We start from the raw sequence: 57,671 nt of genomic DNA, 5'->3' as shown, positions 1-57,671 counted from the left end.
GCTTTTGCTGTAGGGTTTTTCCTTCCGATTTAATAGACAACTGTTTCCCTGATTTAAAAATAATCGCGATTTGATAGTTACTTGTCTGAGCCTGATTCCAGCTTGTGGATTTGAGTTGCACCTGGAAAATATCGCTTAGGGGATACAACGTGACTTGAGTTTTAAATAATCCTCGGCGTTTAATCAAGAGACTGTTTGTCTCTTTGTCAAAGTGATAGATAAAAATACGTCCTGCACAAACCAGTAATAGAATACCCGCCACTAGATTAAATGCGAATAAGGCATACAAGCCTAACATATAAACAATCCAAGGTAGGACTAAGCTGACGAGAACAATGAGTAAAGGAACGCTAAACACTAAGCATCCAGAGAGTTGCCAAATAAAATAGGGGCGATGTCGAAGTTTCAGTTGGGTGGGGGTTTTTTCCAAAATAACCATAGTTCAATCCGTCATAAGGGTTTAGTCCAAATGTAGGGGCACCATCCTTGCCATCCGTGTCAACTTAAGGTAGAAAACCAATGCTGACGAGGTTTTAAGCTGTGTCTATTTACTGCTTGACATTTCCCCCTCATCCCCTAACCCCTTCTCCCACCGTGGGGAGAAGGGGGATCGGATGCTCTTGCTCCCCTCTCCCGTGCCATAAAAGCGAAGCATCCTCTGTCCTCCCCCCTGCCAAAAAAGCGAAGCATCATCTGTCCTCCCCCCTGCCACAAAAACGAAGTATCCTCTGTCATCCCCCCTCTTGTAGGGGGGAACGAGGGGGGTCGGAGAGGGGCTGGGGGTGAGGGCTGGCGTGGGAGAGGGGTTGAGCTTAAGTTGACACGGATGAAGGCTTGCGCCCTTATCTAAATACTTCATTAATGTAAGCAACCCTAAATTAACGAAGCAGTTGCAGAATTGTTCAACTTATTCCTATCTGAGTAAGATTGTCCCTTCACCGCAAGCCAGTTCACCCTTTTGATAGGTAGGTACTACAGGTTTAATTGAACCCGGTGTATCCGCTTCACATAGAATAGCAACTGTAGTTATTTCATCCGATGCAGCATCAGCATCAACGTCAGTTGCGGGAACGACAAAAACACCACCGACATAACTCCGAACTTTGTCCTTACGAGATATGCCATAGTTAAATGCAGCCTTGTCAGTTATCTGAGTTGAGTAAGCGTAGCTTTCTGTTTCAGTCTTGATACCCAAACCTAGATCAGAAATATTACCGCTAAAGCTTTGTTTAGTTAAATAGTAAGCTTGCTGGGCGCGATTCATTGAGCCAATATATTGTTTACCTTCTGACTGTCTAATTTTATTCCCTTGATTCCAAGACATGGGTGCAAGGATGTAAATAAATCCGGCTATCAGTAACATCAATCCTACAAAGCATCCTACGCCAGTTGCATCTGTTCCAGTTTTCCTGCCCATAAGATTATGATTTAACTCTACACCTTGATTAAATCAGGTAAGGTTTTGAGATTCTGACTGAGAACTCATCGACTTCTCATCGACTTTATTTTAACCCCTCACCCCCAGCCCCTCTCCCACGCACGGGAGAGGGGAGCAAGAGAATAATCTATCCTTCATCTAAGGAAACCTTGACCCTATATTCGGTTGAATTTATTGGCGTCTATCCATGAAATAAACAACCGACACCTGCAAGCTGGGGGAGAGAAGGAAATACTATCGCCAAGGTGAGAGTTGGGGAAGATTGGTAAAATAGTCGTTAGAGTAGGCTCGAAAACCATGACTCCAATTAGCGCAACATTAACACCAGAACAACGAGAAGCTGTGATGCAAGCGGTAGCGACGATTAAAACCAACTTACCCTTCTTAGTCGATTTGAGTCCAGAGGAACGCAAAACATTACCTAAGATGGGGGATAAGAGTCAAGCCTTTGTCAGTAAAGCGTTAGAGGTGGCGACACAGAATCCCGACTTCTTACCCAGATCCTTTGATATCGAGGAATTTCGCAAGGATGTACAATTGTCGGAAACATTGTATCCCCTGTTGCTGGCGATCGCACAATTACACGAATTACTCGATGATACCTATTTGGCGGTGGGTAGTGAAGCCTATACTGCTGCATTGCAGGTGTATAACTATGCTAAAGCCAGTGGGAATGTCGGCGGTTTGGATAATGTTGTCGAGGAAATGGGACAACGATTTGCCCGGAAATCCCGCAAGCCGAAGAGTGAAGACTCGACTACGCCAGAACAATCCTAACTGTTGACCCTCAGAAATCGGTCATTTGAGTCTTTTACTCGGCGTGTCGTGTTCTGAACTCCAAGTTTCGTGTTCCGAACTCCAACTGTCGTGTTCCGAACTCCAAGTTTCGTGTTCCGAACTCCAACTGTCGTGTTCTGAAGTCGAAATGCCGTGTTCTGAAGTCGAAATGCCGTGTTTCGAGGTCAAAATGCCCTGTTCCGATACCCTGTAGAGACGCGCCATGGCGCGTCTCTACATTATCATCCGGTAACAATTCCCCTAAACCCATCATGACAAACGAATCTGGAATTCCCATCAGCCAGCCGACTCCATTGGTTCACAAACCAATGGAACTTAACTTAAAAGAATTCTCAAAAGCCGTAGGGAAAGGAGGGATTGATTTCTTTTTTGGCAAGTGGGATAGTTTAGCCGGGGATGGGGTTGAAGCCCTATCTGCCCTCAATTTAGCTGAAAATGCTAATGAAAAAGGGTGGTGGCTAGTTTTTCGCTCATTACTTCAAGCCATCAAGAATCTGGTTGATGAGAAAACAGAACTTGAACCCAAAACTTTTAATCTAAAACCCTTAAACAAGGGAATTAAACAGGCATTAGCGACTAGCCGCTTAATTTTAAATCAAAAGTTTTTTAACCATCCCGATAAAGACCCGATTATTCAAGCGGTTAAACCTGCTTTTAGGGACTGGTTAAAGCAGTGTAACCTCAGTGAAGCCGACGCCATTGCCATCAGTGACCGACTCCCCATCTACTTTGCCGCCGCACTACATGATGAGTGGAGGCGTCATGCTAAAGACTATGCTGGACTCAAAGAACAGTTAGATACTCCTTTTACCCAAGCCAATCAACGCATTCAGGCATGGTTCAAATATGAAACTTGGCTACAAAAACAAGTGGAAGAACCGATGTTTTTAGAAGCCTTTAGCCTCAAGCGCGTCTATGTGCCGCTACGGGCGTACTATAAGCGTAAAGTTAAAGGACAAAATCCGGAAGAATTAGACCCAAGACTGGCAAGTCGTGATCAATTTGAGCGCGTCGTCATTGAGTTAGACAAAGAACTCAAAACCTGGCTGAATCAAGCCAAAAAAGATGATGCCATTCGCTTAATTAGTGGCAGTCCGGGGAGTGGCAAATCCTCCTTGGCTAAAATGTTTGCCGCCAACCTAGCAGAAACAGATAAGATTCGGGTTTTATTTATTCCCCTGCATCATTTTAACCCCGCCGATGATCTGATTGAGGCAGTGGGTAAATTTATCCATACAGACGGCATCTTACCGCACAATCCCCTAGCCGCCGACTGTCGCGAATCTCGCCTATTGATTATTTTTGATGGACTAGATGAGTTAGCGATGCAGGGGAAAATTGCCGAGAAAATCGCCCAAGATTTTGTCCGAGAAGTCCAGCGTACAGTTGACCGATTAAACCAGCAAAAACTATGCTTACAGGTACTCATTGCCGGACGAGAATTGGCAGTTCATGCGAATCAAACCGACTTTCGCAAAGAGGGACAAATCCTGCACGTTTTACCCTACTTTGTCCCTGAAGATAAGCGAAAAGATTATGTCGATGAGAACCAGCTACTAGAACAAGACCAGCGCCAGAATTGGTGGCAAAATTATGGTACTGTGACTGATTATGGCTATAGGGGTTTACCCAATGAATTAGACCAGGGTAATTTAACCGAAATTACCGCTCAACCCTTGCTCAATTATCTAGTGGCTCTCAGTTTAAGACGGGGAAAACTAACCTTTTCCAAAGACACTAACTTAAATGCCATTTATAATGACTTACTCAAAGCGATTTATGAGCGAGGATGGGCAGGACATCAACATAGAGCCATTCAGGGAATTGAGGAAAGAGATTTTATTCGGATTCTCGAAGAAATTGCCCTCGCTGCTTGGCATGGTAATGGGCGGACAACTACCGTGCGAGACATTGAAAACCATTGTGACAACAGCAATCTAAAAACCCTACTCAAGCGATTTCAAGAAGGCTTTCAAGATGATGCGAAAGCTAGCATTACTCGTTTGATGACGGCGTTCTATTTCCGTCAAAGTGGACATAATGATTCCGGTGACAAAACCTTTGAATTTACCCACAAAAGTTTTGGCGAATATTTAACCGCCCGACGCATTGTCCAAGAAGTGCGGTATATCCACCGCAAATTAGAAGCCCGCGATGATGATCCTTATGAAGACTGGGATGAACGTCGGGCGTTACATCGCTGGGCGTTAGCCTGTGGTTCTACGGCGATGGATAAATATTTGTTTGAGTTTGTTTTAGATGAAATGCGGCTGCATTATCAAAAACAGCCAGAGGATGTGGCAAATTGGCAGGATACTCTATGTCATCTGATTGGTTTTATGTTGAAGCACGGAATGCCTATGGAAAGGCTAGAACCTCGTCCTAATTTTCAGGAAGAAAACCGACAAGCACGGAATGCGGAGGAAGCATTGTTAGCGGTTCTTAATAGTTGTGCGCGTTTGACGAAGAAATGTTCGGAAATTAAATGGCATTCTCCAGATGCTTTTGGTATCTGGATTTCCCGGCTGCAAGGACAACGATTTGGTTCACATGGGTTTTGCCTGAGTTGCTTAAGTTTTTTAGACTTGCAAGACTGCATACTTAGTTTCAAAGATTTCTATGAGTCGAATTTAAAAAAAGCAAATCTTAAAAGAGCGAATCTTCTCAATACACATCTTCAATACGCAAATCTTGAAGGGGCAAATCTTGAAGGGACAAATCTTATGGGGGCAAGACTTGACAAGGTAAATCTTGAAGGGGCAAATCTTACAGGGGCGAATCTTACAGGGGCGAATTTTTTGAAGGCAAATCTTTTAGGGGCAAATCTTTTAAGGGCGAATCTTTTAGGGGCAATCTTTGTCCGAGCAAATCTTGAAAGGGCAAATCTTAAAAGGGCGAATTTTACATGGGCGCGTTTTGAAAGGGCAAATCTTGAAAGGGCAAATCTGACACGGGCAAATCTGACACGGGCAAATCTTGACGGGGCGAATCTTGACGGGGCGAATCTTAAGGGAACAATCCTTGAGGGTAAAGTACCGATTAGCTCTCAAGAAACCGAGCAAACTTTGTAGGTGCGGTTGAGGAATGTAGGTGAAGCCTTCTCGGAGAGAGAAACCTGAGTCGGGGCGGGTTTAGTTACATCGGGGTGTCACCGAGAAGATAGTAGTAAAACCCGCCCCTACACAATTCACTCTTGAGAGGTAACGCCGTGAAAAGAACTGAAAATGTAGAGCGATGGGAAGTTCCCAGACAATTAGAACAGAAGATGATAGAAATTGCCCGTCAGTTTCGCAAGAAACCAACGCCGAGTGAGGCAATTTTATGGCAAGCTTTAAGGAAAAAGCAGCTAGAGGGGCGAAAGTTTCGGCGTCAGCAACCCATCGGGCGATTTATTGTTGATTTTTTCTGTGCTTCTGAGCGGTTGATTGTCGAGGTTGATGGTGGAATTCATGAGTCTCAGAAAGATTTGGATGAGCAACGACAGCAAGTTTTGGAGTCTTTAGGATTACGATTTGTCAGAGTAAGTAGTGAGGAGGTGGAGAGGAATTTGCCAGAGGTTTTGAGTCGAATTCGCGGGGAGTTTGGACACCCTCATCCCCCATTTGTGTCAAGTTAAGGGGGTGTCTGTCTACTTCTTGGCATTTTCCCCCCTCATCCCCTAACCCCTTCTCCCACCCAGGGGAGAAGGGGAACCGGACAGGGCATCAATTTCTTCTTCTCCTACCAAGATAAAATAGAGCTAAAAATAATCTTGCCATTCTCTATTATTCACTGAAAATACATAACCTAAAGTCACTTTCATTCTCCCCTACTGTGTCTATCTACTTCTTGGCATTTCCCCCCTCATCCCCTAACCCCTTCTCCCACCCAGGGGAGAAGGGGAACCGGATAGTGCATCAATTTCTTCTTCTTTTGTCAAGATAAAATAGAACCAAAAATAACCTTACTATTCTCTATTATTTACTGAAAATACATAACCTAAATTCCCCTGTATTCTCCCCTCTCCCCTTGTGGGAGAGGGGCTGGGGGAGAGGGGTTAAGATTAAGTATACGGATGGAGGACAAAGGATACAATAGCTTGGGTTTCATGGGGAGAAGGGGAACCGGATAGTGCATCAATTTATCCCTCTTTTATTAAGATAAAATGAAACTAAAAATAACCTTGCTATTCTCTATTATTTACGGAAAATACATAACCTAAAGTCACTTTTATTCTCCCCTACTGTGTCTATCTACTCCTTGGCATTTCCCCCCTCATCCCCTAACCCCTTCTCCCACCCAGGGGAGAAGGGGAACCGGATAGTGCATCAATTTCTTCTTCTTTTATCAAGATAAAATAGAACTCAAAATAGCCTTGCTATTCTCTATTATTCACGGAAAATACATAACATAAATTCCCCTGTATTCTCCCCTCGCCCCTTGTGGGAGAGGGGCTGGGGGTGAGGGGTGAAGATTAAGTAAACGGATGGAGAACAAAGGATGCAATAGTTTGGGTTTCATGGGGAGAAGGGGAACCGGATAGTGCATCAATTTCTTCTTCTTTTATCAAGATAAAATGAAACTAAAAATAACCTTGCTATTCTCTATTATTCATTGATAATACATGACCTAAATTCCCCTGTATTCTCCCCTCTCCCCTGGGTGGGAGAGGGGCTGGGGGAGAGGGGTTAAGATTAAGTAAGTAGTAGGCACTAAAGTGCCAGAAGCGCTAAAGCGCTTACTACAAACTCTAAAGTCAGTGGCATTCGTTTTAAGTTAACCGATGTTCCAGACGCTGAAACCAGCGCGATCGCACAATTCCAATCCCTACCCCAATCGGTAACACTAGCAATAGTCCAAACACTTCCAGCGCGGCGATTCCCTGACTGGCAACTTGACCAATATCCCCACGGCGCTGATCTAATAAAACGATGAGTAACACCACCAATATTCCGATTAATCCCGCCTCTTTTCCAGACACTTTACCCAATCCGGTTACAGTTAGCGGACGACGTAACCATTGAATCAGCCAAACCCCGACTTTTTCCACCCCGGTTAAAATAATACCCGGTTGGATTAACTCACATCCGATGATGAGGAGAAAGAACCAACTCGGTTGTAACTTAAACGTATACGCATCTAAAACAGCCACTTTCATGGCGATGCCATAGTTATAAAAAATAAAGATAATCCATTGTAGTAAAAATTGGGGGAGTTTGAGCCATGATAAGGGATGATGCCACAATTCAACCGCACCCCGAAGTAACCCCGATAAACAGAAAGCGGCTAACCCTAAACCAACATACAATCCGCTAATTCGTACCGCTTGGTTAATCTTTCCGGGATGACGCAAACCATAATTACTCACCAATTGCAGCAGGCTACATAATACGAAAAGATTACTCGTTCCGGCTATCCAGCCTATCAGGAGAATAATCCCCCAAACTCCAGTTACACTGTATCGAATTCTTACTTTTGGTCGGGATGACAAACCTCTCTCCAAACCTCTCTCCTGCAAAGATAAAGGCTTTGAATTCTGCCAACGCAGAACTAGCCAAACACCTCCTACAATACTGCCGCTAACTGTACCAATCCCACCAACAATAAACCAGGGAACAATTAAAGGTTTCTCTTGAAGCGGCAGATCAAAAGCCTGTTGTGTCCAACGGATGACTTGACGGATTAATTTTGGGTCGTAGGGTGCAGTAAAATGATCGGTTGTCTCAGAGATAACTAACTGACGTGCGGTTCCATTCTGAAAATTATTACAAATACCATCCGGACAAACCGTTTGCCACATTTGGCGCAACTCTGACGGCGGATTCAGTTGTTCGTATAAGCCAACACCGAGGAAGAGATTGTTGGGAATTGTGGGCGTAGCAAATCCACTGATACTCAGAACAACCGTGGCTTGTAGTTGAGACTCAAGTTGAGCTAACTTTAATGCAGTGGTTCCCCCCATGGAATGACCTGCAATGCCAATACGTTTAGAATCAAACTGGGAAGAATGCGATACGTCCTCGGACACGCTTCGCGATCGCACAAAATCTAAGATGGCTTTAGCATCAGCGACGGTACTGGTTTCTAGGCTATTAATCGATTTATTTTGCATCCCCAAAGAATAGGATTCTCCATAGCCGCCAAAGTCAAAAGCAATGGCTGCAATTCCATGTCTGGCTAACTCTATCGCTAAAGGGGTCATGCTTTCTTTACTCGCATTCACCCCATGGCATAAAATCATCACGGGTTGGGGTTTCGGTGTCGTTTTAGGCGTATAAATGCGAGTGATTAAATTCTGTTTAGCGTTGATCGGAATCGCGACGGATTTAGATTCAATACCGAAAGTTAGCTGAAAACCTGTCCATAGCAGAACTCCCACACAAAAGAGGAATAAACTTAATCCTAAATTCCGGTAATAACGCTGATTCATCCCATTCCATCTCAACGACTGACTAACAAACTATCTTCCTGACGAGACGCACGCGATCGCACTCGTTGTCCGCTGTTTATATCGGTTGACTGAACTAGGAGTTCAAACCCGAATACCAGCAAGATAAGTAGTAAACCAATATAATAATGATGTTCATTCATTGTCCTTCATCCCGACTACCGTCTGATTCATGTAAGCAAGGGATAATCGTCAGTTGACATCCTGGATATCAATGTCTGGGGAATGCCAGTTAAATCCTGTAGTAGAATTGGCATCACCGAGGGATGTACTCACCCGCAGAAATTTTGGTAACGCGATCGCGCCACTTATCCCCAATACCGCCAAGAGAATCACCACACCCACAATTCCGACGAATCGCTGCGGCGATTTCGATGTCGCGGGAATAAACTCAACGAAAGGAATCGATTCCGGGTTAGTCAGTGATACATCTTGCAGATTTCCATCCAGTTGCTTTTCATCTAGAGCGTATGTACTATTGAACACCTGGAGACGAGATAAGCGGGTTGGGGATTCAGTAGTATAGTTTTGATAATGCATTATTAGTCTCCTTCTCTCAGATGAACCGTTTCGCGATCGCGTTCCGGGAATCAATAGCCAAATACATCCTGTCTATGTTTTTGTTGTAATCGGAGAATAGAGAGAGTAGTGGCTTTGTGTAGGGACATTCACAGATGTGCATTAGAATCTAGAGGATAATCGATTTGACTCAACATCCTCATTCAAACGGGTGGTTATCGGAGTTTATGACTGAAAACTTTGAGAACTCATCGGCTTCTCATCGAGATGCAGATATAGCGCTACGCGCCAGGGAATAGGCAATAGGGAATAGGCAATAGGTAAGGTAGAGTTTTGAGTTATAGCAACCGCCATAGCGGTTAGGACACATCATTTATGTAGAGACGCGCCATGGCGCGTCTCTACAATGGTGCTTCCCCAGCTTCCCCAGCTTTTCCTATCTACTATGTTTGAGCGCAACTCGGTATTACTTACTTTCAGAGGGTACGGATTGAATCGGCGTCTCTGAACTCACGAGATTTTGAAATGTAGCGATAATTAAAGGTAAACCAATAGCCAGCGCCAGAATCAGCGCAATCCACTTTAACCAAATCGTCTTCGGGTGTCCTTTCGCCGGATAGCCACAAATCATGCAAATTTCATCATTCGTGCTAGTTAGGGAACCACACACCTTACAGGGTTCTAAAGCCATTGTTTTCCGGGAGGTCGAGCTATATTCATTCTAGCGCCGTGATCGTAGTCAGGGATGCGAGCCGATCAAATCATCGCCAAGAATCCTTTAACCGCGATCGCACATCCCTCTATATCCTGATCCCAAACCAGCACAGCCGATTGTAAATCAGCCACGACTAACAAACCGTCCCATCAGCAAGCTGACTCCGGTTTGGCAGAAACCACTTAACCCGCACGTCTCTCAACTTAAGTTGAGAAGGTGATTTGAAGGTTAAAAGTATGTCATTTTCAGGAACCGGGAGTAGCTAGATTTCATCCTAATGAAGGATGATTTTGGCTACAAGTCGAGCCTATGCTGGGAAACATTCACCATTATCTCAAGTCAATACTCCAATTATTGTTTCGATAGATAGATTACATTATGGCTCAAACTCTTTACGTTAATCCCGCTACCGGAAACGATAGCGCGGCGGGTGATCAATCTGCTCCCTTTAAAACCTTGTCCAAAGCCCTGCAACAAGCCCAAGCCGATACAACTATCCAACTGGCGGCGGGAACCTATAATGCGACGAGTGGCGAGATTTTCCCACTGCAAGTCCCATCTGGGGTCAAACTGGTAGGCAATGAACAGAATAAAGGCGATGGTATTGTAATTGAAGGGAATGGCGAGTATATTAGCCCCACACTGGCTAAACAAAATATAACCCTTTTACTGGAAGATACAACCGAAGTGCGCGGTGTCACGGTGACGAATAAAGCCACACGCGGCACAGGGATTTGGATTGAATCGACTGATCCGACTATAACAAACTGTACCTTTACTCAATGCGATCGCGAAGGGGTTTTAGCTACCGGAACCGCTAAACCTAACCTTGTTAATAATGACTTTATTGATAACGGTGGCAATGGCATCTCCTTTACCAAAAAGGCTCAAGGAGAAATTAAAGATAATACCTGTAAAGGAGCAGGTTATGGGATTAGTATTGATGGTGAGGCGACGCCGCGAGTTGTCGATAATCTCATTACCGAAAACCGATTCGGCGTGGGAATTTCTGTCGATTCTAAACCTATCCTGCGAAATAACACCATTGAAGATAATGAAGAATACGGTATTGCTGTGACAGGTAATGCCGAGCCTGATTTAGGCAAAAGCAAAGAGGATCTGGGTAATAATATTTTTCGCAACAATGGCAAATTTGCGATTCTCAACTCCAGCAAAAATACGCTGCTGTCTTGGGGAAATCAGTTGACGAGTAATCAAGTGAGTGGATTAATTCAAATTGAAGGCAGTATCAGCGATGGTGGCGGTGGAAATGGTGATGACGGTGATGATGGAGGTCAAGCACCGGATAGCTTTTCCGATATTGAAAACCACTGGGCAAAACCCTTTATTCAAGGATTACTCGACAAAGGATTAATTAGTGGCTTTAAAGATGGTACATTTAAGCCCGATGAAAAAATGACCCGCGCTCAATATACGGCGTTATTAGTGAAAGCCTTCAACCCCTCGACGAAACGGGATGGGATAAATTTCACCGATGTTGCTGATGATTTCTGGGCAAAGGATGTGATTCAACAGGCTTATCGCGGCGAATTCCTATCGGGTTTTCCTAACAATATCTTTAAACCCAATGATAATGTGCAACGGGCGCAAGTGATTGTGTCTTTAGTGAATGGATTGGGGTTATCGGCAAGTGATGGAACCGTGTTTAATACCTATAGCGATCGCGACGCTATTCCGGATTATGCCAAAGATGAAGTCAACACGGCAACGAAGAAAGAAATTGTGGTGAGTTATCCGGATACCAAACAACTTGACCCGACCAAAGATGCTACCCGGGCTGAGGTAGCCGCTATGGTATATCAGGCGCTGGTTGATGCGAATCAGGTGAGTGAAGTTAACTCAGACTATATTGTTAGCGCTATTTCCGATGATGACAAACCCAAAACCTTCGCCGATATCCAAAACCACTGGGCAAAACTGTTTATTGAAGGATTACTCGCCAAAGGCTTAATTAGCGGTTTTGGTGATGGTACATTTAAACCCAATGAAAAAATGACCCGCGCCCAATATGCGGCATTATTGGTTAAAGCCTTTGACCCTGAACCCAAACGGGAAGCCAAAAACTTCCTCGATGTTAGCGATAAGTCTTGGGCAAAGGATGCGATTCAAACAGCCTATCGCGGCGAATTTCTGTCTGGTTATCCCGGTGATATGTTCCGCCAGGGAGATAATGTTGAACGGGTTCAGGTTCTGGTGTCTTTGGTGAATGGATTAGGATTATCAGAATCTGATGATAATGCCTTAAATGTTTACGAGGATAGCGATGATATTCCTGACTATGGTAAGGAGGAAGTAGTCACAGCAACGAAAAAACAAATTGTGGTGAATCACCCCGATGTCAAAAAACTTAATCCAACCAAAGCGGCTACCCGTGGTGAGGTGGCGGCTATGGTTTATCAAGCATTAGTGGATGAGAATAAAGTGAGTGTGATTGATTCGGATTACATTGTGTCCGCTTAAAAGGGGAACGTATTAACCCATCATTTATGTAGAGACGTTGCATGCAACGTCTCTACAATGGTGCCGAACGTCCTAATCGATGTGTCTATTGCTATATTTTCGCCCAGAACACCCACTATTCAAGTTCTCATCTGGATTGGTGTAAGCTAGATTAACACCGTACTGACTCAAGGTAAGATTGGGATGATGAAAACTCTAGAGGAAATCAAGCAATGGCTTGGGCAAAATAAGTCAGTGTTGCAGGAACGTTATCAGGTTAGGGAAATCGGTATTTTTGGTTCCTACGTGAGAAAAGAACAGACTGAAACGAGCGATGTTGATGTGCTGGTGGAGTTTTCCCAGACACCTAGTTTGTTAAAGTTCATCAATTTGGAGAATTATCTTACTGACAACCTAGGAGTTAAGGTTGATCTGGTGCATAAGGGAGGCTTGAAGCCTCGAATTGGAGAGCGGGTTTTGGCGGAGGTTGTTTACCTGTGACCAAACGGCAAGTGGAGGACTATTTACAGGATATTTTGGATGCTGTTGCTGCTATTGAACAGTTTACCGCAGGTATTGAGTTTGAAGCTTTCTCACAAAATTTGGAGAAGGTTTTTGCGGTTTCAAGAGCGATGGAAATTATTGGTGAAGCGGTGAAGCGAGTACCTGATTCAGTGAGAAATCAATATCCTGATATTCCTTGGAGAGATATTGCTGGAATGCGGGATAAACTGATTCATGATTATTTTAATACAGATGTGGAAATAATTTGGCAAGCGGTTCAGATAGACGCTACAGCCTTAATATTGGTGGGTTACGGCGGATAATTCATTCATTAAATAGTTATTGTCCTGGTGGAAACACCGCCTAACCCACCCTACATACAATAATTTTTTGAGCCGTGATTGTTTAAGGTTAAGAGAGTTCTAAGTTAAAACGCTGGTTTCCCATTGACTGGGAGTCGGGGAGACAAGCTAACCTGGAAGGAAGAGATACCTGTAGTTGTTCTGTTAACGTTTGACAAATTCACACATGGCACAGTCTTATTTTGATTCGGATCAAAACGGTCACAAGTCCTTTGAATTACCCGGTGCTAGACCCCACTACAACCCCGATCGCCCGGGACAAGTGAATCATATTTTCCTGGATTTGGTCTTGGATATCCCCAAGCAGCGCTTAGAAGGGAATTGTACCATTACCCTAACGCCAGTGCGGAATGATATCCGTCAGTTTGTCCTGGATGCAGTGAACCTGACGATTGAATCGGTGCAGATTGATGGTGAATCCCAACCCTTTGACTGTGACGGAGAACAACTACAGATCCAGCTTCGCAACCCCACTGAGGCGGGGAAAGCGGTAAAAATCGCGATCGCGTATCATGTGGAGAAGCCGCAACGGGGTATCTATTTCATCACTCCCACCCAACATTACCCCAATAAACCCACCCAGGTGTGGACACAGGGAGAAGATGAAGACTCCCGCTTCTGGTTCCCCTGTTTCGATTATCCCGGTCAATTAGCGAGTTCTGAACTGCGTGTCACGGTTCCTAAACCGCTGATCGCGATATCCAACGGGGAACTGATCGGTACTCAACAACAGGGCGATCGCACAACTTATCACTGGTTACAAAACCACGTTCATCCTACCTATTTAATGACCTTGGCGGTGGGTGACTTTGCTGAAATTCGCGATGAATGGCAAGGAAAACCCGTTACCTATTATGTAGAAAAAGGGCGAGAAGATGATGCGCGGCGCAGTATGGGAAAAACGCCCCAGATGATGGAATTCTATAGTCATGTCTTTGGCTATCCCTATCCCTATCCCAAATACGCCCAAGTTTGTGTTGATGATTTTATCTTTGGGGGGATGGAAAACACCTCCACCACCCTACTCACCGATCGCTGTTTACTCGATGAACGGGCGGCGCTTGATGGGATGCGTACCGAAAGCTTAGTCGCCCACGAATTAGCACACCAATGGTTTGGCGACTTGGTGGTGATCAAGCATTGGTCCCATGCTTGGATTAAAGAAGGAATGGCGTCTTATACGGAGGTTTTGTGGACTGAACAGGAGTATGGTAAAGATGATGCGGCGTATTACCTACTCAATGAAGCCCGCACCTACATACACGAAGACACCTCCCGCTATCGCCGCCCCATTGTTACCCATATTTATCGAGAAGCGATTGAACTGTATGACCGCCACCTTTATGAAAAAGGGGCTTGTGTTTATCATATAATCCGGGCAGAATTGGGGGATGAGTTATTCTGGAAAACCATTCAAACCTTTGTCCAAGATAATGCTCATAATACCGTAGAAACTGTTGACCTATTACGGGCAATTGAAAAAGCCACGGGTCGAAATCTCCTATTTCTGTTTGATCAATATGTCTTCCGAGGCGGTCATCCCGACTATAAAGTTAGCTACACCTGGGATGGGGATAGCCAGTTGGCGAAAGTTACGGTTGTCCAAACTCAAGTGAAAGAGAGTCAAAATGGTAGCAAGAATGAGCGATTTGACCTGAAAATTCCCATCGCCTTTGGTTACACTGATGCTGATTCCCCACTGAAAACGTTTAAGGTTCGCATCCATGAACGGGAACAGAGTTTCTATTTCCCCTTGGAGAAAAAGCCCCAGTTTATTAGTTTTGATGCGGGGAATAATTACTTAAAAACAGTGACGCTGGAGTATCCTTTAGCTGAACTGAAAGCCCAACTTAAATTTGACCCTGACCCCGTTTCCCGGATTTACGCCGCCCAAGCGTTAGTGAAGAAGGGAGGGTTAGAAGTCGTTCAAGCGTTAGCGGAAGCCCTAACAGATGATCCCTTCTGGGGTGTGCGTGTTGAAGTGGCTAAACAATTAGCAAAAGTTAAACTGGATCAAGCCTCTGTTGCTTTAGTTGCTGGATTGCAGGATAAAGATGCACGGGTGCGGCGATCGGTGGTTGAAGCCTTGAGTCAGGTGAAAACGGTTGAAAGTTATCAAGCCTTAAACCATCTGTTAGAAGGGGGAGATGCGAGTTATTACGTAGAAGCATCGGCGGCGAAAGTGCTGGGTAAACTGGCGTCTGGGAGTATGAAAGATAAAGCAGATGAGGTGCTACAATTATTAACTACCATTCTCAATCAACGTGCAGGTTGGAATGAAGTGGTGCGATCGGGTGCGATCGCGGGATTGAGTCAGATGAAGTCTTCACCCCAGGCGCTAGATGTAATTATGGAGTACACTAAGCCCGGTGTTCCTCAACCCTTGCGACTGGCGTCAATTCGGGCGTTAGGCACTATTTCCACAGGTCAAACCCCGAATAAGCTAGAGGAGATATTAGAGGCGTTAGACGAGTTATCCGGGGAATCGTTCTTCCTGACTCAAGTGGCGGTAGTTTCCGCCTTAGCCCAAATGGAGACTGTCAAAGCGATTGGGGTTTTGCGATCGCTATGTGATCAAACACCGGATGGGCGTGTGCGTCGGCGGGCGGAAGAAGCTATACAAACGGTGCAGAAGCAGGTAGGTTCAGACAAAGCAATTAAACAGCTTCGCGAAGAACTTGACCAGATTAAGCAAGAGAATCAGGAACTTAAAAGCCGCCTAGAAAGCCTGGAAGCGAAATCGTCTTGATTTGTCATGGGTTAACTGTAGGGGCGCATAGACGTGCGCCCTCTCATCTTGTCGTCATTGTTTGGGAGTTAGGGGTGAATTCGATGATTTTATCGGGAAACGCAGAGGGTCGCAGAGGGTAGCGCAGAGGTTCGCAGAGGGGTTATTGTGGCGTTTTGGGTGGGGTGCGATCGCGTTTGTTTTTTGATGAAAATCCAGAACTGGGAATTGTTGACCTTGGCGCGTTGGCGGAGCCTGTTCCGAAGAGAACGTATCGCATCCACATTTTTGACAGGTTTTGACGCTTTAACTGATTGAGAGATGTTGTTCAAGGTTAGGACAATTCACACTCTTATTGATGAGACCAGCTTAAACTCGTGACTTCACTCAATAGTTGTGTTGAATCGGGATGAAATCGACCCTATAGGCGGGCACATTTTCCCATTATGAAGTAAGTCTCCCACAAAACCATGGCATTTGTCAATACTGAAATAGAAATTATTTGAGCTATTTTAGGCTAATAGTTCATCAACGGTTATACGGAAACCGGATAAAACAGTTTGTGTACTCACCATTTCCCCAGAAGTAAGCACCAATCTCTGATTGTGAGTGGCGATAATAATCCAACGGCTTTCTGGAAAGACTAACCAAACTTCCTCACCCCCCGATTGTAAGTATTCTTGGGCTTTGAGAATCACATCTTCAGCTAAATCCGTGGGGGAAACGATTTCTGCACTCAGGGGAAAACTTCGGGGGAGGACTTTTGCATCACCATATTGGGTAACGAGTTCTGGGGGAAGATAGGCGACATCAGGACAACGCCCTTGTTTATTGGTGCGACAAGGTGCTTCTGTGTAGACTTTTCCACCTAGTTCACTGGAGTCTTTATGGGTTCTCCAGTAAAAGTATAAGTTACCTTGAATTTCACTATGTTTGAGTGTCATGCCATTGGTCTCGATTAATTCTCCATTGATCCATTCTGTACCAATGGGGGGATTTTCCATCCAGTCGTCTAGGGAGATGGGTTGGGGGTGAATTGAGGGAGTTGTTGAGATGAGCATTGTTTGAGAGTTAGGGGTGAATTCGGTAATGTTTATAGGGTAACGCAGAGGAACGCAGAGGGTAGCGCAGAGGTTCGCAGAGGGGTTATTTTGGCGTTTAGGGTGCGTGCGCGTTTGTTTGTTTTTGGCGTAATTTGTCCAATTGTTCGCGGGCAAAGCGTTGCACGTTGGGATCTGGATCATTCGCTATCCGGTTTCGTAATAGTTTGAGAGTTTGAGGATGGTGAGGATATTGTTTTACAATGATCTCAAGTGCAGTTTTCCGAGGGTTATCTAACCACAAGTCTTCACAATAAATATCAAAGGTATCTTTAACAGCACAGCGACACAAAAAATTCAATATATCATTGTTGTTTTCTTGGCTAGTTGCTAACTCTTTTATTGCCGTTTTCCTCACTGTTGCATCGCTGTCTGACTGAGCGCAAGACTTTAAAAAAGTTAGAATTTCAGGGTTGCCATTCCCGCCACGAGCTAACTCTTGTATTGCCGTTTTTCTCACTATTGCATCCCTATCTGACTGAGCCTTTATCTTGAGATCTGCTTCAGCCTTTATCTTGAAATCTACTTCAGCCTTTCTTTTTATGATGAAAACCCTGATATTTGGGTCATTTCCCCAGCCAATATCTAATTCTTTTAGAGCAATTTCTCGCATATTTTTATCAGTATCTGATAAAGCGTATTCCTTAACAAAATTTAACACGTTAGAATCATTTTTTCCGCCACGAGCTAACTCTTGTATTGCGGTTTGTCGCACTATTATATCCTCATCTGACTGAGCGCGAGATTTTAAAAAAGTTAAAATATCAGGATTGTCATGACTGCCACGAGCCAACTCTTGTATTGCCGCTTTTCGCACGATTGCATCGCAATCTGACTCAGCTTTTATTTTGAGAATAAAAATATTAATATCTGGGTATTTTTTCCAGTGAAATGCTAATTCTTGTAGAGCCGTTTGTTTTATTAATGTATCGCTATCTGACTGGGCGCATGACTTAAGAAAAGTTAAAGTTTCAGGATCATCCTTCCAACCATGAGCCAACTGTTGTAGAGCGAATTTTCGCACAGTTGCGTCGCTATCCGAACGAGCGCAGGTTTTGAGAAATGTTGAGGTATTAGGATCATCTTTCCAACCACGAGCCAACTCTTGTAGAGCGAATTTTCGCACAGTTGCATCACCATCCGAACGAGCGCAGGTTTTGAGAAAGATTGAGGTATTTAAGTCATTTTTATAATCATGTAATAACTTTTGTAGAGCTAGTTTTCGCACGATTGCATCACCATGAGACTGAGAAAATGCTTTGAGAAAAGTTAAAGGATCAAAATTATCCGTACCCCCACGAGCTAATTCAGATAAATGCCAATTTTGAACTAACTCTTTCAACACTATCTCTCTCACCCTGGAAGATTTATCGGAATAGACGCAATATTTAAGCCAAGGTAAGGTAGCAGGATGCTCTTTCCAGCCCTTAACGATCTCCTTTAAGATAGCCAGTCGCACATCCGAATTATTATGAGACTGAGCGCAATGTCTTAAAAGTCGAAATGTATTAGGATGCTCTTTCCACCCCTTAATGATTTCCTGTAGAATGACTTGGCGTACTGAAAGAACATCATTTTGAGCCAGACGAGATACCAACCAATGTAAAGTTTTGCTGTCCTCTTTCCAGGTTGATGCAATTGTTGCTACGGCTTGAATCCTAATGTCAGTGATTAAGCTAAATTGTTTTTGATTAAGTTGTTTGTAATCTCCCCACTGGCTTAATTTTTTGAGCAGATTCAGGAGTCGAGTAGCAGTTTCACTAATCTGGGAACGACTCCTGACTTCTGTCAGACATTTAGCCGCTAAAAATAAGTTCCTAAACTTAGCCACTTTCCCATTTTGCCTAATTAAATAATCAATAATTTCCCCAACAAACTGCTCATCAATCATCGCCGCAATTAACCGCAGCACCTCATGCCAACTCTCCTCCTGCCAATGCTTGCCAAATACCTCTGTCTTAAGTTCCTCTATGGAAAGCGATTGTTTCTCTTTAAACTGCCAGACAAACTCCCACGCACAGAAAAACTCCAGAAACGTGCGATGGACAAATGAATAACAATCAGCACCAGAGAAACATAAAATAAAATTCCGTTCCCGTAACTGCTTAATAATTAACCGAGACACCGTTCGCGGTTTTTCTATTTCTTGCAGTGTCTCTAAATACCCTGCTAAAATATGTTCTAATTCATCTACAGTAATCAAATTCCCAGCTAACCCTTGAGGTGCGGCTTGCATCTGATACGCCACTCGCCGCAACATCGCCTGTTTTTCTTTGCGAGTAATCGTGTCTGGGGACAGTTTTTCATCGGGGGGTAATCCTTTTTCAATATCCCATTCATGGAGAAGAACCCGCGACGCTTCATCGTAAAGTTCTGCCCTTTCTCGTGGCAATTCTCGGTTGCGATTTAAGATTGCCATCATGGTTAATAATAACGGATTTCCGGCTAATTCCCGAATCGCGGGTGACTCATTAATTGCCCGTTGTAAACGGTTTTGTAGTCGGGGTTTATCCGGTTGATTGCCAAAGGCTAAATCATGCCATTTCTGTACAAATGCCTGTATTTGCTCGGCTTCAAAGTCTTGTAAGGTAAAATGACGAAACTGGGCATCCCGTAACCGTTGGGCTTTATACCCAATAATCCGAGAGGTTACCATTACTCGAACTTGGGGATACTGATTCGTAAAGCGGATAATCTCAGTAATTAGCGTATCTCTAGCAACGGGATCAAATATCTCATCTAAACCATCAAATAAGACAAACGCATCTCCGGCTTCTAATACCTCATCCAAGCGATGTTGATTTAGATGACAAATCGCCGCCGCCCCCTGATGGATAAACTCCAGGAAGGTTTTTGGTAACGTGCGATCGCGGGCATAATTCCGTAATTCTATCAGCAGGGGAATCGTCTTGGTCGGTTTCTCTGCCCAATCTAGCGCTACATATTGGGCTAAGGTGGATTTCCCGGAACCTGGATCACCTAAAATAACCAGGTATGGGTAACTGGGTTGATGGAGAATATCGAGTACGGAACGAATCGGCTGTCGATAGTACATTTCCCGATACTGTTCCAATTCTTCTGGGGAAATCTGTTCATCTAGCTGATTCGCCTCTTGTAACCGTTTCAGATAATCTCTAGGAATATCATAAAGCGGCATGGCTTCCCGCACGGTTTGAGGGACAAATACCTGCCATAATCGCATTGGGTATTTGTAGCTACCGGGATCTAGGGTTTCTAGTTTGAGATAACCATAGAATTCCTTTAAACTTTCCCGATACTGGCGTAGGTTAAAATCTGGGATAATCCCTGCGATCGCGTCGGTATTGTCTCGAATGGCTTCTAGGTTCTGGGAATCGAGAATCATTCGCAATTCATCAGACTCTCGACAGATTGCTTTCACTCGTCTGAGATACTGCTGAGTAATCGCTTGCCAATCAAATTCCGGTGGTAATGGCTGCAATTGCAAGGTTTCCCAGGTTTGGGCTAAGGTATACCCATCTAGAGAACGACACTCCTCAACAAAGGCTTGACTTAACTCTTGCTTAACCGCCTGATCGTGAATAAATGTCTTTAACTCCCCCTGATAAGGTTTCAATTCCTCCTGACTCAACCCCCAGGTTTCTAACTCCTCCTGTACCAGTTGCAAGAATTCCTTCAGCGCTTTACCCATGGCTTTCACCAGAGGTTTTTTGTTGAAGCGTTCCGGTAAGGCTTTAATTCGGTCTTTGAAGAAATCTTTTGTATAATCCTCTAAGGTTCCCTTCGCCAACTCCTTGAGGACATCCCCAAACACGAACCCAACCGCATTGGCAACTCCCCAAACAACGAGCGCATCCATCCGACATTATCCAACGACTCATCTGTATTTTTCTACTATAGTCGCAAGTGGGTCAATAATAATCTTAACAGCCCTAATCATGATTTCACCCAATAGTTGTGTTGAATCAGGCTGAAAACCGACCCTATAGGCGGGCATATTTTCCCATTATGAAGTAAGTCTCCCACAAAACCACTGCCTTTGTCAATACTTCCAAAAGAAATTATTTTTCCCAATCAGCGTTGCATGGATTCATCTTATACCCAGAAACCGAAGGGAAAAAGACCTGTGTCCTTTATTTTGTCAATACGTCCAAGTTTGTATACTGATCACTTTCCAGAAGTAAACACCAATCTCTGGTTGTTACCGAGGTATCCAAATGGATTATAATTAAAGAGTCTAACTGACTCAAAATTCCTAGTCATGTTCAGTACAACAGTCACCGATACCGGACAAATTACGATTCCTCAAGAAATTCAGGACTACCTTAAACTGAGTAGTGGCAGTAAAATTGATTTTGTTATTGATGAAGACGGTCACGTTAAACTGATTCCTCTTAATGTTTCTGTAGAAAAATTATCAGGATTTTTACACCGACCTGGCATCAGGAAAGTCACCCTCGAAGAAATGGAATGCGCCATCTCTGAAGGGGCAAATGATTGGACTTGATACAAACATTCTGGTTCGCTACCTTACCCAAGATGACGAACAGCAGTGGCAACAAGCCGTCGCCCTGATCAAACAAAACCAGCCCTGCTTTATTGCCAATATTGTCCTTTGCGAGTTGGTTTGGGTTCTCAAAGGAGGCAACTACGGGTTCCCTAAAGATGAAATTATCAATACCTTAGAGGCAATGTTACATAGTTCGGCTTTTGAATTTGAAAACCGTTCTACTGTTTATCAAGCATTAAAGCGGTATAAACAAGGTAGCGCTGACTTTTCGGATTATTTAATCGGAGCGATTGGTCATCAAGGGGGTTGTACTCAAACAGTTAGTTTCGATCGCAAGCTGAAGAATGAAAAAGGGTTTCGTTGTCTGGAATAGTGTTTAAACAGGATCTACATTCGGTAATGTTTATAGGGTAACGCTCCAGGAACGCAGAGGGAAAACGCAGAGGGTCGCAGAGGGGTTATTGTAGCGTTTGGGGTGGGGTGCGATCGCGGTTGTTTATTTTTGGCTTAATTTATCCAATTGTTCGCGGGCAAAATAACACACGTCTGGATCTGGAACATTCGCGATTCTAGCATCTAATCGGCTTCCTCGAAGTGTACGCAATCGTATAAATCCTTTAAGGAGATTTCAAAGTCAACAGAGTTCAAAGATAACACAGAGTCTTCAGATTCCAGGTAAGTCACCAACCATTTACCGTCATCGGTTTTGACATAGTGTTCCACCTCAAAGCCATACTGATCGATGGTGATATATTCTTGAAACGTAGGGAGCGATCGATAATATTTGAATTTATCTCCTTTGTCGTAACTGCGGGTTGAATTCGAGAGGATTTCCACAATAACTGAAGGGTTAGTTAGAGTGTCTTTGCGGTTCTCATAATACAGAATATCTCCAGAAATAATCTGTAAATCTGGGTAGGTGTCGCAATTGTAGTCAGGCAGCCATAGACGAACATCACTGGCAAAAAAACTCAGTGGTTTACCCCGGAAGGCAAACTTTAAAAAAGCCACTAAATTGATAATAATACGATTATGATTTGTCGTGCCGCCAGTCATGGGTACAATTTCTCCGTTGTGGTACTCATGTTTGGTTTCGGATTGTTCCTCTAACGCGAAATAGTCTTCTAGAGTATAGGTCTGTGGCTTCTTTTGTACTAGCATAGTGTCTTCTGCCTATTGCATCTGGTTTCTATGATAACTGAAAGCTTTATCGGGAAAGGGTTTCAGCCGAATTGCTTCCCGTCAGCCTATCGAGTCTCCCCACTTCCTCTCAGCGCTGTTGTGGTCTGGACTAAGTAGGATCACATAGAATATACTTAACAAAACGATAAAAAAATAAATAAACTTTTCTAGTTTGTTACGTGAGAGGCTATAAGTCGCTGTGAGTCAGCAATACATTGAAGTTGATTATCTTGAAGCCGAGCAGATTAAACCCCGACGGCGCTATGATCCCGACGAGATCGCAGCTAAATACCGCTATCGCCCTTGGGTGGTTCTCTGGCGGGCGTTAAGGATTATCTGGAACTTTGTTCAGTTTATTCTAGGTCTCAAGTGGGACGAGTGGCGTAACCAAGTTGAGCGGAATCGGTTTAAACGCGCTACTCAACTGCGACAGATCCTGACTCGCCTTGGTCCGACGTTTATTAAAGTGGGACAAGCTCTATCCACGCGCCCGGACTTAGTTCGCAAAGATTTTTTAGAAGAACTGATTAAGCTACAAGACCAACTCCCACCCTTTGACAATAAAACCGCCTTCGCGATTATCGAGTCAGAGTTAGATCGTTCGGTGAGCGAAGTCTATCGCCAAATTTCCCCTGATCCAATTGCGGCGGCAAGTCTCGGTCAAGTCTATCATGCTTATCTCTATACCGGGGAAGAGGTAGCCGTTAAAGTTCAGCGTCCTAACCTACTCAAATACCTAACTCTGGATCTCTATTTAATGCGGAAGTCAGCCGGGTGGTTATCCCGATGGCTTCCCCTGAATTTGGGTCATGATCTGACGTTAATTGTCGATGAATTTGGCATTAAGTTGTTTGAAGAAATCGATTATGTCAACGAAGGTCGTCATGCGGAACTCTTTGCTAGTAACTTTCGTGATGACCTCAGTGTTAAAGTGCCAACCATTTATTGGAGGTACAGTAACCACCGAGTTTTAACCTTAGAGTGGATTAATGGGTGTAAGTTAACCGATACTAAAAGTCTTTGCACGGCGGGACTTGATGCTGACCAAGTGATTCAAACTGGCGTCATAGCGGGTTTACGTCAACTCTTAGAACACGGCTTTTTCCACGCTGATCCCCATCCCGGTAACTTGTTTGCTATGCCCGATGGTCGCATGGCTTACATTGACTTTGGCATGATGGATCAGTTGGAGGAAGAAACGAAAGAAACGATTGTCAGTGCGGTTATTGATTTAATTAATAAGGATTATTTGGAGTTAGCGAAAAAGTTTGTCATACTCGGCTTTTTAACCCCAGATACAGACATCACGCCAATTATTCCCGCCATAGAACGAGTGCTGGGAGACGCGGTGGGTCAAAGTGTACGGGACTTTAATTTTAAAACGATTACGGATAGTTTTTCCGAGTTAATGTTTGAGTATCCGTTCCGTGTTCCGGCAAAGTTTGCCCTGATTATTCGGTCTTTGGTGACTCAGGAAGGGTTGGCGTTAACCCTAAATCCAGATTTCAAAATTGTTGAGGTGTCTTATCCTTACGTCGCCAAACGTCTACTCAAGGGTGAATCGCCAGGTATGCGACGGCGGTTGATTGAGGTGTTGTTCAAGGATGGTAGGTTCCAATGGCAACGCTTAGAGAATATGATTGCGATCGCGCGATCGGATGATAACTTTGATTTACTCCCCACAGCGCAACTAGGATTGCAATATCTGTTATCTGAAGAAGGGAAGTTTTTGCGGCGTCAGGTATTGTTAGCATTGACGGAAGATGACCGATTGCACACTGAAGAAGTGCAACGCCTGTGGAATTTGGTCAAAGATGACTTGAAACCGGGACGGTTATTTAATGTGGCGTTAAATTCTTTGGGTACTATGTCAACGGAGCAAATTGCGGCAATTTTACCCCTGACAGCGATGATGGGGGACAATGAGTGATTATCATAAAACTGAACTTAAGTCAAGGACTAAATTTTCCCACAGATGGATAATCATGACCAAAGTAGAGTTGACTCAGTTCTGCCAAGGAAACATCGTTTTCCGGTTGGGGATTCCGCCAGAATGGATGAATCGGGAGTCGCGGCACACAACGATGGGTTTCAGGTGACAATAAAATCTGCTCAATTCGGTTTAAATAGCATTGAGCCGTACTCTCCCAGGTATAGTGATTCAGTACCAGTTGCTGAGTGCGACTAGAAAAACTCTGCCACTCAGATTCATTACAGATTAACCGCTCCAATCCTCGCGCCATATCCGCCGGATCATCAGGGTCAATCAAAACCCCATAGTCTTGATTATCTGTCTGTAAGCTTTCTGTAATTCCCCCATTCTGGGTAACAACAACTGGTAATCCGGCGGCGGCGGCTTCTAAAGGGGCTAAACCAAAGGGTTCAAACAGAGAGGGTAGAGCGAATACGGAGCGGCGTTGGGCTAAAAAGCGATAGGTTGCGGCTAGGGCGGGTTGATCCGGGACGCAAAAGGCGCTAATTTTGCCCCATAAGTTATGGTCATTCACCACTTCTCGGATTGGTGCCAATACCTTTTGTTCTGTTTGTTCATCCTTTAGCTTCTCTTTTAGCGGATTATCTAATCCCGCCGTAATTAGCACGATATTGGCTCGTTCTTGCAAGGTGGAACTGTAGGCAAAGGCTTGCACAAGTCCCAAAAGATTCTTTTTGGGGTCTAATCGACTCGATGCCAGAATCACGGGTAAATCCCGCCGCGACTCAGCAATATCTCGCGCTAATTTCTCTTGAACTAACTGATAGGTTGCTTCTTCGTTGGGAGAGCGAACCTCAGCACTAAACATATCTGGGTCTACTCCCGGTGAAATTACCGCAAAGCGAGAATCATTATCGACATCGACAGCACCCCGATACGCCGGATGACTATATTGGTTGAAGCGTTCTTGGCGAGTATTCGTAATATTAATTGCCGAGTGATTCATGCTGAGGCGTTCGACAACTAGGCGGTGTCCAAAGTAGTAATAGTCGTTCATTTGTGCCAAATTTTCTGGCGTCACCTTAAGTTTGTCCATCTTTTGAGCGCCTAGGGAATGGGCGGTAAACGTAAACGGTACGCCTGTTTGTGCTTCAAGTAATAAACCCGCCAGTCCCCCATCCGCGTAGTGGGCGGTCATGATGTCGGGAATTTCCCCTTGGTCTTGATAAAATTTCAGAATATTGGGTACCCAATCTCGAACCAGATGAGTCCAAAGTAACTCTTTGCGTAAAAATTCCTGGGGTCCGGCGGGTAAGCGGACAATCCGGACATTTTCTACACCGGGATACCCATCAAAGGGTTCTGCAAACCCCTCCCACTCTGGATCGATGATTTGACGGGTGAGAATATCAACCCGGTGTCCCTGCGCCGCGATCGCCAGGGCGACTTGCTTGACATACACCAGTTGACCGCCAAAGTCGGGATGTTCTGTAATATACCTATCCTCTGGGTCAAAGTTGCCTTGGGGGTTGAGAAAGCCAATGTACATTGTCTGAATAATGAAAGATGAATGAGGGATGCAACGGATGAGTTGACATCAGACAAATGATGTCTGGATGATAAATGATAGACGCAACGGATGAGTTAACATCAGACAAAATTCCGATCTGAACGATTATCAACGACTATAAGACAACGATTATCCAAGTACATTATAGGGGCTAGATAGTATGCAATCCGGTCAAATCCGACTCAACAAGGTGACAAAAGAATGGGTCATTTACGCACCGAGTCGGCGTAAGCGTCCCCAGGATTTTCAGCAAAAAAGTCACAACAAACAAACTTCAGGGATTCTATCGCGAGATTGTCCCTTTTGTCCCGGCAATGAACATAAAGCTGAGAGAATTTTCCTAGAGATGCCCAGCCGACACCACAAAGGCTGGCAAACGCGGGTTGTACTGAATAAGTTTCCCGCCTTAACTCCCGATGAAGACAGAGAACGATCGAAGGAGGGGATTTATTTAATGATGCCCGGTTATGGTCAGCATGAAGTGATTATTGAAAGTCCTGATCATCATCAAGATCTTGCCACAATGCCAATCGAGGACGTAGAAACGGTGATTGAGACCTATCACAAGCGCTACGTCACACTGATGCAAGCCCACAAGAATATGATGGCAATCATTTTTCGCAATCATGGGATGAAAGCGGGTGCATCGTTAAGTCATCCCCATTCTCAAATGATTGTCACGGGCATGGTTCCGCAAAATATTCGAGTGCGAGAACAAGAAGCCCAGCGATATTACGATCAATGGCAACGATGTGTGTATTGCGATATTTTAGAGTTTGAACAGCATCACCGCAGACGGGTGATTGCTGAAAATGAATCCTTCTTAGCGTTTATTCCTTTTGCGGCTGATGTGCCCTTTGAAACTTGGATTATGCCAAAGGAACATGAGGCAGATTTTGGCAGTATCTCCGCTATTGAAAAGTCACATTTTGCGTTAATTCTCAAAAATGTTCTGACTCGGTTGTATGACAAGCTAAGTGATCCCGATTATAATTACGTGATTAATACGGCTGCCCGTTATAAAGCTGAAGAACCCCAAATTCATTGGTATTGCCAAATTAGTCCTCGGCTAACTACCCCAGCCGGATTTGAACTGGGTTCTGGGATTAGTATCAATCCTTCTTTACCTGAAATTGATGCCGATTTTTTGAATTCTTAATTGGTTCTACAAATTCTCGGACTCTTTCTCGCGCAGTTCTCGCACGGCTTCCCGACTTAATCCTGTTGTTGCCGCGATCGCTTCGTCATCCAATAGGGTGAGTAGCTTTTTAGCAATAGCGCGTTGTTCTTCTTTTTTGCCTTCTTGACGACCTTCTTGACGACCTTCTTGACGACCTTCTTGACGACCCAGAGCAACCGCTCCTTGCTGATCATAAATAAACATTTCTCGACGCTCCAAATCTTCTAGTTCTTCGCGGGTTAGGTTGGCTTGATTGGCAATTTCAAAGGCGCGGTGGAGTTCGGGAATATTGTCCATATTTGTGGGAACTTCATCGAGCGATCGCGCGGATTTGATAAAGTAAATCCATTTATCAGTAATCGTTTCTAGTTCTTCAATTTCTTTGGTAAATTTGGGTAATTCAACAAAAATCAGTTCAATATCGTTTTCGGTATAAACATAGCCATCGGATACTTCTCGATAAACGAAGCGGGATGTAAACGGATGGCGACCCGGAAACATCTCAAAATCAGTCAAGGTTAGAGCAATGACTGGTTTAAGCATTCGGTAGCCTTCTCCTTTTTGCAGTTGAAAGGCATAGGTCTTGGCGGCGTTGAACAAAACTCTCTTCCCAAAGGATTGCACATTCAGGACTTGCATTTCAATGATCACCAGTGTGCCGTTTTTTAGTTGAGCTTTGACATCAAGGTAAGTATCTTTTAACCCCTCAACTTTCGGGGGCAAGTTGGGATTGATAATTTCTAAATCTTCAATAGTAGAGTTGCCGTTATAAATCAAGGCATTGAGAAAACTAATCAAAATGTCTTTGCTGTCAGCGGAACCAAAAATTTTCTTGAAGGCGTAATCAGTTTTGGGATTAATAAATCTCATCGTTTTGCTCAAAACATGAGGATTGAACCATTATACACTAAAACCTAAACTTATCTAATTCTTCATATTTGCTTGTTCAAAGCTGGCGTTCGCTTCCTCTTCTCGTCCTAAATGCCGTAACGCTAAACCCCGATTATTCCAGGCTTCCGGGTAATCTGGGTTTAATTCTAATGCCTGATCAAAGGATAGAATCGCTTCCTCTTCTCGTCCTAAATTCCGTAAGGCTACCCCGCGATTGTTCCAGGCTTGGGCATAATCGGAGTTTAATTCAATCGCTTGTTCAAAACAAACCATTGCTTCTTCATATCGCCCTAAATTATCCAAGGCTAATCCGCGATTATTCCAGGTTTCTGGGTCATCGGGTTGATGATCTAAGGCGTTGCTGAAACTGATTAAGGCGTCCTGATAACGTCCTAACTGGATTAGGGTAACTCCGTGATGATTCCAGGTTTTGGCATCATCGGATTGTAGGACTAAAGCTTGATCATAACTGTCTAAGGCGTCTTGGTAACGTCCTAGCTTCTCTAAAGCAATCCCTCGATTTGCCCAGGCTTCGGCAACATTAGGTTGAATGGCTAGGGCTTGATCATAACTGGCGATCGCAGCGTCCCAGCGCCCTTCTTGTAATAATAAATTGCCTCGGTTGACCCAAGCAGGATACAGTTTCGGTTGAAGTTCTAGGGCGTTATCAAAGGTGGTAATGGCGGCGTCTGGGCGGTCTAAATGCATGAGAAGTAACCCTTTATTATACCACGCTTGGAAATAGTCTGGCTTGAGGGTAATTGCCCGATCAAAACTGCTAATTGCGTCCTCTAAGCGTTCCAACTGACACAGAACCGTTCCCCGATGTTTCCAAGCCTCCGGGTGTTCCGGGTACAATTCAACCACTCGATCCAAACAAGCGATCGCCTCGTGGGGGCGTTGTAATTGCATCAAGGCGATACCTTGAATAGACCAAGCCTCTACATAGTCGGGTTGAAGTGTCGTCGCCTGTTGACAACTAGCGATCGCGTCGGCTAAATGCCCTAATTGAAATAATAAATGACCCCGATACAACCAGGCTTGGGCATAATCAGGTTTCAAGGCTGTCGCTTTATCCAAACAAGCGATCGCGGCGTTGGGTTGTTCTCCCTGCATTAGCGCTAATCCCTGCATGTACCACGCCTCGGCATAGTCGGGATTAAAATAGGTAGCATTCTGGCAACTCGAAACCGCTTCTCGATACCGTCCCAAACTATATAACGCACTACCCCGATTGCCCCAAGTGGCGTAATCATCGGGTTTAAGCTGCAACGCTTGGTCATAAGACGCGATCGCATCCTCTAAACGTCCTAAACTAAACAAGGCATTACCGCGATGAAACCAAGCTTCTGGGTAATTGGGTTGTAGTTTAGTTGCCTTTTCGCAGCTTGTCACGGCTTCGGTATAGCGAGTTAAATGAAACAAAACCAATCCCCGATTATTCCATGCTTCTGGGGCATCAGGTTGTAAGGTAATGGCTTTTTCATAACTCGCTAAAGCATCGTCTAACCGTTCCAACCGATAACATGTATTCCCTTGCTGAAACCACACCTCGTAATCATTGGGCTGTAGTGAAACCGCTTGTTGCCAACTGTCTAATGCTTCAGTATAACGGTTTAAATTAAACAGAATCCAGCCTTTATGTTTCCAAGCCTCCAGATAGTCATGATTTAAGCTTGTGGCTTGATCAAAGCTAGTTAATGCTTCCTCTTTGCGTCCCCCATTCATCAACACCAACCCTTGCATATACCAAGCTTGCACATAATCCGGTTGGCAGTGAGTCGCCTGTTGACAACTGGCTAACGCTTCTTCATACTGTCCTAAATTATACAGCGTACTTGCCCGATTTCCCCAAGCCACTGCCAAATCGGGATTAAATTGTGTCGCTTGGTCATAACTCGCTAAAGCGTCTTCTAGGCGTCCTAATTTAAATAGAATATTTCCCTGATTAAACCAGGCTTCTGAGTAATCCGGTTTCAAGGTAATCGCTTTCTCATAGTTCGTCAACGCCGCGTCGAACCATCCTAGATGAAAACAAGTATTCCCCCAATGGAACCAAATTTCTGGCATATTGGGGTGGAATTGGGCAGCCTTTTCAAAACTCGCGATCGCTTCCCCGTAGCGCCCAATCTGAAAGTATTCAATTCCCTGTTGCAACCACTGATTGGCTAAATAGTCATTTGTCATTTGTCTTATGTCATTTGTTACCTGATTGGTTGCCCCATTCTCATATTTTCTTATATCTTAAAACTCGGTCAGGGCGGGTTTTGCACAAACATTACCATCCATAGCCACGCATAAAGTCCCTAAACCCGCCCCTACAAACCAGGTTCCCTTAAAGATCGTGAAGGGTCAACACTCAACATTTTTCCTAACGGCGATCGCGAAACAGAAGAATAAAGGCAATCACTACAGCGATGACGCCTGTGCTAATACTTCCCCAAAATACAGGCGTGAACAAGAATGGCGTCTCTTTCGCTGGGGGTAGTTGTTCGACCAAAACTGTCGCGGCGATACTGCTGACAATCAATCCGATACCAATTAAAGCGACGGTTGTATTCAGCGTGCGATTGCTTTTGGTTTGTTCAATACCACTCACACTACCAATCGTCCGAATTAAATTTTCCATCAATGGTAATCCGGGACGAAATGTCGCACTATCTGTTGCAACTTGTTGCAGATATTTTTCATTCGCTACTTCACTAAAGTGGTTCAAAAACTTTAAATAGCTGCTTGTTTCGCGTTCCAGCTTTTGAATTCGCTTTTGATAATTTTCCAAATTTCCCTGAATCGTGGTCATATAATAGTCTAAATCATTTAAATTCATGGCATAATCTGATAAAATTGGCAAAGTTTGGATTAAGGTTGATTGCAGTTCTTTTAAATTTAAGCCTTGAGCAGGAATCGGATTGGGTAAAGTACGGACACTGGCAACTAAACGTCGAATTTCATAAGATTGAAGTTTTAAGTCTTGAGTACGACAACGACTTTGCCAGTATGCCCAAACAATTTTATGGCGATAGCTAAATAAGCGGATTAAATCCAAGTGAATGTCATACAGATTTTGCCGAATTTCCGTAACTTTTTTACCAGCAGGAAACATGCAAATGATCAAATGATAGTTTTCTTGACTAAACGACTCCCAGTCTTGCTGCCAATTATCGGGCGAATGCCAATATTCAAATACCCTTGACCCCAACAATCGTCCTGGTTCTCTAAATTCAGGAGTCCATTTCGGATTGGGCGTGAGCTGTTTATAACAGTCTTTAGCCAGTTGTTTGGGATCTTGATTACTATCAGCAATCTGTACAGACACTAGCCACGTTTGACCAATTGTGCCTTGCTGGGTGGGGAGCAGTTCCCAGGTATCCACCTGATGATTAATGTGAGAGGCAATAATTTTTTTTAGCTTACTTAAAGTTTCAATCCGTTGGGTCGCATCATTCGGTTGTTTTGTTTCTGGGTCTTTATAGTCACCTGAACAATTGACTTGCAGGGCGTAAGCATCTCCGAGTTGTAGCGCTCGATAGTATCCATCTAAGGGAGATTCAAATCCCTTAACCAAGAGTTGGACATAATCCGCTGCGGGATTTTCTAGGGCGGCTAATTGGTTGAGTTTATCATCGTCTAAGTTGGGATCGATTTTTTGCCAAAATTGTTGACGGTAGTGATGGATTTCCGGTAAAGAGTGACCGAAACTCTCGCGCAGGTCATATAAGAATAGATCGACGGTAGGGTAGATTAGCTGAGTCGGTTTGTTCATCATTGATGACCGTGGGAACGGGGGTGAGGGAGATGGGGGAGCGGGGGGAGCTGGGGGAGCTGGGGAAGCAGATGAAGTCGGCGACAGTTTTTACCAAATGTAACGGATTGCAAAGTATAATGAAATCCAGAGTACACCGACAAGCACCTAACTAAAGAGTATTACTATCAGATGCGAGTTGCGATCGCTGGAGCGGGTTTAGCTGGACTTTCCTGTGCCAAATATCTCACGGATGCAGGTCACACCCCCATTGTTTTAGAACGTCGGGACGTTCTCGGCGGAAAAGTTGCCGCTTGGCAAGACGAAGACGGAGACTGGTATGAAACCGGGTTACATATCTTCTTTGGTGCCTATCCCAATATGCTACAGCTCTTTAAGGAGCTAGAGATTGAGGATCGGCTACAGTGGAAAGACCACACCATGATTTTCAATCAGCCAGAGAAACCCGGCACCTACTCTCGGTTTGATTTCCCGGATTTACCGGCACCGATTAACGGAATTATTGCGATTCTGCGAAATAACGATATGCTGACCTGGTCGGAGAAGATCCGGTTTGGCTTGGGTTTGATTCCCGCCATTATTAATGGTCAGAAGTATGTTGAACAGATGGATCAATATTCCTTCTCCGAGTGGTTACAGCGTCAAACTATACCGCCACGGGTAGAAAAGCAAGTCTTTATCGCCATGGCGAAAGCGCTGAATTTTATCAACCCTGATGAAATTTCGGCAACGGTGGTGTTGACGGCGCTGAATCGCTTTCTCCAGGAAAAGAATGGGTCGAAAATGGCATTCTTGGATGGTTCCCCAACGGAGCGCCTCTGTCAACCCTTGGTAGACTATATTACCGCCAGGGGTGGGGAGGTACGATTAAATGTTCCGGTGAAGGAATTTTTACTCAATCCGGATCAGACGGTACAGGGATTTTTGATTCGGGGTGAACATGGGGACGAAGTGCTGACGGCGGATGCTTATGTCTCGGCAATGCCTGTCGATCCCTTAAAGTTAATCATGCCTCAACCTTGGCGAGAGATGGAGTTCTTCAATAAGCTAGAAGGGTTAGAAGGGGTTCCGGTGATTAACCTGCATTTGTGGTTTGACCGGAAATTAACAGATATTGACCATCTACTCTTTTCGCGATCGCCCCTTTTGTCAGTGTATGCTGACATGAGCAATACCTGTCGGGAATACGCTAACCCTGACCGTTCGATGTTGGAGTTAGTTCTCGCCCCAGCTAAAGATTGGATTGGTAAATCCGATCAGGATATTGTGGCGGCGACGCTGGAAGAACTCAAGAAACTCTTCCCTAAACATTTTGATAGTGATAGCCCTGCCCAGTTGCTCAAGTATCACATCGTCAAAACTCCACGTTCCGTTTACAAAGCCATTCCGGGACGACAAGCCCATCGTCCCTCCCAAGAAACACCCATCCCCAATTTTTACTTGACTGGCGATTACACCATGCAACGTTACCTTGCCAGTATGGAGGGTGCCGTACTTTCTGGTAAGCTGACATCGCAGGTGATTGTCAGGCGTCATGAATCAGGAGGCTCAAGTCAACGGCTGTTTAAACAGGTGGACAGTAAAGAGGTTGTCGGTGCGGGTTAAGAGAAAAACTCATTATCCTCACCCCACTATCCGTCTTTACCGTAACTATCCCAGCTAAAGCCCTGGAACTAAAATCGGCGAGAAGCTGTTTTTTGTCTGTGGGCTGGAAGCTGGCGTTCCGTTGAACTGGGTTCCAAGACTGACCCGCTAAATTTTAGCGTACTTGAGCTTGGGTTCTGGGAAACGTGTTTCTCGACTATAGGAGTCAGTACCATTCTTTTGACTTCTTTTGACGGTTAACTGCTATGACTTAATCCAGGATCTACTCCGCAAGCCCCTAACCGAATTACCTGCAACGAATGCTTCAATTGCCTAAATCTCCGCCCATGAGAAAGCTGGTTCCTGAATCTGAGGCTTATGAAATCTGTCGTCAGATTACAGCAAAATACGCCAAGACGTTTTATCTGGCTACCTTACTGATGCCAGAACAAAAGCGGCGTGCGATATGGGCAATCTACTTCTGGTGTCGGCGAACCGATGAACTGGTGGATGGTCCCCAAGCCCGTTTAACCACGCCGGAAACCTTGGATCGCTGGGAACAGCAGTTAGAATCTGTTTTCGCGGGACAGCCAATCGAGGACGCGGATGTAGCGTTAGTGGATACGTTGCAACGGTTCCCGATGGATATTCAACCGTTTCGGGATATGATTGCCGGTCAACGGATGGACTTATATCGCAGCCGTTATGAAACCTTTGAAGAACTGAAGCTGTACTGCTATCGTGTGGCGGGTACGGTGGGATTAATGACCAGTCCGGTGCTAGGATTTGACTTGGATTGGAGTCAAACGCCCTGGAATAGTCAGTTTGGGACGAATCCGGTAGAGGAAGCGATCGCGTTAGGGATTGCTAAACAGTTGACCAATATCCTCCGCGATGTTGGCGAAGATGCTCAACGGGGTCGAATTTACTTGCCATTAGATGAATTAGCGCTATTTAATTATACAGAAGAGGATTTATTTAAGGGAGTTGTGGACGAGCGCTGGCAGGAACTCATGCGCTTCCAAATTCAACGGGCGCGTAAGTTTTATACTTACGCAGAAAAGGGTATTGGGGCGCTGAGTCGGGATGCGCGTTGGCCCGTCTGGGCGGCTACGATGCTGTATCAGGGCATTTTAGATGTCATTGAGCATAATAATTATGATGTATTTACGCAACGGGCTTATGTGTCTAAGGGGCGGAAGTTGCTTTATTTACCAGTAGCGTGGTTGCGGGCACAGGCGCTTTAATTGTCATTTGTCGTTTGTTATGAAACATTACTGGTAGGGGCGCACCGACGTGCATTGGTGTCAACTTAAGCTCAACCCCTTACCCCCAGCCCCTCTCCCACGCCGGGGAGAGGGGAGCAAGAGCATCCGATCCCCCTTCTCCCCACGGTGGGAGAAGGGGTTAGGGGATGAGGGGGAAATTTTGAGCAGTAAATAGACATAGCTGAAAACCTTACCAGCATTGGTTTTCGACCTTAAGTTGACACGGATGACCGACGTGCGCCCGATCTCACCGTAAAATCTCGTCCACTATTTTAGGTCGTCAGCCACCAACAACAATTTTATTATCCTCAACGATTACTCTTTTGATTGGGAAACTTGCATTTAATAGAGACTTCAAAATCAGCGTTACTTGACCCCTCAGCCAGCATCGGCAAACCTGTCTTTCCAGCAATTTTTAGACCAAATTTAATATTCATCTCTTCAATGTACGCTTACCTTTGGACAAAGTATAGCTCATTCAGATAAGAAGAGATTTGTCGAATTTCTAGATAAGCTGTCATGCATTTAAATTGGGTATTAGTAGCGAGCAAGATGCAAAGCCTGCGGCATGGCTTCGCTAAACGCACTACAAGGATTTCACCATTATTGACATCAAGGTTTAAATGCCGAACAGCTTAACAGCTTATTGAAGTCCACTTAGTAACGCACCTTACACTATGAAGTGTAAAATTAACTATAACAACTGAAACAAAACCAGACAGATGGTTCAAACCGCAATTACCCAAACGATTAAAACCCTAAACGATGTCCATAACAAGTTTAATCTTCGGCGAACGGAAGATGAACAATTCTTTACAGAATGGTTTGAGAACTTGCCTGAACTCACCCAACAGGAGCAAGCTACGTTAGACCAGATTAGAGACAGATACCGCTATCATCGAGCCGATGGAGTATTAGCCGAGGGAGCGGTCAATCTGATTGTTGTGTCTCGCTTGCTGGAATTGGCGGGTTTTTATGATTTCCCGTTTAAGCTGCGATCAGAAGTATCGGTTGAAATTACGACTGTTGTTGATGATGAGATTTTGCGGGGACGGATAGATTTTTTGGTCGTGTTGGAGCAATTTTGGGTTGTGGTACTAGAAGCTAAACACAGTGATCTCAATATTGAGTTAGCGATTCCCCAAGCTTTGGCTTATATGATGGCGAACCGTCATCCTGATCAACCTGTTTATGGTATGGTGACAAATGGGGGGATGTTTGCTTTTTTGAAGTTAAGCCAACAAGCATTTCCTGAGTACGATATATCTGATGTATTTTCGCTTCTTCCTCGCCGTAACCAGCTTTATGATGTGCTTCAAATCTTCAAGCGGGTAGCTGCGGTTCTCCAGGATTAGAGTATGGGTTCGGTAGTAGAAGCGGGTTTAGCCAATAAATTCGGGTAAAATCCAATACCCTTTATACAAAAGAGGAATTACACGATGCGATCGCACGGTTGACATACTCAGGCTGACTGGATAAGAGTTTGAGTCGTCTTTAGACGACTTGAGCTTTTAGCCAAGAACTTGAGTTCTTTGCGGGTGTTGGGGCTTACTGAAAATGGTGCAATATCTCAGTTAAAACGGATTCCAAGACTTACCAAGTAAGCTCCATTCTGACTTTAGCGTAAAGACAATAAATTTATTTCATAATTTTATCTCGACTTACAAATCTCGCATTTGTTGCTCCACACTCATCTTCCTTCTCAACCTCGGTTAAAAATGTCTTGCGATCGCGTAAAAAAGACATCAAACTGGAAAAGTGATTCATCCTATCCTCCAGGTATACCCGTCGCATCTCTACATTCCTCGACTATAACAGGAGCGCAGGGAGAGCGAGTTTTGCAGACAAGGGGGTCAAACTCGCCTCTACAGCTATGGGTCAATCAGACTCTTGTTACTCGGAACGAAAAGAAATTTGCCGAATCAGCATACTCACAAATTCACCCGGTTTACCTGTCGGTTGTAAGGGACTCCAAGCCATCACTTCAGCAAACTGGAGGCGGTACAAGGTGTGAATGATACTTTTGACGCCTCGACGAGAGCCAATAATCGAGATTTTTACAGGTTCACGGCTAGCGGTAGATTCTGGCGTCGCTGATGGGACGGGAGGTACTTTTTCTAGGTTATTTGAAACAAACTCTTGAGACATTGGATTCACCTAATTGTTGCTGAAAATGTTACCAAAATTGATAACATTTAAGAGATTAGCAGATGTTACCATACTTGGCAACATTTACGAGGTCATGCTCCTCTGACACGATTGTCCTGCGGACAAGGTAAGCGCGACAGAAGCATGGGAAGAGCAGGACAAGCCCTCAAACAGACCCTAGAAGCCTATAAAATCAGCCAAAATAAATTGGCGGTAGCTTTAGGGATTGAGCGAAACAAAGTTTTTCGTTGGTTTCATGAAAAAATAGACCCAACAGCCGAAACCGTTGCGGATATTGTCAAAGCGCTGAATACAATCAATCCCGTCGCCGCCGAGATGTTCATTGAACTCTATCTCGGCGATTTAGTGGATAAGGAGGAGGAGTGAAGATTGTGCAGGAGTCAGGGCGGGTTTAGTTAAATTTAGGTGAGGTAAGAAACGATAGTTGTCAAACCCGCCCCTACACAAAACCTCCCCACCTTGTTCAGCTACTGCTGGGAAAATGTACGACAATGATAGAGGTGTCTTGCTGCGTCCGTGCGATCGCCTCTGGTTCTCCCCCTAATGTGGGAATCGCCAAAAGGTAGCTGGGATGGGTACTTGCCGTGAGAATAAGTAAATCATGACGTTGCACCATCCGCGACACATTCTGTACAAAATTCCCCCGCACTTGCACCAACTCACTTGTGTTTGCCAACCCCCACTCCCTTGGCTGACAGGCAAACTCCCCTACTCCCGTCACCACAATCACCAATCGAAACGTGGCTTTCAACGCCGCTGCTAAGCTTTGCGCTAACGTCACCGTCGGTTTAAATGTCACTGATACCGTCTCCTGATCCGTCGCCGCTAATACCACTCGTGCAGTATTCTCAATCGGCTGCGAGAATCGGGCAATTAATACCGGAACCTGCGATCGCCAGATAACATTATCAATCACACTGCCAAAAAAGCTCTCACGAGTCGTGGAATACCCCTTCCAGCCACAAATAATCAACGTCGCCTCTCGTTCGGCTGCCGTGCGGGTAATCCCTCGGTCAATCGTATCATCCACCCGCCCAATCGGTTCTACTTTAGTTACGGCTGCATGGGCAATTCGTTCCGCCGCCGCTAAAAGCTGGGTTTGTAGCATCTTCGCCTCTGGGGAAATGAGTCCGGTTTTATCCGATAAAACATGCAGCGGAAGTAAGGTTCCTTCGGCTGTTTTTGCTAAAATTAATGCCAATTGTAATAAATTATCTTCCGTCTTGGGATTCGCTACCGGAACTAATACCCGCTTTGCCAACGATGGCGGTTTTCCTTGATTTCCTCCCTCCTGTTGTCCGTGAGGTTTCACCTGTTTTCCCCAGCGTTCGGTAATCCAAGGAGAGGCGACACAGGTGACTAAAATCATGGCAATTATCCCATTTACGGTTAACTGATCCACCAGTTTAATTTCATAAGCTACCGTAATCGCCGCCAAGGTAGACGCCGCCTGTGCCATGGACAACCCAAACATGACCATAATACTAGGAAATTGAAACCCAAACAGCTTACCTGGTGCCCAAGCCGCGCCAAACTTACTCACCATTTCCGCGCCAATCATCACCAGCGCCACCAAGATTGATTTCGGCTGCTTGACTAAAATTAACGGGTCAATTAGCATTCCCACGGAAATCAAAAAGAATGGCACAAATAAGGTATTGCCAATAAACTGAATCCGATTCATTAACGGACTCAATTGAGGAATGATTTGGGTAATCGCAATTCCGGCTAAAAATGCGCCAATAATCGGTTCAATTTCAATTAAACCCGCCGCGTAAGACACCACAAACAATGTGGCGAGGACAAAAATAAACTCCGCCCCTTCATCATGCCCAAATTGGCGAAAGAACCAGCGCCCCAGTTTAGGGACGCCCCATAATGTTGCTACTGTATAGATAGTGAGGGCGGGAATCAGAAACAACCAGAATCCTAGGGTCAGATTTCCGCCATCGGCTTTCACGACTACCGCCAGAACTAAGAGTCCCAAAACATTAGTAATTAATGTTCCGCCCAAGGTTGTGGTTACGGTTTGTGTCCGCATTAATCCCAACTTGGTGAGGATAGGTAATGCCAAAAGTGTATGGGTGGCAAAACAAGACGCGACTAGAATCGATGCTAGCCAACTATATCCTAGGAGTAACATTGCCACCGTACCCAGAATCATGGGGAAAGAGAATGTGGCTAAACCAAAAATTGCGGCTTTATCGGCGTTATATTTAAGGTCATTGAGGCTGGTTTCGAGTCCCGCCATGAACATTAAAAACAAGAGTCCCACCGTTCCCAAGAGGATGATGGTACTATCCCGTTCTAATAACCCCAGCACATTGGGTCCAACTATCACACCCGCTAGAATTAAGCCAACAATACCCGGAAGTCGCAATCGTTCAAACAGGAGTGGCGCGACTAACATAATTGCCAAAATGGTTAAGAAGACGGCAACAGGGTCAGTAATTGGACTCGGGAATAAAGCAACCGCCGTTAAGGTAGGATACATCATAAGTAGTCGGACAAAACTAAAGTTAACGGTTGAGAGGAGGGAACAGGGAATACCTCGACTTACCTCGACTCCGCTCGGTAACACGCTCAGTGTGTCACAGGGAACAGGGAACAGTAAGGGTTTTAGAAATGCGGCGACACTTTGGGTTTAAAATTGGCTTTTTCTCGGGTTCAGAGTTCAATGTTGCTCCTAGCGCGGGTTTAAATGGATATTGTGATTATATCCTGACGGCTTCCCCAGACTCTTATGAAATTCGGACTCCTGTGCTTACCCTAGTTGAAGCTAAGAACGAAAATATTAAGTCAGTTTTGGCGCAGTGTATTGCTGAAATGATTGCGGCTCAACTGTTTAATCAAAGCAACGAGGAACCGAGGGAGAGTATTTATGGGGCGGTAACGACGGGAACAGAGTGGAAATTTCTGGAGTTACGCGATCAGACTGTTTTTATTGATAAACGCGACTATTTTATTAGTGAGGTGAGCCGGATTTTGGCTGTTTTAGCTTTTACGGATGTCGCTGATAAAATGAATTTCACTATTGAGGATGCTGTTTCTTTAGGCGGTTGTCTTCTTGATGTGCTAAAAGACGATATCAAAAATCAAAGTTGTTCGGAAAGGACGAGGCTTGAGACGCATGAATTCCGGTCAATCTCTGACTTTTGAATCGATGTCGTTTATGGTATCGGGGTTTTGATAAGCTGTCATGCATTTAAATTGGGTATTAGTAGCGAGCAAGATGCAAAGCCTTCGGCATGGCTTCGCTTAACGCACTACAAGGATTTCGTCATTATTGACATTAAGGTTTAAATGCCGAACAGCTTAAGTCGAATGGCACTGACTTTAGAGTTTGTAGTAAGCGCTTTAGCGCTTCTGGCACTAAAGTGCCTACTACGAACCCAGCCTAAGTCAGTGACATTCCACTTAAGATGACTATAGGCGATTTTATTTAAACGAATGGTTCAATCCACTCTGTATGTTAACCCCACAACGGGTCAGGATGCGAATATAGGCACTGCGGATGCTCCCTTTCGCACCTTAACCCATGCGATCGCACAAGCTACGGCTGATACTACGATTTACCTGGCGCCGGGGATGTACAATGCGGCTAACGGGGAGCGATTCCCGATTGTGATTCCCTCTGGGATGATTATCATCGGTGATGAGTCGAGTAAAGGTAAGGATATATCTATTGTGGGGAGTGGTGATTATAGTAGCCCCAGTTTTGGCAGTCAATCGATTACGGTTAAACCTGATTCTCAAGCGGAATTGCGCGGGGTGACGGTGACGAATCCAGTCACTAAAGGGACAGGGATTTGGATTGAATCCAGCGCCCCGATTATCGCGAATTCTACTCTAACTCGTTGCGGTAGGGAGGGGATTTTTGTCACGGGGACGGCAAAACCGGTGATTATGGATAATGAATTGAGTGACAATGCCTCCAGTGGTATCTTTCTGGTGCGAAATGCGAAAGGGGAACTGCGGCGCAATCGCTGTCAACGGACGGGGTATGGGATTGCCCTGAGTGATAATGCGGCTCCGTTAATTGCTGATAATACGTTAATCAATAATAAGGCGGGACTTGTTCTCTCTCGCCAAGCTAAACCCGTTCTGCGCCGGAATCGGATTGAAAAAAATACCAATGGGGGGCTAATTGTCAATGGGTCTGCCCAACCGAATTTAGGTAGTCGTCAAGACCCAGCCGGGAATATCTTACAAGATAATGGTGATGTTGATTTACAAAATAGTACGTCATTGACATTAGTTTCGGTGGGCAACTTGTTAAATCCTGCCCGTATTTCTGGTGCAGTTACCTTGAGTGCAGCAGAGGTTCCTGCATCAGCACTGGGTCCGACTCAGTTTAGTGATTTGGGCAATCATTGGGCAAGTCGGTTTATTCAGGAATTAGTTAAACGGGAGTTAATTAGCGGGTTTCCTGATGGCACGTTTAAGCCGGAAGCGAATATTACCCGCGCCCAGTATGCGGCGATTATTGCCCAAACGTTTAACTTACCGCGCCAGGTGGGGGCGACATCGGGGTCATTTCGCGATGTCGCGGATAACTTTTGGGCGGCGGCGGCGATTCGTAAGGCGGCGAGTATGGGATTTATCTCTGGATTTCCTGATGGCACATTTCGCCCCCAACAAAATCTGACCCGGATACAGGCGCTGGTTTCGGTGGTGAATGGGTTGGGATTAGGGAGTGGGAATGGCAACCTACTTTTGTTTTACCGCGATCGCGCCCAGATTCCCAGCTATGCTACAGATGCTATTGCTACGGCGACACAACGGCAATTGGTGGTGAATTATCCCCGCCCTCAAGAACTTGCCCCTATGCAACCGATTAGCCGCGCCGAAGTCGCTGCCTTAATTTACCAGGCGTTAGTCTCAACTGGCGAAGCCTCGGCTATCTCATCCCCTTATATTGTTAACCCGGAGGGGTATGTTCCCTCGTTTACCGATATTCAAAATCATTGGGCGGCTGATTTTATTCGCCCTCTCGCCGGATTAAACTTAATTAGCGGCTTTGCCGATGGTAGCTTTAAACCGGATGCACCATTAAATCGGGCGCAATATGCGGCGTTAGTGGTGAAAGTCTTTAATCCCACACCCATCCGCCCCGCTACTCAATTTAGCGACGTTCCCGCCAACTTCTGGGCGTCAGCCGTCATTAGCCAAGCCTATCGCGGTGGCTTCCTTTCCGGCTTCCCCGACCAAACCTTTCACCCCCAACAAAGTTTACGGCGGGTTGAGTTGATTGTCTCCTTAGTCCAGGGGCTGTCGTTACCTGAGGCAGAGGGAAACCCCTTGGAAATTTATCAGGATCAAGATAATATTCCCATTTACGCCCAATCTGCTGTAGCGGCAGCTACTCAAGCCGGGATTATCGTCAATTATCCCAAACCCTCCCGGTTAAACCCGAAAAAAGCTGCCACCCGTGCCGATGCCACGGCGTTTCTGTATCAAGCCTTAGTGCAACAAGGGCGTGTCAATGCTATCAATTCCCCGTATATTGTTCAAGGATCAAAGAGTTTTTAAGGGATGTAGGGGCGGGTTTCACTATTATCGTTTTTTTCCCGCCCCGATGTGACTAAACCCGCCCCAACCAAAGTTTTGAGTTTGTTTGTTCCCTGTTCCCTGTTCCCTGTTCCCTGTTCCCTGTTCCCTGTTCCCTGTTCCCTAGACCAATGACCAATGACCAATGACGAATGACAAATGAAATAGATTCAGCCATTATCTATGCCGTGGAGTTACTCAGTCACTATGGATTTGAACTGAGGGGATATTCTGCGGCAGAATTAGTTGAGTTTTGGTTGGAGGACTATCCCGCCCAGTGGATTCGTTTGGCGGTCATTGAAGCCTTGTATCAGGGACGGTATAAGGCGATTTCGGTTGAACAAATTTTAGCCGTCTGGGGGCGACGAGAACAGCCTATCTATCGCTTTAATCATGAGTTTGAACGGTTGATTTGTCGCAAATTACCGCAAGATTTGAATGCCCCTGTTGATACGACATCCGAATCGATGTCCTGGATAGAGAGTTTCCCGGATATGTTTGAGTCAAGTTCTACGGTTGCGGTGGCGAAGTCAGAGGAATTTGTTGTCACTGAATCGGCAACAGAATCCGTTGAAGCGTCACCGCAAACGCCCGCCCAGCCTGAACCAGAAACGGAACAGGTTAGGGAACGCGATCGCACTCCTCCAGACCTAATTTCTCCTGATCATACCAGTCTGCCTGAACCAGTAGAAGGGTCTCGTCGCGAAACTAACCACCACCCCATTGATCAATTTACGCCACCGCCTGATGATTCGGACTTTTATCTGAAACTCAAACAAGTCGCCCAACCGTTAGTGCAGCGCTGCGGAAATACTTGAGCAGCTTTGTATTTTCTATCTCTGAATAACTGGTAAACCGAAAATCTGCCCATCCTAACCTGTTGGAGATAGCACAGGGTTAGGCTTGTCAATTAGTTACCAGATTATTGTTGACAAACACAAAGGTCAAATCCATTGTCATTGAACCCCTGGGCAAGGAACAATATTGATTGTCACAATTCCATTAACTATTCTGCCTTACTCTCCGATAAAATATCAAGATAGCCCAGGGGGAGGGATAATGACCAATGAAACAATTTTTTCCGGAAAAATTCCTAATTTTGATTGTTGATGATAATCCCAATAATTTACAAATTCTTCATGTCATTTTAGAAGCCGAAGGCTACAAAACAATTGTTGTCAGCAACGGACAGGATGCGATTGAGCGTGTACACCTTGATAAGCCTGACTTAATTATTATGGCTTTAACCATGCCCAAGATGAGTGGATTAGAGTTGTGTGACTATCTGAAATCTCCACCTCCCCTAACAACAAGTCCAATTATCCTGATGCGGACGGTTCGTGAACAAGAGTATTTAATTGAAGCATTTGAGAAGGGCGCAGCCGATACAATTACTCACCCCTTTAATCCAGCAGAAATTCTTGCCCGTGTCCGAACCCATTTAGAATTGAAGCAGACTCAAAAACAATTAAATAGATTGGTTAAAGAACACGAAAAATTAGCGAATTTGTTGAGAAAGTTAGCGATTACTGATCCCCTGACAGGACTCTGGAATCGCCGTCATTTTTTAACGGTTGCCTATCAAGAATTTAATCGAGCCTCTCGTTACAAACGTTTCATGTCTATCCTGATGATTGACATTGACCACTTTAAGCAAATCAATGATGAGTATGGGCATACAATGGGAGATGAAGTGCTTAAGGGTGTGGCAAAAAGCATCGTTGGTTCATTGCGTGAGGCAGATTATTGTGGACGATTTGGCGGTGAAGAGTTTGTCACATTACTTCCTGAAACCGATAGTAGTGGGGCGGTGCGTGTGGCTGAACGTTTGAGAAAGCGGATGGAACAAATTACCATAGGGATTGGCGATAAACAGGTGCAAATGACGGTAACAGTTGGTGTAGCTAGTTATCAATTAGACGATGCCAACATCGAGGTAATTATTCAACGAGCGAATAAGGCACTCTATCACGCCAAAAGTCAGGGATACAATCGTGTTGCATTGCATTAAATATTGGAAATAAATGAAAAATAAACATGAACGACCGCACAAATTAATCCAACCCATCCATTTCATCGCCATTCATGGAATTGTAGGGGCGACCCGCTGCAAAAAATAACAGAACCAACTTATCAATTTTATCGGGTCGCCCTGTATCAGGTATCGCTATCGCCCAAAATCAACCGATTAATTGTATTGGCGTCACCCTGAATCGCCGCTCATGAATTATCTGATACCATCACATTTGACAGGGCGAGTCGAGATACGTTAATCCTCACAGCATCATATTTGTGCAGCGACTCGCCCCTACAGACAACAACCGACAACCGATAAGCGGGTTTGGCGAATCCGGTTAACCCGTTTAGTCGATAGCGATTTGAATTGTCCAATAATTGCCCCCAAAGAACAGGATACTGCACCTTTAACCTGTCGTTTTTGCGTCGTAGTTGTGCCTGTAGGATAAATCTGTTGCAAATCAGATAAACCAACCGATAATTCTTGCCTGGTTGCTCTCAATGAAGTGTAGTACTTATCTGTAATAAAAATAATACCGTGCAAATGGTTCGGCATGATGATAAAGGCGTCAAGTTCCACATTCGGGCGCACAACAGCCGTTCGATACCATTCGTTTTCTACAATTTGACCAAATGGGGATAAATACATATTGCCTTGGATAATCTCCCCCAGCAGACAGTCCCGATTACGGATACAAAGCGTGACAAAATAAGCACTAGGTTTCCTGTAGTCGTATCCTTTGAGGCGAATGGAATGGCGATGGTGTCTTTGGGGTTCGTAAGGCATAGAACGATAGAGGCGACCCACGGCAAAAATAACACAACCAACCTATCAATTTTATCAGCATTCATGAAATTGTAGGGGCGACCCGCTGCAAAAAATAACAGAACCAACCTATCAATTTCATCGGGTCGCCCTGTATACAGAACCAACCTATCAATTTCATCGTGGGTAATATCCGGTTCGCATAAACAGTCATCATTTCCTCCTACTCAGAAGCCAATAGGTAATCATATCGCCTTTACCCTTCACTTTGACGGCACCTCGCTGCTCAAAGATAAACTTGTGCTGTAACTGTTGGTATGTAGTAGCGGTAACTTGAATTTTACCTGGTTCTCCTGATGATTCCATGCGAGAGGCAACATTAACCGCATCTCCCCATAAATCATAGATAAATTTTTTCCTACCAATCACACCCGCCACAACTGATCCGGTGTTAATCCCAATGCGAATTTCAAACGACTCCCCCTGTTGCACTTGGAACTCATGAATCGCTTGTTGCATATCCAACGCCATCTGCGCGATCGCTGTGGCATGATCGTCTAGGGGACGAGGTAAACCGCCAACAACCATATACGCATCACCAATCGTTTTAATCTTCTCCAACCCATACTGATCCGCTAGCTGATCAAATGTAGAAAAGATTTGATTCAGCATATTTACCAGTTCAATCGGTTGTAGACGTGCCGATAACGGTGTAAATCCCACAATATCGGCAAACAGAATTGTCACCTGATCAAAATGTTCCGCAATCGCCCTCTGATCTTGTTTAAGACGATTGGCAATCAGTTCGGGTAAGATATTCAGTAATAACCGTTCTGACTTGTCTTGCTCTAACTGTAATGCCGCTTCTGCCTGTTTTCGATCAGTAATATCACGCGCTACCCAAATAACCGATTGTTCAGAAATTACCGAAATACTGGCGGAAAACCAGACTGTTTTGTCTTCACTTTGTAGACTGTAATCAAAATAGATCGTGTGCTGAGTGGTTAGCGCCTGTTGAATCTTATCTAACCAATCCTGAGCCGTTTTCTCTTGAAAAAGATGTTCGATTGTTTGGTTAATTGGGTCAATGTAAAAGTCATAAAAGCGGGTGGGATTCGTCGGCGCTATTTCGATATTTGCTATTGTATGGTCTTGAACATCAATAATTAAAACAATCGCATTCATCGCCTCAAAAAATAGGCGCATTTTACTTTCCGACGTTCGCAGCTTATTTTCCAGCAATTTACTCTCACTGATATCCCGTGCTGCCCAAATCACGCTATCATGAGACAGGGGTGATAGGTTAGCCGCGAACCAACTATCTCGTCCGGCAACAGTCAACTGATAGTCAATACTAACCGTTTGCTGAGTTAAAAGAGCCTCTTGAATCGCTTGGAGAATAAAATCAGCTTGCTTAACTGGGAACTGTTCGTGTAAGGTTTTACCCACAATTTCGGCTGATGGCTTGTAGTCACTAAGCGGATTCGTGGGGGCAATTTTTAGGCATCGTCCTGAGGCATCAATCACCAGCACCACATCCGTCATCGCGGCGAAAAGGGCTTGCATCTCTGTGACCGCTTTCTTCTGCTGCATCACACTACCTAACTGATTAGTAATAACTGTAACTAGCTCAAAGAAATGATGGTCAGGTGGGTATTTTTTTGCCATAAAAAACACCAGCACGGCTAAGACGGAAACGGATTCTTGAGCAGCGGTTGGTGTCACTATGGGGACGGCAAATGCTGAGTTAAATCCGCATTTAACCGCGAGTTCTAATCTCAGGAAAAGGTCATCTGGAAACGTCGCTAAATCATCAACCCACTCCGGCTGAATTTGATGCCATACTCGTCCAGGTAGTTCTTCATTGGGTAAGATGGTTAAGGCAGCACTATACTCTCGAAATTGCTCGAATTTTGCGGCGTCTGGAGAATCGATATCTGTATATTTACCATACCAACTATGACTACATTCTAATGCCATACCATCCGTCGCGGGAATCCACACTTCGCCATAACTCCAGCCTGTAATTTCGCAGACTTGATGTAAAGCAACATCCAATGCAGTCTGAAAATCCGTCGCACTACTAATGGCTTGGCTCATTTTAGCTAGACGTGTTACTTGTTCCTCAGCATGTTTGCGTTCAGTGATGTCGTTAATGATACTGAGTAAGCAGTCTTGTCCACTAAAGTTAATAATATTTGCTGATAATAACCCCGTTTTTACCTGTCCTGACTTGAGACGAAAATTAAATTCATAATTGTGAATGGTTCCCTGAGTTTGTAATTGCTGGATAAAGCGAGTACGCTCCTCTGGATGCAGCCAAAACTTTAATTCGACTGTGCTTGTGCCAATCAGTTCGTCTTTTTGATACCCGACTAGGTGAAGTAACCGATCATTGACCGCCAACAAGCGTCCATCAGCTAGGGTGCTGATTGCCATGGCGTTGGGAGACAAGCGGAAGGCGAGGGCAAATTGAGCTTCGCCTAAGCCTCCTGTGGCGCTTGGGGGTTGGATGGGCTGGTCTAATTCCTCGTTCCTGGGTTCCAAAATGGTCAAAGAAAAATGTAACAACAGGGCAAGGGGTTCAGGGAAAAGTTTTATTATATCGCTATTTACCGGAATCGGATCAGGGGCTTTGATGTTTGGATTCAATTCCCTGGATGGGCTGGTAATAGAGGCTTGATTTCTCATCTCGTTAGAGTTCATTGTTAGCACCGTCGCAACATGTATGATGATTCTTCTCTATTGTTCCTTGATGAATGTGAAAAAAAAGTGACTATCAGTTGTCCCGGCGACTGGAAGTCACGCCTACACAAACTTGCGTCCGCCTGCGCGGACTAAATTATTAAGGGAGTAGTTACTCCTTTCTCGCTATAAAAATACCTGAATATCTGTCTGTAAAGGCATTATCCTTGCGCTTTTTATATCATGTCCGGTCAAACTCAATTAAAAGTTTAAATGCTAAAGCCTTTACTACGAAACCACTTAATTCGAGTAACATCAGGAAACCTACTTACCAATACAAAAGCGACTAAAAATCCGGTCAAGCACGGATTCCGTTACCTCTTCCCCAGTAATTTCACCTAAGGCTTGAATCGCGCCACGTAAATCAATTGTCCAAAAATCTAAGGGTAACTGTTGGGCGATAGTTTCTTGTACCTGTTCCAGCGCTATCTTGGCTTGGGTTAGGACGGCGGCTTGTCGCTGGTTAATCGCTAAATCTAAGTCAGCCGCGTGTAGGGTTCCCGTTTGTACGGCTTCCAGAATTCCTTGTTCTAATGCCTCAATCCCTTCATTTTTAGTGACGGCGGCTGTAATTACTCGGTCAATACTATCTGGATAGGAGACAGAATCAGCGGGGGCGAGATCGGTTTTATTAATCACTAAAATTAGGGGACGGTGTTTGACTTGGGTATAAATTTCTTGGTCGTCTGAACTCCATCCTGCTGTAGCTTCAATCACCAATACAATTAAATCAGCCGCCTCAGCCGCACGGCGCGATCGCTCAACGCCAATTTTCTCGACTTGATCCACGGTTTCCCGGATTCCGGCGGTATCTAGAACCTGTATGGGGATGCCACCAACGACTAACTGCGACTCTACCACATCACGAGTTGTACCGGGTAAATCAGTAACGATCGCGCGATCGCTGCGACTCCAGGCGTTCAATAAGCTGGATTTACCTACATTCGGACGCCCGACAATGGCGACGTTTAAGCCGGTTCGCAATAATTGACCGCGATCGGCGGTGGCGAGAATTTGCTTAATATTGGTTAATACTTGTTGCAGTTGGGCAATGATCCCGGCTTCATCTAAAGGAGGTAAATCTTCCTCAAAGTCGATTCTGGCTTCAATTTCTGCCAAACTATCTAAACACGTCGCCCGGAGTTGGCGAATCGGTACAGCTAGCTTCCCTTGTATTCCCGCTAATGCAGCTTGGGCGGCGGCGGGGGAACGAGAACCCACTAAGTCAGCGATACTTTCGGCTTGGGTTAAATCTAACCGCCCGTTCAAAAATGCTCGCAGGGTAAATTCTCCCGGTTGGGCTAATCGTGCGCCTAATTCTAGGCATAATTGCAACACCTGCTGCACAGGCATAATCCCACCGTGACAATGGAACTCGACGACATCTTCACGAGTATAAGAGCGAGGGGATTGCATAATTAGGAGTAGGGCTTCATCAACGATCTGTTGGGTTTGAGGATGACGCACATACCCATAGAGAATGTGGTGAGTCTGCCACAGTTGACGCCCTGGTGCGTGGAATAGTTGACGGGCGATTTCTAAGGCATTTTCGCCCGACACCCGCACGATTCCCACACTCCCCTGTTGGGGAACAACAGCAGTTGCGATCGCGGCTATTGTTTCACCTTGGACGAACTGTTCAGACATCGTTTGCTTACCCTACCTTTCTTGTTCCCCCCCTTTTGAAGGGGAGCTAGGGGGGATCTCTGATTAAATAAAGCTTTCAACCTTAAGTTTACACCAATGTTCATCAAGGGTTCCCTACAGATGGTGGTGTAATGGTAAAACCTGCACCAGTTCTGAGCGTTGATGGCGAGGGAAATTAAGCGATCGCGTAAAATAGTCTTTAACTGTATCAATTGCTTTCTATCTTAACTACTTATGACAACCGTTACGCTTAACCTCGACCCAATTGTTCACCTGAATCAAGAGCAATTTTATCATCTGTGTCGAGTCAATCCCGATGTAAAATTTGAACGTAATGCGAAAGGAGAACTGATCATCGTGTCCCCCACAGGCGGAGAAACGGGAAAACGAAATGCTGGAATTATCGCTGATTTCGTTATTTGGAATCGACAAACTGGATTGGGAGAAGTTTTCGACTCTTCCACCTGTTTTCATCTACCCAATGGGGCGAACCGTTCTCCTGATGTGGCTTGGGTTCAACAACAACGATGGGATGCGCTGACAGAGGAACAAAAAGAAAAGTTTCCACCCATTGCTCCGGATTTTGTTTTGGAGTTAATGTCACCCAGCGATACGTTATCAGAAACCCAAGCTAAAATGCAGGAATACATGAATAATCAAGTCAGACTGGGTTGGTTACTCTATCGACCAACTCGTCGGGTTGAAATTTATCGCCAAGGACAAACGGTAGAAATACTGGAAAATCCGACCCAGTTATCGGGAGAACATGTTTTACCCGGCTTTATTTTAGATTTACAAATTGTGTGGAATTGAATCATTGACTGTCAAAAATTCATCTGTCAATTGTAGGGGCGGGTTTAGCCGTTTAATTTGACTATCTACCGATAACCTCAAAGACAAAACCCGCCCTTCGCCACTATTTGATCGTGTGTGTTACAGGACAAAATAAGATTACAGCGTCAACGATTGCGGATTGGTTTCAATCAACTTCGCCAAATCTTGTAGGAATGCTGCTGCATCAGCACCGTAAACAATCCGGTGATCACAGGTCATATTCACCTGCATCTGATTCCGCACCCCCATCATGCCATCCGTTGTCGCCACCACTTGCGGACGTGATGCGCCAATGGCTAGGATTGCCCCTTGTCCCGGCGGTAAAATCGCATCAAAACGGTCAACGCCATACATCCCTAAATTCGAGATTGTAAACGTACCGGAACTATATTCCTCCGGTTGCAACTGCTTGCGTCGGGAGCGTTCAACCAACCCTTTCCAGGTGCGAGATAAGGAATAAATATCCACCTCATCGGCTTTTTGTAACGTCGGTGTAATCAGTCCCCCATCTGCCATAGCCACAGCGACAGCAACATTGACCCCAGCGTGATACTGAATCCCCTTTTCCGTATAACAAGCATTGATCGTGGGATGTTGTTTTAATGTCACAGCGACGGCTTTCGCTAATAGGGCAGTCATGGTTACGCCCTTAGGCTTAATTTGTTTATACAGCTTATCCAATTCATTGGTAGCGATAGTATACCCTACCCGGAAAGCTGGCACCTGAAGACTCGCCACCATATTCCGCACCACAGCATTTTGCAGGGTGTTGAACGGAACCACTTCACCGAGGGGGACAGAAATCGGTGTCGTGGGTGTCGCCATCGGTTGAGCCGCAGGCTGAGATGGTGAGTGTTGCGGTGCGGCGCTGGGTTCGGGTTGGGGAGTTTTGCCAGCAGCGGCTTCCACATCTTCTGCCACAATGCGTCCGTGAGGACCACTACCCGTCAACGTATCAAGTTCAACCTTCAACTCCCTGGCTAATTTCTTAGCCCTAGGAGAGGCGACAGTGCGTCCATTACGGCGACTAGGGGTATCTTGCGCTTGGGGAGCGGCTGAGACGGTAGCAGGTTCAGGTTCAGGTTTTGGCGTTTGATCTGTTGGCGTTTGATCAGACGAAGTACTGGCTGGGGCTGAGGCGGAACTGGATTGGGAGGCTTGTTGTTTAGCCGTCTCAATTTCGTCAGGAGTTTCGGCTAGTAGGGCAATTGCCTCTCCGACAGGCACGGTTGCGCCTGCGGGTACAGTAATGACGGCTAGATAGCCCTCATAGAAGGACTCCACATCCATATCCGCCTTGTCAGACTCAACCACTACCACGGTTTCGCCTTTTTCTATTTTGTCCCCTGGGGATTTCACCCAAGAGACAATTTTGCCTTCGGTCATGGTGGAGCTAAGGGCGGGCATGAAAACTTCGTGGATCATGAGGTGGTATTCCCAATGAACTAGGCGTTAAATAACAATAGCATTTGCCAGATCGCATTTTAGCGTGATGACGGGTTCTCAAACTATAGAGGTCGAAAATAGGGAACAGGGAACAGGGAACAGGAAATAGGGATTACCCGCCCGCCCCTAAATCTGGATGCTTCTCTATCCAACCTACAATAGAATTAGCTGGTTACAGAGAAAATTGATGGATTGGATGGTCAAATCGGGCAAAATTTCTTTGGTGAGTCTCGCTGGTATGGTAATCCTGCTGACGGCTTGTACCAGTAATCGCCCAGAAGCGACAGTTACAGCCGCTAATCCCTCACCTGACAAAACGACTTCCTCATCGACTGAGCCATCCCCCGATTCTCCCGGTAATTCAACTCCCCAGCAAAATTTTTCATCACCTCAGACGCCAGCAGCTAACCGGGAAAACTATCGTTCTATTGATCTATCCCAACAGACAGATAGGACGAGTTTAACCGGGAGTGATCCCAAGGCGATCGCACTCTCGGCGTTTGGTAATAGGGACTCTAACACGGATTCAGCCAGCGTGGATGTTTCTTATCCTAAACCGGATCAGGCAATTGTTATTCTGACTCAGACTGGATTAAAGGATGATTCGGTTAGAGGTATCCGATATCGTGTTGAGTTCCAGAAAAATCCCTCGGCTCAAGCGAATGAACAATGGCAGATGATTTGGGCAGGATCTCAGTTTAAATGTTACCCTGGGCGCGGTCATCAAGACTGGTCACCTGAACTTTGTTTGTGATACCAAATCCGCTTTGAAAACCCTTTTTTGTCATGGCGATTGAAATCGCTGCTACACCAACAAAGTCCGCCTGCGCGGACTGGGTTATATAGCGCTACGCTCTAAGGTTAGGACAAAATAAGAAAAATTTAATAAGTCGAGGTGTTGCCTATTGCCTATTGCCTATTGCCTATTGCCTATTGCCTATTGCCTCTCCCCACCCCAACCCTTATTCAGCAAGCCCTATAATAGACAATTTATCGACATCCTAATGATTCGCGAGTCTCTACTCCCGTTTTCGAGTTAACCCCACTAGCTTTAGTGCAGAGATTTTGGACTTGTAAGCGATCTAAAACAGCATCGCTGAAATCAGCACCGATGATATTAACATCATCCAAGCGAGAACCTAACAAAATTGCTTCCTCTAGAACCGCATCACTCAAATCCGCCCCTTTGAAGTTAACTTTATAAGCAATGCTGTATGAAAAATCTGCACCCTGTAGATTAGCGTCAGTCATCGTGGAATCACTAATCACCACACTGCGTAAATCGGTATTGCTTAAATTCGTTTGCGTCAGATTCATTTTAGATATCTCCAGTTCAGCTAAATTTTGACCGGAGAAATCCATGGCACTTAGATCAGATACACCGTCATTAATAAGCTGTCGGGCAGAGGGATTAGCAGCTTGGGCGGATAGGGGAACCCAAACCAACACCAACGCCAAAATTAGAGCAGCGAGTCCTTGAATAGACTTAATAATACTTTCTTTCATTGCAACTGTTGCCGAAAACATCCTTTCTGGTGTAGCTTACGCCAAATTTTAACCACATCGGTATAACTGATAGGGAATACCAATCCGGTAATGGTGACTCGGATCAAGGATACAGGTTTTTGGGTTCGCGATCGCAAGATTTTTTGGATAGTCTCGCCGCTTCAAGCCGGGAGCGATGACCCATAGATTCAATGGAGACACAGAAGGTATCGCTAATTCCGATAACTGCTGCCAGACTTTATCATATCCCTGTTGGCGACTTAAAAAGGCGATCGCGCGATCGCCCTCCTGACTCCCACCCTCTGATACGTTCTCTAATGCCAAGGCAAAGCTCAATCCTAATCCTACATCCTGAAGATCCTTATATCCCATCACCATGATCAGGGGAACCGTGGGTTCAATCGTCATATTCTCTGCTACTTGCTGAGGATAATAGGGTTTGAGAAACACCAAATTAGCCACAACACAAACCGTACTCACGACAGAGATAGCCAACGTTAAGACGATTGCCCATTTCCCCTGCATCCCGACACCCCGGCGCCCAGACGCGCCATGAGACGCGCCATGAGACGCGCCATGGCGCGTCTCTACATTTACGGTTAAACTCGCTGCCAATAACGCACAAATCGCCGGATAATAAACAAAGTTATAACGGGGAACAACGGAGATATCTTTACCTAGCAGGTAAATAATTGCCAGAAATTGCAGCAATACAGCCAAAGTAAACCCGAATAGGGTAAACGTGGCTAACTGAGTTGAAGGCTGACACAGCAATCGCTTCACTCCCACGCCTCCCCGCCAAATAATCCACCCACCCAACCCTAGAGTTAATCCTCCCATGGGTATCACAATCCACAAGGGTTGATTTTCCACGGGTAAAGCAATCACCATCAGGAACCAACCCACCATTAATTGCACCAAAGGCGTAATACTATCCGGTGGCGGTAGCCAATTGGTTTCTTGTCGCCCCATATCTGCCAAAAGCATACCCCACCAGGGTAGATAACTAACTGCCATTCCCGCGATTACCAGCGCTACAGCACTCCAACTCCCACTCGGTAAACGCCGACGATACCCAATCATCCCGGAAATTAGGGTCAAAACTTGGGCAATGACAGCCAGAATAAAAAAGTAATGGACATAACAACCGATACTGTTGACGATTCCCCAACCGCACCATAGCCACGGGGAAGGCATTTGCTGATGGTAAAGACGCTGCTGAATCGGGATTAATGCCAACAGTGCCAAAATAATTAGCAACATGGGCAACGTGTAGTGACGCGCTTCCTGAGACAGGTAAACTGCAAAAGGAGACACCGCCATTAACGCGGCGGCGATTAATCCCGCGATTGGCGAAAAGATGAGACGATTGAGACAGTAAATTGCCGCGATCGCACCGACTCCGATTAAAGCTGGAAATGCACGCAACACCCACGCCAGGGGTTCGGTTCCCGTAAACCTTAACCACGAATGCATTAAGCAAAAGAATAAGGGCGGATGAGTCGATTGTTGAGCAAGGGTTTGGGCAATATCTCTACAGCTAGCGTCGGGTTGAAGGGTGAAGAATTCCTGGAGCGTGGATAAGGGAAATACGACATCCAACGGTAAATCATTATACTCCCGTCCCAGGCTAAAGAAAGCGGTGAGAACTTCATCCAGCCACAGGGGTTTTAAGTCAAGATGCCAAAACCGGAGGACGATTCCCAGGATAATGATTCCAGCAAGGGCGAAATAGTGATGAGTTAGTTTTTTGCGTAGGTTCATAGTTAGGATTTTCGCGCAAAAACCACTCTAGCGAGAATTGGGTTAATTTGAGCGATTGAAATCGCAGCTACACAAACAAAGTCCGCCTGCGCGGACTGGGTTATAAGTATTAGTAGCGAGCAAGATGCTCAATGTAGCGAGCAAGATGCTCGCACTACGGCAAGGTATGGCACGTAAATGTGTAGGGGCGGGTTTCACTACTATCTCTTCGGTTGCACCCAGATGCAACTAAACCCGCCCCGATTCGCCGGTTTCGTTATTTCCCGTGAGACGTCAGGGTTATAAGGGGGGTAGCTAACCTAGATTTGGTATTAGTCCTAGATTGATTAACATGGTGAGAGTAGACGGTAATTTGAGAGAAAAAGAACTTGGACTGGTCTAGGTTTAATCTTCATGGTGATGCCCCTGAACGTGCCTTTGAAGCGCTGACTGGAACCCTATTTGAGCGCTGGTGTCATCGGGAGTATGCGGGTCAAATTAGGCGAGTCGTGTTCGTTAATGGTGCGGGTGGCGATGGTGGTGTTGAGGCATATACTCAACTCAAGGATGATCAGGTTATCGGATTGCAAGCGAAGTGGTTTAGAGAACCTCTGGAATCTTCTCAGATAGAACAGATTAGAAAGTCTTTAAAGACCACATTCCGCACTTAAACTTGAAGTGTGTTTTGTAGTACAATGAGGGATAGTAATCGCCCCCTAAAATAAGTATTTATACTTATTTTTTTTGCAAATAATAAATCAGCCAAAACAATGGGTAAAAACTGTCAAAAAATCGAAATAAAAAACCTTGATCATTTAGGGATAATAGCCATTACCTCCAATAGGCGTAGATCTAGCGAAGCTGACACCAGGGGCAATCTAGCTCAAAACCCTTGTCCTATAAGCGTTCCAGAAACCTTAATGCTCTGTCGTTTCAGTTCGTCTAGCCCGTCCATTGTCACCTTCTAATCAAAATGTTTGAGTTATTACTTAATTATCAAGTACTATTAGTGGGCTATCGCCCATCACCATAGGGACGGTTCGCGGCGGCGCGAAGGCAAGCTCCGCGCCGAGCCTGCGGTACGCTCCCCCTCGCGTTGCTAGTTTCTGCAAAAGGAGTACAAGGAGTATACAGATGCGCTTACCAGATTTTCTAATTATTGGAGCAGCCAAGTCTGGAACAACAACACTTTATAAATACTTGTGCCAGCATCCTCAAATATATATGAGTGTACCTAAGGAACCTAATTTTTTTGGAGATGACGGATGTTATGCTAAAGGATTAGAAATGACCAAAATTTTTAGGCAAAAATATGACGGATGCCTTTTGCGTTTCTCTTATCTTTCTCAATAAGTATAGGGTATTATTATCATCTTTGCAAAAAGCGATAGTCTTCATTGAATACTCTGATTTTGCTTATTTGTTTTACGCCAAAAAGTTAGTTTTGTTATAAAAATTCATAAGTTTATTACAAGTACAATGCAAATTTATTATCACATTTAATTATTTAACGACGGCTTTAGAATAAGCAGTTTGAGAGAAAGTACATTACCTTCAATACCGTAGTTTAGACTAGATGGCGTAGATCTAGCAAGGTTGTCACCGGAGACAATCCTGTAATCTATCGTGCTACATCTTGAAGTGCGGAATGTGGATTAAAGACATGACGTCATCCTTGTAGTGCGAGCATCTTGCTCGTTACTAATACCCAATTTAAATGCATAAAAGCTTATCACTTTTCTAGTTCAGTCCGCGTAGGCGGACTTTGTTTGTGTAGCTGCGATTTCCAATCGCCCTTTTATCCCTTTGTTTGCGCCCTTTTAACCCCTCGGCACAATACCATCTTGAACACTTGCGCTACGATAACCCCTGGAGGGTAAATTTTTCAGATCAAATTGCTCACCGTTTTCGCGTTTCCAAATCTTGTAATTAGAAAACGTGAGTGGGGTTTGAGGTTCGCACTCTTCCGGGATATGATCAGCGAAAACAAAATACACCGCACCCTCTCCCATAACCTGGGCTAACCCATTTCTGTTAACCACCAGCGAGGTTCCCTCATCAATCCCTATCCCCAAGACACTATCAGTGATTCCATCCCGAAGTTGACGTGCCATAAATGTCATCAATCGACCCATGCGATCGCGATCGCTAAAATGGGTTAACTAACAGTCCGTAAATATCTAGACAATTATTGACATAACTGGACATTTTCTATGATATAATTAGGCAATGTCTAGTTTAACCCCCCAAGAAGCAGCTACTCTACTAGGTGTGACGGTCTTGCACGTTGCACCGATGGGAACTCAACGGCTCTCATACGAGCTTCTCGGACGGCTGG

Annotated in this window: 45 protein-coding genes and 1 pseudogene (1 of these 46 running past the window's edge); 23 read left to right on the top strand and 23 right to left on the bottom strand. The window is 45.0% G+C overall.

Annotated elements, in window-relative coordinates; genetic code table 11:
• Positions 1–439, bottom strand: partial view of a hypothetical protein gene (locus RH949_RS24265; protein ID WP_446356742.1) — the 5' portion only. 62 nt of this gene lie to the left of the window's left edge; 439 of the gene's 501 nt are visible here — the first part of the coding sequence; the start codon lies at positions 437–439; its stop codon lies off the left edge, out of view.
• Between the two features lie 474 nt (positions 440–913).
• Entirely contained in the window at positions 914–1,417 is a 504-nt protein-coding gene (locus tag RH949_RS24260) for a type IV pilin-like G/H family protein (RefSeq protein WP_446356740.1), read from the bottom strand.
• A gap of 318 nt (positions 1,418–1,735) precedes the next feature.
• Between RH949_RS24260 and RH949_RS24255 the strand changes: the two genes are divergently transcribed.
• The 3 genes from RH949_RS24255 (at position 1,736) to RH949_RS24245 (ending at position 5,852) form a co-directional block, all read left to right on the top strand.
• Complete coding sequence (locus tag RH949_RS24255; protein WP_446356738.1) at positions 1,736–2,215, top strand: hypothetical protein; 480 nt, start codon at positions 1,736–1,738, stop codon at positions 2,213–2,215.
• Between the two features lie 272 nt (positions 2,216–2,487).
• A complete protein-coding gene (locus tag RH949_RS24250; protein WP_446356736.1) occupies positions 2,488–5,307 on the top strand; it encodes a pentapeptide repeat-containing protein in 2,820 nt (939 codons plus the stop codon).
• 137 nt (positions 5,308–5,444) lie between these two features.
• Entirely contained in the window at positions 5,445–5,852 is a 408-nt protein-coding gene (locus tag RH949_RS24245) for an endonuclease domain-containing protein (RefSeq protein WP_446356734.1), read from the top strand.
• A 1,134-nt stretch (positions 5,853–6,986) separates the two neighbouring features.
• Here the strand turns inward: RH949_RS24245 and RH949_RS24240 are convergent.
• The 4 genes from RH949_RS24240 to RH949_RS24225 all read right to left on the bottom strand — a co-directional run bounded on the left by RH949_RS24240 (position 6,987) and on the right by RH949_RS24225 (position 9,873).
• Positions 6,987–8,645, bottom strand: coding sequence for an alpha/beta hydrolase (locus RH949_RS24240; protein WP_446356732.1), 1,659 nt, complete (start codon positions 8,643–8,645; stop codon positions 6,987–6,989).
• 11 nt (positions 8,646–8,656) lie between these two features.
• Entirely contained in the window at positions 8,657–8,806 is a 150-nt protein-coding gene (locus RH949_RS24235) for a hypothetical protein (RefSeq protein WP_446356730.1), read from the bottom strand.
• Positions 8,807–8,855: 49 nt separating this feature from the next.
• Positions 8,856–9,203: a hypothetical protein gene (locus RH949_RS24230; protein WP_446356728.1), complete on the bottom strand. Its 348-nt coding sequence runs from the start codon at positions 9,201–9,203 to the stop codon at positions 8,856–8,858.
• 445 nt (positions 9,204–9,648) lie between these two features.
• The gene (locus tag RH949_RS24225; RefSeq protein ID WP_044208576.1) at positions 9,649–9,873 is read right to left on the bottom strand and encodes a hypothetical protein; all 225 of its coding nucleotides are present in this window, start codon (positions 9,871–9,873) and stop codon (positions 9,649–9,651) included.
• Between the two features lie 402 nt (positions 9,874–10,275).
• Here RH949_RS24225 and RH949_RS24220 point away from each other — a divergent pair, with 402 nt between their 5' ends.
• From RH949_RS24220 to RH949_RS24205, 4 genes are all read left to right on the top strand, one after another.
• Positions 10,276–12,378, top strand: a complete 2,103-nt coding sequence (locus RH949_RS24220; protein ID WP_446356726.1) for an S-layer homology domain-containing protein — start codon at positions 10,276–10,278, stop codon at positions 12,376–12,378.
• Between the two features lie 186 nt (positions 12,379–12,564).
• Positions 12,565–12,858, top strand: a complete 294-nt coding sequence (locus RH949_RS24215) for a nucleotidyltransferase family protein (protein WP_044208670.1) — start codon at positions 12,565–12,567, stop codon at positions 12,856–12,858.
• Positions 12,855–13,184: a HepT-like ribonuclease domain-containing protein gene (locus tag RH949_RS24210; protein WP_044208580.1), complete on the top strand. Its 330-nt coding sequence runs from the start codon at positions 12,855–12,857 to the stop codon at positions 13,182–13,184. Before RH949_RS24215 ends, RH949_RS24210 begins: the two co-directional genes overlap by 4 nt.
• A gap of 205 nt (positions 13,185–13,389) precedes the next feature.
• The gene (locus tag RH949_RS24205; RefSeq protein ID WP_446356724.1) at positions 13,390–15,972 is read left to right on the top strand and encodes a M1 family aminopeptidase; all 2,583 of its coding nucleotides are present in this window, start codon (positions 13,390–13,392) and stop codon (positions 15,970–15,972) included.
• A 491-nt stretch (positions 15,973–16,463) separates the two neighbouring features.
• Here RH949_RS24205 and RH949_RS24200 read toward each other — a convergent pair whose 3' ends face one another.
• Positions 16,464–17,012 carry a Uma2 family endonuclease gene (locus RH949_RS24200; protein ID WP_446356722.1) on the bottom strand — a complete coding sequence of 183 codons (549 nt, stop codon included), beginning with the start codon at positions 17,010–17,012 and terminating at the stop codon, positions 16,464–16,466.
• Between the two features lie 97 nt (positions 17,013–17,109).
• Positions 17,110–20,889, bottom strand: coding sequence for a HEAT repeat domain-containing protein (locus RH949_RS24195; protein WP_446356720.1), 3,780 nt, complete (start codon positions 20,887–20,889; stop codon positions 17,110–17,112).
• Positions 20,890–21,291: 402 nt separating this feature from the next.
• On the opposite strand from RH949_RS24195, the gene RH949_RS24190 reads away from it, so the two are divergent.
• Together RH949_RS24190 and RH949_RS24185 are read left to right on the top strand one after the other, a co-directional pair.
• Entirely contained in the window at positions 21,292–21,537 is a 246-nt protein-coding gene (locus RH949_RS24190) for an AbrB/MazE/SpoVT family DNA-binding domain-containing protein (protein WP_006102575.1), read from the top strand.
• Positions 21,524–21,913 (top strand): PIN domain-containing protein, encoded by a 390-nt coding sequence (locus tag RH949_RS24185; RefSeq protein ID WP_006102659.1) that lies wholly within the window; start codon positions 21,524–21,526, stop codon positions 21,911–21,913. The genes RH949_RS24190 and RH949_RS24185 overlap by 14 nt, the downstream gene beginning before the upstream one ends.
• Positions 21,914–22,116: 203 nt before the next feature.
• Here RH949_RS24185 and RH949_RS24180 read toward each other — a convergent pair whose 3' ends face one another.
• Positions 22,117–22,701, bottom strand: coding sequence for a Uma2 family endonuclease (locus RH949_RS24180; RefSeq protein WP_446356717.1), 585 nt, complete (start codon positions 22,699–22,701; stop codon positions 22,117–22,119).
• Between the two features lie 220 nt (positions 22,702–22,921).
• Between RH949_RS24180 and RH949_RS24175 the strand changes: the two genes are divergently transcribed.
• Positions 22,922–24,652 carry an ABC1 kinase family protein gene (locus RH949_RS24175; RefSeq protein ID WP_446356715.1) on the top strand — a complete coding sequence of 577 codons (1,731 nt, stop codon included), beginning with the start codon at positions 22,922–22,924 and terminating at the stop codon, positions 24,650–24,652.
• A 22-nt stretch (positions 24,653–24,674) separates the two neighbouring features.
• On the opposite strand, the gene RH949_RS24170 is transcribed toward RH949_RS24175, so the two are convergent.
• Complete coding sequence (locus RH949_RS24170) at positions 24,675–26,204, bottom strand: glycosyltransferase (protein WP_446356713.1); 1,530 nt, start codon at positions 26,202–26,204, stop codon at positions 24,675–24,677.
• A gap of 181 nt (positions 26,205–26,385) precedes the next feature.
• On the opposite strand from RH949_RS24170, the gene galT reads away from it, so the two are divergent.
• Positions 26,386–27,384 (top strand): galactose-1-phosphate uridylyltransferase, encoded by a 999-nt coding sequence (galT, locus tag RH949_RS24165; protein ID WP_006102606.1) that lies wholly within the window; start codon positions 26,386–26,388, stop codon positions 27,382–27,384.
• A 6-nt stretch (positions 27,385–27,390) separates the two neighbouring features.
• Here the strand turns inward: galT and RH949_RS24160 are convergent, their stop codons facing one another.
• From RH949_RS24160 to RH949_RS24150, 3 genes are all read right to left on the bottom strand, one after another.
• The gene (locus RH949_RS24160; RefSeq protein ID WP_446356710.1) at positions 27,391–28,275 is read right to left on the bottom strand and encodes an Rpn family recombination-promoting nuclease/putative transposase; all 885 of its coding nucleotides are present in this window, start codon (positions 28,273–28,275) and stop codon (positions 27,391–27,393) included.
• Between the two features lie 54 nt (positions 28,276–28,329).
• Positions 28,330–30,483: a tetratricopeptide repeat protein gene (locus RH949_RS24155; protein WP_006102775.1), complete on the bottom strand. Its 2,154-nt coding sequence runs from the start codon at positions 30,481–30,483 to the stop codon at positions 28,330–28,332.
• A 184-nt stretch (positions 30,484–30,667) separates the two neighbouring features.
• The gene (locus RH949_RS24150) at positions 30,668–32,062 is read right to left on the bottom strand and encodes a DUF308 domain-containing protein (protein ID WP_446356708.1); all 1,395 of its coding nucleotides are present in this window, start codon (positions 32,060–32,062) and stop codon (positions 30,668–30,670) included.
• 168 nt (positions 32,063–32,230) lie between these two features.
• Here RH949_RS24150 and pds point away from each other — a divergent pair, with 168 nt between their 5' ends.
• A complete protein-coding gene (gene pds / locus RH949_RS24145; protein WP_006102673.1) occupies positions 32,231–33,664 on the top strand; it encodes a 15-cis-phytoene desaturase in 1,434 nt (477 codons plus the stop codon).
• A 299-nt stretch (positions 33,665–33,963) separates the two neighbouring features.
• A complete protein-coding gene (gene crtB, locus RH949_RS24140) occupies positions 33,964–34,890 on the top strand; it encodes a 15-cis-phytoene synthase CrtB (protein WP_044208590.1) in 927 nt (308 codons plus the stop codon).
• A gap of 329 nt (positions 34,891–35,219) precedes the next feature.
• Here the strand turns inward: crtB and RH949_RS24135 are convergent, their stop codons facing one another.
• A complete protein-coding gene (locus RH949_RS24135) occupies positions 35,220–35,348 on the bottom strand; it encodes a CU044_2847 family protein (protein ID WP_006102741.1) in 129 nt (42 codons plus the stop codon).
• A 285-nt stretch (positions 35,349–35,633) separates the two neighbouring features.
• Here RH949_RS24135 and RH949_RS24130 point away from each other — a divergent pair, with 285 nt between their 5' ends.
• Positions 35,634–36,266, top strand: a complete 633-nt coding sequence (locus RH949_RS24130) for a type I restriction endonuclease (protein WP_006102638.1) — start codon at positions 35,634–35,636, stop codon at positions 36,264–36,266.
• A 538-nt stretch (positions 36,267–36,804) separates the two neighbouring features.
• Here RH949_RS24130 and RH949_RS24125 read toward each other — a convergent pair.
• A complete protein-coding gene (locus RH949_RS24125; RefSeq protein WP_006102618.1) occupies positions 36,805–37,059 on the bottom strand; it encodes a hypothetical protein in 255 nt (84 codons plus the stop codon).
• Between the two features lie 144 nt (positions 37,060–37,203).
• On the opposite strand from RH949_RS24125, the gene RH949_RS24120 reads away from it, so the two are divergent.
• On the top strand, positions 37,204–37,446 hold the full coding sequence (locus RH949_RS24120; protein WP_006102603.1) for a helix-turn-helix domain-containing protein: 243 nt from the start codon (positions 37,204–37,206) through the stop codon (positions 37,444–37,446).
• A gap of 97 nt (positions 37,447–37,543) precedes the next feature.
• Here RH949_RS24120 and RH949_RS24115 read toward each other — a convergent pair whose 3' ends face one another.
• Positions 37,544–39,577 carry a cation:proton antiporter domain-containing protein gene (locus RH949_RS24115; protein ID WP_446356704.1) on the bottom strand — a complete coding sequence of 678 codons (2,034 nt, stop codon included), beginning with the start codon at positions 39,575–39,577 and terminating at the stop codon, positions 37,544–37,546.
• A 128-nt stretch (positions 39,578–39,705) separates the two neighbouring features.
• Between RH949_RS24115 and RH949_RS24110 the strand changes: the two genes are divergently transcribed.
• From RH949_RS24110 to RH949_RS24095, 4 genes are all read left to right on the top strand, one after another.
• Positions 39,706–40,239 (top strand): hypothetical protein, encoded by a 534-nt coding sequence (locus RH949_RS24110; RefSeq protein ID WP_006102622.1) that lies wholly within the window; start codon positions 39,706–39,708, stop codon positions 40,237–40,239.
• Positions 40,240–40,530: 291 nt separating this feature from the next.
• Positions 40,531–42,612, top strand: coding sequence for an S-layer homology domain-containing protein (locus RH949_RS24105; protein ID WP_446356702.1), 2,082 nt, complete (start codon positions 40,531–40,533; stop codon positions 42,610–42,612).
• 170 nt (positions 42,613–42,782) lie between these two features.
• Positions 42,783–43,448: a hypothetical protein gene (locus tag RH949_RS24100; protein ID WP_446356700.1), complete on the top strand. Its 666-nt coding sequence runs from the start codon at positions 42,783–42,785 to the stop codon at positions 43,446–43,448.
• A gap of 248 nt (positions 43,449–43,696) precedes the next feature.
• Positions 43,697–44,641 (top strand): diguanylate cyclase, encoded by a 945-nt coding sequence (locus RH949_RS24095; protein ID WP_006102802.1) that lies wholly within the window; start codon positions 43,697–43,699, stop codon positions 44,639–44,641.
• Between the two features lie 297 nt (positions 44,642–44,938).
• Here RH949_RS24095 and RH949_RS24090 read toward each other — a convergent pair whose 3' ends face one another.
• From RH949_RS24090 to mnmE, 3 genes are all read right to left on the bottom strand, one after another.
• Positions 44,939–45,454 (bottom strand): transposase, encoded by a 516-nt coding sequence (locus tag RH949_RS24090; RefSeq protein ID WP_446356698.1) that lies wholly within the window; start codon positions 45,452–45,454, stop codon positions 44,939–44,941.
• Between the two features lie 171 nt (positions 45,455–45,625).
• Positions 45,626–48,118 (bottom strand): adenylate/guanylate cyclase domain-containing protein, encoded by a 2,493-nt coding sequence (locus RH949_RS24085; protein WP_006102792.1) that lies wholly within the window; start codon positions 48,116–48,118, stop codon positions 45,626–45,628.
• Between the two features lie 303 nt (positions 48,119–48,421).
• Complete coding sequence (gene mnmE, locus RH949_RS24080; RefSeq protein ID WP_446356695.1) at positions 48,422–49,804, bottom strand: tRNA uridine-5-carboxymethylaminomethyl(34) synthesis GTPase MnmE; 1,383 nt, start codon at positions 49,802–49,804, stop codon at positions 48,422–48,424.
• Positions 49,805–50,038: 234 nt separating this feature from the next.
• Between mnmE and RH949_RS24075 the strand changes: the two genes are divergently transcribed.
• Positions 50,039–50,617 (top strand): Uma2 family endonuclease, encoded by a 579-nt coding sequence (locus RH949_RS24075; protein ID WP_446356693.1) that lies wholly within the window; start codon positions 50,039–50,041, stop codon positions 50,615–50,617.
• A gap of 138 nt (positions 50,618–50,755) precedes the next feature.
• Here RH949_RS24075 and RH949_RS24070 read toward each other — a convergent pair whose 3' ends face one another.
• Positions 50,756–52,063 (bottom strand): dihydrolipoamide acetyltransferase family protein, encoded by a 1,308-nt coding sequence (locus RH949_RS24070; protein ID WP_044208600.1) that lies wholly within the window; start codon positions 52,061–52,063, stop codon positions 50,756–50,758.
• Between the two features lie 208 nt (positions 52,064–52,271).
• Between RH949_RS24070 and RH949_RS24065 the strand changes: the two genes are divergently transcribed.
• A complete protein-coding gene (locus RH949_RS24065; protein WP_446356691.1) occupies positions 52,272–52,838 on the top strand; it encodes a hypothetical protein in 567 nt (188 codons plus the stop codon).
• Between the two features lie 236 nt (positions 52,839–53,074).
• Here the strand turns inward: RH949_RS24065 and RH949_RS24060 are convergent, their stop codons facing one another.
• A complete protein-coding gene (locus tag RH949_RS24060) occupies positions 53,075–53,590 on the bottom strand; it encodes a pentapeptide repeat-containing protein (RefSeq protein ID WP_446356689.1) in 516 nt (171 codons plus the stop codon).
• Positions 53,591–53,638: 48 nt separating this feature from the next.
• The gene (locus RH949_RS24055; protein ID WP_446356687.1) at positions 53,639–55,354 is read right to left on the bottom strand and encodes a glycosyltransferase family 39 protein; all 1,716 of its coding nucleotides are present in this window, start codon (positions 55,352–55,354) and stop codon (positions 53,639–53,641) included.
• 368 nt (positions 55,355–55,722) lie between these two features.
• On the opposite strand from RH949_RS24055, the gene RH949_RS24050 reads away from it, so the two are divergent.
• Both RH949_RS24050 and RH949_RS24045 read left to right on the top strand, forming a co-directional pair.
• The gene (locus RH949_RS24050; RefSeq protein ID WP_446356685.1) at positions 55,723–56,004 is read left to right on the top strand and encodes a hypothetical protein; all 282 of its coding nucleotides are present in this window, start codon (positions 55,723–55,725) and stop codon (positions 56,002–56,004) included.
• A 463-nt stretch (positions 56,005–56,467) separates the two neighbouring features.
• A pseudogene (locus RH949_RS24045) lies at positions 56,468–56,599 on the top strand (sulfotransferase); the annotation flags it as partial.
• A 554-nt stretch (positions 56,600–57,153) separates the two neighbouring features.
• Here the strand turns inward: RH949_RS24045 and RH949_RS24040 are convergent.
• Positions 57,154–57,447: a hypothetical protein gene (locus tag RH949_RS24040; protein WP_446356683.1), complete on the bottom strand. Its 294-nt coding sequence runs from the start codon at positions 57,445–57,447 to the stop codon at positions 57,154–57,156.
• Between the last annotated feature and the right edge of the window lie 224 nt (positions 57,448–57,671).

The organism is Coleofasciculus sp. A1-SPW-01 (assembly GCF_040217205.1).
GTDB lineage: Bacteria > Cyanobacteriota > Cyanobacteriia > Cyanobacteriales > Coleofasciculaceae > Coleofasciculus > Coleofasciculus chthonoplastes_A.
Note: the sequence above shows the minus strand (reverse complement) of the source record. Positions and strands in the feature narration are given on the sequence as shown.

Bases quoted from the DNA above. Each gene is read 5' to 3' on its own strand.
- RH949_RS24260 (WP_446356740.1), bottom strand. From the start codon at position 1,417: ATGGGCAGGAAAACTGGAACAGATGCAACTGGCGTAGGATGCTTTGTA.
- RH949_RS24255 (WP_446356738.1), top strand. From the start codon at position 1,736: ATGACTCCAATTAGCGCAACATTAACACCAGAACAACGAGAAGCTGTG.
- RH949_RS24250 (WP_446356736.1), top strand. From the start codon at position 2,488: ATGACAAACGAATCTGGAATTCCCATCAGCCAGCCGACTCCATTGGTT.
- RH949_RS24240 (WP_446356732.1), bottom strand. From the start codon at position 8,645: ATGAATCAGCGTTATTACCGGAATTTAGGATTAAGTTTATTCCTCTTT.
- RH949_RS24235 (WP_446356730.1), bottom strand. From the start codon at position 8,806: ATGAATGAACATCATTATTATATTGGTTTACTACTTATCTTGCTGGTA.
- RH949_RS24230 (WP_446356728.1), bottom strand. From the start codon at position 9,203: ATGCATTATCAAAACTATACTACTGAATCCCCAACCCGCTTATCTCGT.
- RH949_RS24225 (WP_044208576.1), bottom strand. From the start codon at position 9,873: ATGGCTTTAGAACCCTGTAAGGTGTGTGGTTCCCTAACTAGCACGAAT.
- RH949_RS24220 (WP_446356726.1), top strand. From the start codon at position 10,276: ATGGCTCAAACTCTTTACGTTAATCCCGCTACCGGAAACGATAGCGCG.
- RH949_RS24215 (WP_044208670.1), top strand. From the start codon at position 12,565: ATGAAAACTCTAGAGGAAATCAAGCAATGGCTTGGGCAAAATAAGTCA.
- RH949_RS24205 (WP_446356724.1), top strand. From the start codon at position 13,390: ATGGCACAGTCTTATTTTGATTCGGATCAAAACGGTCACAAGTCCTTT.
- RH949_RS24200 (WP_446356722.1), bottom strand. From the start codon at position 17,012: ATGCTCATCTCAACAACTCCCTCAATTCACCCCCAACCCATCTCCCTA.
- RH949_RS24195 (WP_446356720.1), bottom strand. From the start codon at position 20,889: ATGGATGCGCTCGTTGTTTGGGGAGTTGCCAATGCGGTTGGGTTCGTG.
- RH949_RS24190 (WP_006102575.1), top strand. From the start codon at position 21,292: ATGTTCAGTACAACAGTCACCGATACCGGACAAATTACGATTCCTCAA.
- RH949_RS24185 (WP_006102659.1), top strand. From the start codon at position 21,524: ATGATTGGACTTGATACAAACATTCTGGTTCGCTACCTTACCCAAGAT.
- RH949_RS24180 (WP_446356717.1), bottom strand. From the start codon at position 22,701: ATGCTAGTACAAAAGAAGCCACAGACCTATACTCTAGAAGACTATTTC.
- RH949_RS24170 (WP_446356713.1), bottom strand. From the start codon at position 26,204: ATGTACATTGGCTTTCTCAACCCCCAAGGCAACTTTGACCCAGAGGAT.
- galT (WP_006102606.1), top strand. From the start codon at position 26,386: ATGCAATCCGGTCAAATCCGACTCAACAAGGTGACAAAAGAATGGGTC.
- RH949_RS24160 (WP_446356710.1), bottom strand. From the start codon at position 28,275: ATGAGATTTATTAATCCCAAAACTGATTACGCCTTCAAGAAAATTTTT.
- RH949_RS24155 (WP_006102775.1), bottom strand. From the start codon at position 30,483: ATGACAAATGACTATTTAGCCAATCAGTGGTTGCAACAGGGAATTGAA.
- RH949_RS24150 (WP_446356708.1), bottom strand. From the start codon at position 32,062: ATGATGAACAAACCGACTCAGCTAATCTACCCTACCGTCGATCTATTC.
- pds (WP_006102673.1), top strand. From the start codon at position 32,231: ATGCGAGTTGCGATCGCTGGAGCGGGTTTAGCTGGACTTTCCTGTGCC.
- crtB (WP_044208590.1), top strand. From the start codon at position 33,964: ATGCTTCAATTGCCTAAATCTCCGCCCATGAGAAAGCTGGTTCCTGAA.
- RH949_RS24135 (WP_006102741.1), bottom strand. From the start codon at position 35,348: ATGAATATTAAATTTGGTCTAAAAATTGCTGGAAAGACAGGTTTGCCG.
- RH949_RS24130 (WP_006102638.1), top strand. From the start codon at position 35,634: ATGGTTCAAACCGCAATTACCCAAACGATTAAAACCCTAAACGATGTC.
- RH949_RS24125 (WP_006102618.1), bottom strand. From the start codon at position 37,059: ATGTCTCAAGAGTTTGTTTCAAATAACCTAGAAAAAGTACCTCCCGTC.
- RH949_RS24120 (WP_006102603.1), top strand. From the start codon at position 37,204: ATGGGAAGAGCAGGACAAGCCCTCAAACAGACCCTAGAAGCCTATAAA.
- RH949_RS24115 (WP_446356704.1), bottom strand. From the start codon at position 39,577: ATGATGTATCCTACCTTAACGGCGGTTGCTTTATTCCCGAGTCCAATT.
- RH949_RS24110 (WP_006102622.1), top strand. From the start codon at position 39,706: ATGCGGCGACACTTTGGGTTTAAAATTGGCTTTTTCTCGGGTTCAGAG.
- RH949_RS24105 (WP_446356702.1), top strand. From the start codon at position 40,531: ATGGTTCAATCCACTCTGTATGTTAACCCCACAACGGGTCAGGATGCG.
- RH949_RS24100 (WP_446356700.1), top strand. From the start codon at position 42,783: ATGACAAATGAAATAGATTCAGCCATTATCTATGCCGTGGAGTTACTC.
- RH949_RS24095 (WP_006102802.1), top strand. From the start codon at position 43,697: ATGAAACAATTTTTTCCGGAAAAATTCCTAATTTTGATTGTTGATGAT.
- RH949_RS24085 (WP_006102792.1), bottom strand. From the start codon at position 48,118: ATGAACTCTAACGAGATGAGAAATCAAGCCTCTATTACCAGCCCATCC.
- mnmE (WP_446356695.1), bottom strand. From the start codon at position 49,804: ATGTCTGAACAGTTCGTCCAAGGTGAAACAATAGCCGCGATCGCAACT.
- RH949_RS24075 (WP_446356693.1), top strand. From the start codon at position 50,039: ATGACAACCGTTACGCTTAACCTCGACCCAATTGTTCACCTGAATCAA.
- RH949_RS24070 (WP_044208600.1), bottom strand. From the start codon at position 52,063: ATGATCCACGAAGTTTTCATGCCCGCCCTTAGCTCCACCATGACCGAA.
- RH949_RS24065 (WP_446356691.1), top strand. From the start codon at position 52,272: ATGGATTGGATGGTCAAATCGGGCAAAATTTCTTTGGTGAGTCTCGCT.
- RH949_RS24060 (WP_446356689.1), bottom strand. From the start codon at position 53,590: ATGAAAGAAAGTATTATTAAGTCTATTCAAGGACTCGCTGCTCTAATT.
- RH949_RS24055 (WP_446356687.1), bottom strand. From the start codon at position 55,354: ATGAACCTACGCAAAAAACTAACTCATCACTATTTCGCCCTTGCTGGA.
- RH949_RS24040 (WP_446356683.1), bottom strand. From the start codon at position 57,447: ATGGCACGTCAACTTCGGGATGGAATCACTGATAGTGTCTTGGGGATA.